Source organism: Duganella sp. GW821-FHT07G03 (assembly GCF_059418605.1).
In genome coordinates, this window is the sequence record NZ_JBWKQE010000025.1 from 56,392 (window position 1) to 105,165 (window position 48,774).

General features: G+C 64.5%; 42 protein-coding genes and 3 pseudogenes (1 of these 45 only partly in view). 29 read left to right on the forward strand and 16 right to left on the reverse strand.

The genetic code is table 11. From position 1 onward, the window contains the following. Together AC07OK_RS25485 and AC07OK_RS25490 are read right to left on the reverse strand one after the other, a co-directional pair. On the reverse strand, positions 1 to 1,090 hold the 5' portion of the coding sequence (locus tag AC07OK_RS25485; protein WP_494692884.1) for a Do family serine endopeptidase. 410 nt of this gene lie to the left of the window's left edge; only the first 1,090 of its 1,500 coding nucleotides appear in the window; it begins with the start codon at positions 1,088 to 1,090; its stop codon lies off the left edge, out of view. Positions 1,091 to 1,246: 156 nt separating this feature from the next. After that, positions 1,247 to 1,705, reverse strand: a complete 459-nt coding sequence (locus tag AC07OK_RS25490; RefSeq protein WP_217941949.1) for an Hsp20 family protein — start codon at positions 1,703 to 1,705, stop codon at positions 1,247 to 1,249. A 256-nt stretch (positions 1,706 to 1,961) separates the two neighbouring features. Between AC07OK_RS25490 and AC07OK_RS25495 the strand changes: the two genes are divergently transcribed. Both AC07OK_RS25495 and AC07OK_RS25500 read left to right on the forward strand, forming a co-directional pair. Then, positions 1,962 to 3,836 (forward strand): M61 family metallopeptidase, encoded by a 1,875-nt coding sequence (locus AC07OK_RS25495; protein WP_494692885.1) that lies wholly within the window; start codon positions 1,962 to 1,964, stop codon positions 3,834 to 3,836. A 126-nt stretch (positions 3,837 to 3,962) separates the two neighbouring features. Beyond that, positions 3,963 to 4,310 (forward strand): hypothetical protein, encoded by a 348-nt coding sequence (locus AC07OK_RS25500; RefSeq protein ID WP_116990312.1) that lies wholly within the window; start codon positions 3,963 to 3,965, stop codon positions 4,308 to 4,310. Between the two features lie 9 nt (positions 4,311 to 4,319). Here the strand turns inward: AC07OK_RS25500 and AC07OK_RS25505 are convergent, their stop codons facing one another. The 4 genes from AC07OK_RS25505 to imuA form a co-directional block, all read right to left on the reverse strand. Next, the gene (locus AC07OK_RS25505) at positions 4,320 to 5,327 is read right to left on the reverse strand and encodes a thioredoxin domain-containing protein (RefSeq protein WP_494692886.1); all 1,008 of its coding nucleotides are present in this window, start codon (positions 5,325 to 5,327) and stop codon (positions 4,320 to 4,322) included. Between the two features lie 70 nt (positions 5,328 to 5,397). Next, positions 5,398 to 6,153: an alpha/beta hydrolase family protein gene (locus tag AC07OK_RS25510; RefSeq protein WP_494692887.1), complete on the reverse strand. Its 756-nt coding sequence runs from the start codon at positions 6,151 to 6,153 to the stop codon at positions 5,398 to 5,400. A gap of 31 nt (positions 6,154 to 6,184) precedes the next feature. Then, the gene (locus AC07OK_RS25515) at positions 6,185 to 7,663 is read right to left on the reverse strand and encodes a Y-family DNA polymerase (protein ID WP_494692888.1); all 1,479 of its coding nucleotides are present in this window, start codon (positions 7,661 to 7,663) and stop codon (positions 6,185 to 6,187) included. Next, positions 7,593 to 8,324 (reverse strand): translesion DNA synthesis-associated protein ImuA, encoded by a 732-nt coding sequence (gene imuA, locus AC07OK_RS25520; RefSeq protein WP_494692889.1) that lies wholly within the window; start codon positions 8,322 to 8,324, stop codon positions 7,593 to 7,595. The genes AC07OK_RS25515 and imuA overlap by 71 nt, the downstream gene beginning before the upstream one ends. Before the next feature lie 132 nt (positions 8,325 to 8,456). Here imuA and AC07OK_RS25525 point away from each other — a divergent pair, with 132 nt between their 5' ends. Then, positions 8,457 to 9,710, forward strand: coding sequence for a putative Na+/H+ antiporter (locus AC07OK_RS25525; protein ID WP_494692890.1), 1,254 nt, complete (start codon positions 8,457 to 8,459; stop codon positions 9,708 to 9,710). On the opposite strand, the gene AC07OK_RS25530 is transcribed toward AC07OK_RS25525, so the two are convergent. The 3 genes from AC07OK_RS25530 to hrpA form a co-directional block, all read right to left on the reverse strand. Next, positions 9,646 to 9,999 carry an addiction module antidote protein gene (locus AC07OK_RS25530; RefSeq protein ID WP_494692920.1) on the reverse strand — a complete coding sequence of 118 codons (354 nt, stop codon included), beginning with the start codon at positions 9,997 to 9,999 and terminating at the stop codon, positions 9,646 to 9,648. The genes AC07OK_RS25525 and AC07OK_RS25530 overlap by 65 nt on opposite strands. A 21-nt stretch (positions 10,000 to 10,020) precedes the next feature. Next, on the reverse strand, positions 10,021 to 11,160 hold the full coding sequence (locus AC07OK_RS25535) for an extracellular catalytic domain type 1 short-chain-length polyhydroxyalkanoate depolymerase (protein WP_494692891.1): 1,140 nt from the start codon (positions 11,158 to 11,160) through the stop codon (positions 10,021 to 10,023). Positions 11,161 to 11,238: 78 nt separating this feature from the next. Then, positions 11,239 to 15,444, reverse strand: coding sequence for an ATP-dependent RNA helicase HrpA (gene hrpA / locus AC07OK_RS25540; protein WP_494692892.1), 4,206 nt, complete (start codon positions 15,442 to 15,444; stop codon positions 11,239 to 11,241). Between the two features lie 55 nt (positions 15,445 to 15,499). Here hrpA and argA point away from each other — a divergent pair, with 55 nt between their 5' ends. Both argA and AC07OK_RS25550 read left to right on the forward strand, forming a co-directional pair. Then, positions 15,500 to 16,810, forward strand: coding sequence for an amino-acid N-acetyltransferase (argA, locus tag AC07OK_RS25545; RefSeq protein ID WP_494692893.1), 1,311 nt, complete (start codon positions 15,500 to 15,502; stop codon positions 16,808 to 16,810). Between the two features lie 34 nt (positions 16,811 to 16,844). After that, on the forward strand, positions 16,845 to 17,117 hold the full coding sequence (locus tag AC07OK_RS25550) for an oxidative damage protection protein (protein WP_008451241.1): 273 nt from the start codon (positions 16,845 to 16,847) through the stop codon (positions 17,115 to 17,117). Positions 17,118 to 17,161: 44 nt separating this feature from the next. On the opposite strand, the gene AC07OK_RS25555 is transcribed toward AC07OK_RS25550, so the two are convergent. Further along, entirely contained in the window at positions 17,162 to 17,542 is a 381-nt protein-coding gene (locus tag AC07OK_RS25555; protein ID WP_494692894.1) for a hypothetical protein, read from the reverse strand. After that, a complete protein-coding gene (gene rpiA / locus AC07OK_RS25560) occupies positions 17,542 to 18,219 on the reverse strand; it encodes a ribose-5-phosphate isomerase RpiA (protein ID WP_494692895.1) in 678 nt (225 codons plus the stop codon). Before rpiA ends, AC07OK_RS25555 begins: the two co-directional genes overlap by 1 nt. A 227-nt stretch (positions 18,220 to 18,446) precedes the next feature. On the opposite strand from rpiA, the gene AC07OK_RS25565 reads away from it, so the two are divergent. Genes AC07OK_RS25565 through AC07OK_RS25585 form a run of 5 tightly spaced genes read left to right on the forward strand, consistent with a single transcriptional unit; the run spans position 18,447 to position 21,275 of the window. Further along, positions 18,447 to 18,818: a response regulator gene (locus tag AC07OK_RS25565; protein ID WP_494692896.1), complete on the forward strand. Its 372-nt coding sequence runs from the start codon at positions 18,447 to 18,449 to the stop codon at positions 18,816 to 18,818. Between the two features lie 2 nt (positions 18,819 to 18,820). Further along, positions 18,821 to 19,447: a chemotaxis protein CheC gene (locus tag AC07OK_RS25570; protein WP_494692897.1), complete on the forward strand. Its 627-nt coding sequence runs from the start codon at positions 18,821 to 18,823 to the stop codon at positions 19,445 to 19,447. Then, on the forward strand, positions 19,444 to 20,421 hold the full coding sequence (locus AC07OK_RS25575) for a diguanylate cyclase (protein WP_494692898.1): 978 nt from the start codon (positions 19,444 to 19,446) through the stop codon (positions 20,419 to 20,421). The genes AC07OK_RS25570 and AC07OK_RS25575 overlap by 4 nt, the downstream gene beginning before the upstream one ends. After that, positions 20,418 to 20,825 carry a DoxX family protein gene (locus AC07OK_RS25580; RefSeq protein ID WP_494692899.1) on the forward strand — a complete coding sequence of 136 codons (408 nt, stop codon included), beginning with the start codon at positions 20,418 to 20,420 and terminating at the stop codon, positions 20,823 to 20,825. The genes AC07OK_RS25575 and AC07OK_RS25580 overlap by 4 nt, the downstream gene beginning before the upstream one ends. Positions 20,826 to 20,846: 21 nt before the next feature. Further along, positions 20,847 to 21,275, forward strand: coding sequence for a VOC family protein (locus AC07OK_RS25585; RefSeq protein WP_494692900.1), 429 nt, complete (start codon positions 20,847 to 20,849; stop codon positions 21,273 to 21,275). Between the two features lie 15 nt (positions 21,276 to 21,290). Here the strand turns inward: AC07OK_RS25585 and AC07OK_RS25590 are convergent, their stop codons facing one another. Next, positions 21,291 to 22,139: a helix-turn-helix domain-containing protein gene (locus tag AC07OK_RS25590; protein ID WP_494692901.1), complete on the reverse strand. Its 849-nt coding sequence runs from the start codon at positions 22,137 to 22,139 to the stop codon at positions 21,291 to 21,293. Between the two features lie 91 nt (positions 22,140 to 22,230). Here AC07OK_RS25590 and AC07OK_RS25595 point away from each other — a divergent pair, with 91 nt between their 5' ends. The 7 genes from AC07OK_RS25595 to AC07OK_RS25625 all read left to right on the forward strand — a co-directional run bounded on the left by AC07OK_RS25595 (position 22,231) and on the right by AC07OK_RS25625 (position 26,983). After that, positions 22,231 to 23,667, forward strand: coding sequence for a cytochrome P450 (locus AC07OK_RS25595; protein WP_494692902.1), 1,437 nt, complete (start codon positions 22,231 to 22,233; stop codon positions 23,665 to 23,667). A gap of 5 nt (positions 23,668 to 23,672) precedes the next feature. Next, positions 23,673 to 24,284, forward strand: a complete 612-nt coding sequence (locus AC07OK_RS25600; RefSeq protein WP_494692903.1) for a hypothetical protein — start codon at positions 23,673 to 23,675, stop codon at positions 24,282 to 24,284. An 80-nt stretch (positions 24,285 to 24,364) separates the two neighbouring features. Beyond that, a complete protein-coding gene (locus AC07OK_RS25605; RefSeq protein ID WP_494692904.1) occupies positions 24,365 to 24,880 on the forward strand; it encodes a hypothetical protein in 516 nt (171 codons plus the stop codon). A 232-nt stretch (positions 24,881 to 25,112) separates the two neighbouring features. Next, complete coding sequence (locus tag AC07OK_RS25610) at positions 25,113 to 25,331, forward strand: BrnA antitoxin family protein (protein ID WP_494692905.1); 219 nt, start codon at positions 25,113 to 25,115, stop codon at positions 25,329 to 25,331. After that, positions 25,328 to 25,552 (forward strand): BrnA antitoxin family protein, encoded by a 225-nt coding sequence (locus tag AC07OK_RS25615; RefSeq protein ID WP_494692906.1) that lies wholly within the window; start codon positions 25,328 to 25,330, stop codon positions 25,550 to 25,552. Before AC07OK_RS25610 ends, AC07OK_RS25615 begins: the two co-directional genes overlap by 4 nt. 196 nt (positions 25,553 to 25,748) lie before the next feature. Further along, positions 25,749 to 26,345 carry a PAAR domain-containing protein gene (locus AC07OK_RS25620; RefSeq protein ID WP_494692921.1) on the forward strand — a complete coding sequence of 199 codons (597 nt, stop codon included), beginning with the start codon at positions 25,749 to 25,751 and terminating at the stop codon, positions 26,343 to 26,345. Next, positions 26,345 to 26,983, forward strand: coding sequence for a type VI secretion system amidase effector protein Tae4 (locus tag AC07OK_RS25625; protein ID WP_494692907.1), 639 nt, complete (start codon positions 26,345 to 26,347; stop codon positions 26,981 to 26,983). The genes AC07OK_RS25620 and AC07OK_RS25625 overlap by 1 nt, the downstream gene beginning before the upstream one ends. A gap of 708 nt (positions 26,984 to 27,691) precedes the next feature. On the opposite strand, the gene AC07OK_RS25630 is transcribed toward AC07OK_RS25625, so the two are convergent. The 3 genes from AC07OK_RS25630 to edd all read right to left on the reverse strand — a co-directional run bounded on the left by AC07OK_RS25630 (position 27,692) and on the right by edd (position 31,351). Beyond that, complete coding sequence (locus AC07OK_RS25630) at positions 27,692 to 28,450, reverse strand: hypothetical protein (RefSeq protein ID WP_494692908.1); 759 nt, start codon at positions 28,448 to 28,450, stop codon at positions 27,692 to 27,694. A 351-nt stretch (positions 28,451 to 28,801) separates the two neighbouring features. Further along, on the reverse strand, positions 28,802 to 29,425 hold the full coding sequence (gene eda / locus AC07OK_RS25635; RefSeq protein WP_117011564.1) for a bifunctional 4-hydroxy-2-oxoglutarate aldolase/2-dehydro-3-deoxy-phosphogluconate aldolase: 624 nt from the start codon (positions 29,423 to 29,425) through the stop codon (positions 28,802 to 28,804). A 3-nt stretch (positions 29,426 to 29,428) separates the two neighbouring features. Continuing rightward, on the reverse strand, positions 29,429 to 31,351 hold the full coding sequence (edd, locus tag AC07OK_RS25640; RefSeq protein ID WP_494692909.1) for a phosphogluconate dehydratase: 1,923 nt from the start codon (positions 31,349 to 31,351) through the stop codon (positions 29,429 to 29,431). 220 nt (positions 31,352 to 31,571) lie between these two features. On the opposite strand from edd, the gene pgi reads away from it, so the two are divergent. From pgi to ampC, 8 genes and pseudogenes are all read left to right on the forward strand, one after another. Then, positions 31,572 to 33,221, forward strand: coding sequence for a glucose-6-phosphate isomerase (pgi, locus tag AC07OK_RS25645; protein ID WP_494692910.1), 1,650 nt, complete (start codon positions 31,572 to 31,574; stop codon positions 33,219 to 33,221). A gap of 4 nt (positions 33,222 to 33,225) precedes the next feature. After that, positions 33,226 to 34,134, forward strand: coding sequence for an SMP-30/gluconolactonase/LRE family protein (locus tag AC07OK_RS25650; RefSeq protein WP_494692911.1), 909 nt, complete (start codon positions 33,226 to 33,228; stop codon positions 34,132 to 34,134). A gap of 125 nt (positions 34,135 to 34,259) precedes the next feature. After that, positions 34,260 to 35,732: a glucose-6-phosphate dehydrogenase gene (gene zwf, locus AC07OK_RS25655; protein WP_494692912.1), complete on the forward strand. Its 1,473-nt coding sequence runs from the start codon at positions 34,260 to 34,262 to the stop codon at positions 35,730 to 35,732. After that, a complete protein-coding gene (locus AC07OK_RS25660) occupies positions 35,733 to 36,587 on the forward strand; it encodes an SIS domain-containing protein (RefSeq protein WP_445233164.1) in 855 nt (284 codons plus the stop codon). An 80-nt stretch (positions 36,588 to 36,667) separates the two neighbouring features. Continuing rightward, positions 36,668 to 37,519 (forward strand): annotated as a pseudogene (locus tag AC07OK_RS25665) (M56 family metallopeptidase); the annotation flags it as partial. Between the two features lie 150 nt (positions 37,520 to 37,669). Beyond that, the gene (blaOXA, locus tag AC07OK_RS25670; RefSeq protein ID WP_494692922.1) at positions 37,670 to 38,485 is read left to right on the forward strand and encodes a class D beta-lactamase; all 816 of its coding nucleotides are present in this window, start codon (positions 37,670 to 37,672) and stop codon (positions 38,483 to 38,485) included. Positions 38,486 to 38,514: 29 nt separating this feature from the next. Further along, positions 38,515 to 39,273, forward strand: a pseudogene (gene blaOXA, locus AC07OK_RS25675) (class D beta-lactamase); the annotation flags it as partial. Positions 39,274 to 39,300: 27 nt separating this feature from the next. Beyond that, positions 39,301 to 40,374: pseudogene (ampC, locus tag AC07OK_RS25680) on the forward strand (class C beta-lactamase); the annotation flags it as partial. A gap of 39 nt (positions 40,375 to 40,413) precedes the next feature. Here the strand turns inward: ampC and AC07OK_RS25685 are convergent. Then, positions 40,414 to 41,577, reverse strand: coding sequence for a serine hydrolase domain-containing protein (locus AC07OK_RS25685; protein ID WP_494692913.1), 1,164 nt, complete (start codon positions 41,575 to 41,577; stop codon positions 40,414 to 40,416). 197 nt (positions 41,578 to 41,774) lie between these two features. On the opposite strand from AC07OK_RS25685, the gene tal reads away from it, so the two are divergent. The 4 genes from tal to AC07OK_RS25705 all read left to right on the forward strand — a co-directional run bounded on the left by tal (position 41,775) and on the right by AC07OK_RS25705 (position 48,695). Then, on the forward strand, positions 41,775 to 42,710 hold the full coding sequence (tal, locus tag AC07OK_RS25690) for a transaldolase (protein WP_494692914.1): 936 nt from the start codon (positions 41,775 to 41,777) through the stop codon (positions 42,708 to 42,710). Between the two features lie 176 nt (positions 42,711 to 42,886). Further along, complete coding sequence (locus tag AC07OK_RS25695) at positions 42,887 to 44,059, forward strand: efflux RND transporter periplasmic adaptor subunit (RefSeq protein ID WP_494692915.1); 1,173 nt, start codon at positions 42,887 to 42,889, stop codon at positions 44,057 to 44,059. Positions 44,060 to 44,071: 12 nt separating this feature from the next. Beyond that, positions 44,072 to 47,224, forward strand: a complete 3,153-nt coding sequence (locus AC07OK_RS25700) for an efflux RND transporter permease subunit (protein WP_494692916.1) — start codon at positions 44,072 to 44,074, stop codon at positions 47,222 to 47,224. Then, positions 47,217 to 48,695 (forward strand): efflux transporter outer membrane subunit, encoded by a 1,479-nt coding sequence (locus AC07OK_RS25705; protein WP_494692923.1) that lies wholly within the window; start codon positions 47,217 to 47,219, stop codon positions 48,693 to 48,695. The genes AC07OK_RS25700 and AC07OK_RS25705 overlap by 8 nt, the downstream gene beginning before the upstream one ends. The last annotated feature ends 79 nt before the right edge of the window (positions 48,696 to 48,774 follow it).

Consider the following 48,774-nt stretch of genomic DNA (forward strand, 5'->3'; position numbering starts at 1 on the left):
TGGCCGGCAAATCGCCCGAGCTGATGATCTTGTTGCCGTTGAGCGTGCGGATCACGTCGCCCGGCTTCAGGCCGGCCTTGTCGCCGGGGCCGCCCTTCTCGACGTTGGACACCAGCGCGCCTTCCGGCGTGGCCAGGTTGAACGAGTCGGCGAAGCCCTGGTTGATCTCCTGCACCGTCACGCCCAGCTTGGCGTGGGTGACCTTGCCGGTCGAGACGATCTGGTCCTTGATCTTGCCGGCCACGTCGATCGGAATCGCGAACGACAGGCCCTGGTAGCCGCCGGTCTGGCTGTAGATCTGCGAGTTGATGCCGACCACTTCGCCGCGCGTGTTGAACAGCGGGCCGCCCGAGTTGCCGGGGTTGACGGCGACGTCGGTCTGAATGAAGGGCACGTTACCGTCCGGCAGCGAGCGGCCCTTGGCGCTGACCACGCCGGCAGTGACGGTGTTGTCGAGGCCGTATGGCGAGCCGATCGCCAGCACCCATTCGCCCACTTTCAGGTCGTTGCCCTTGGCCAGTGGCACCACCGGCAGGTTCTTGGCGTCGATCTTCAGCACGGCCACATCGCTTTTCGGATCCGAGCCCAGCACCTTGGCGCGGAACTCGCGGCGGTCGGTCAGCTTGACCACCACCTCGCTGGCGTCGCGCACCACGTGGGCGTTGGTCAGGATGATGCCGTCGGCGCTGATGATGAAGCCCGAGCCGAGGCCGTGGGTCGGCACGCTGCGCTGGCCGCCGCGTTGCTGCGGGCCCTGGAAGCGGCGGAAGAATTCGTAGAACGGATCGTCGGCGAAGGGATCGGCGCGGCCGGTCTGTTCGGCGCCGTCGTAGGCGGTCTTGGTGCTGCCGGTGACGCTGATGTTGACCACCGCCGGGCCGTTGTGGGCCGCGATGACGCTGAAGTCGGGCAGCGTCATGACCGGCGCAGGCACGGCGACTGGGGCGGCCTGGACCGGCGCTGCGGCTTGCAGCACGATGGGGGGGGCGGCAACGGCATTGCCTTGCTTGACGGCGACGGCGCCGCCGACGCCTATCACGCCCAGCACTGCCACGGCGAGGGCTGCACGTTTGAGGGTAGATTCGGACATAGCTGCACTCCTGAATTGACTGAGGTTTGTAGATGTATCCAATATGAGGGTAAAAACTTAGACCCGTCTTAACTATACAATTGCTTACACACAAGGTCGGTTAACGCAAAACTGGCCGGATATACCGGCCAGTCAGTCACTACTCAGCTACGCGGATCAGGCGGCCTGGCGCTGCTCCAGGGCGGTGACGTTGTCGCTGCCGTCGATGACGATCTTGCGCGGCTTGAGCGCCTCGGGCACTTCGCGCACCAGTTCGATGTTCAACATGCCGTTGTCGAAGGTGGCGCCGGTCACTTTGACGTGGTTGGCCAACTGGAAGCGCTGCTCGAAATCGCGGGCGGCGATGCCGCGGTGCAGATACGTGCGCTCGGTGGCGTCCTTCTGTTTGCGGCCGACGATGTGCAGTGAATCGCGCTCAAAGGTGATGTCGATTTCCGAACGGTCGAAGCCGGCCAGCGCCATCACGATGCGGTATTTGTCGTCCGACACCAGTTCGATGTTGTACGGTGGGTAGCTCGGGGTGGCATCGCTGCGCTGGGCGTCGTTGAGCATTTGTGCCAGACGATCAAAGCCGATGGCGGAACGATACAGTGGGGTCAGGTCAAAAGTACGCATGGTGGATATCCTTTTCAAGTTAAGCGATATGGGCGGGGAAGATTCCCCTCGGTGGTCCCCATCTGGGCAACCACTGAGTCCGATATAGGATGGTTTTCCGGCCTTTCAAGGCCTTGAAAAACGGCCACAAGATCCCCAGCGCCGCACTTTTTTTAAAAATATTTTCGCTGCGGCGCGCCATCTTTTTGCCAGATTTACAAGTTGCCTGCGTGCTACACTCGCCTTCTTGTCCAACCTTGTTATCGACCACATGTCCATGTCCCGTGCCGCCCTCGCCGTCCTGTTGGCTACCGCCTTCAGCGCCCAGGCAGAAGCCATCTCCGAACAGCCTTACCCAGGCACCATCGTCTTGAACGTGGACGCCACCAACACGGCGCAGCAAATCTTCCGCGTGCGCGAGAGCATCCCCGCCAGGCCGGGCAAGCTGACCCTGCTCTATCCGCAGTGGATCCCGGCCAACCACGGCCCCAGCGGCGCGCTGAACCAGTTCGCCGGCCTCAAGGTCAGCGCCAACGGCAAGCCGCTCGACTGGAAGCGCGACACGGTCAACGTTTACGCCTTCCATATCGAGGTGCCGAAGGATGCGGCGTCGGTGGACGTGGAGTTCCAGTACCTGTCGCCGACCGAGGCCAACCAGGGCCGCACCACGATCACCAACGACATCGTCGGCGTGCAATGGCAATCGCTGACCCTGTATCCGGCCGGCTACAACAGCCGCCGCATCACCATGCAGCCCAACCTGACGGTGCCGGCCGGCTGGCAGTACGGCACGGCGCTGGAGACGGCCGCGCGCAGCGGCGACGAGATCGCCTTCAAGCCGCTGGACCTGGAGGCGATGATGGATTCGCCGCTGTTCGCCGGCCGCTACTTCCGCCGCATCGACCTCGACCCGGGCGCGAAAGTGCCGGTGCACCTGAACGTCGTGGCCGATTCGGCCGAGCAGCTGGAAGCGACGCCGGAACAGATCGCCCCGCACCGCGCGATGGTGCAGCAGGCCTACAAGCTGTTCAACTCGCAGCACTACCAGCACTACGATTTCCTGTTCGCCATCAGCGACGAGTTCGGCGGCATCGGCCGCGAGCATCACCAGTCGAGCGAGAACGGCGTCAAGCTGGGCTACTTCGCCGAGTGGGCCAAGCAGGAAGCGCGGCGCGAACTGCTGCCGCATGAATTCACCCACTCGTGGAACGGCAAGTTCCGCCGTCCGGCCGACCAGAACGTCCCCAACTTCAACACGCCGCTGCAAAACACGCTGCTGTGGGTGTACGAAGGCCAGACCCAGTACTGGGGCGCGGTGATCGCCGCCCGTTCCGGCCTGATCAAGCCCGAGCACACGCGCGACCTGCTGGCCGCCACCGCCGCCCGCTACGACAACACCCGCGGCCGCGAATGGCGCGCGGTGCAGGACACCACCAACGATCCGATCGTCAACGCCCGCCGTCCGCAAGGCTGGAACAACTGGCAGCGCGCCGAGGATTACTACTCGGAAGGCGAACTGATCTGGCTGGACGCCGACACGCTGATACGCGAACAGTCCGGCGACCAGCGCTCGCTGAACGACTTCGCCCGCAACTTCTTCGGCGTCGACGATGGCGTCAACGTGGCCAAGCACTACAGCTTCGAGGATGTGGTGAAGGCGCTCAACGCGATCCAGCCTTACGACTGGGCCGGCTTCCTGCGCACCCGCCTGGACGGCCACGGCCCCGGCGCGCCATTGGACGGCCTGGCGCGCGCCGGCTGGAAGCTGGTCTACACCGACAAGCCGACCGACTTCCTCAAAGCCCAGGAAGAGCAAAACAAATCGGCCAACTTCCAGTACTCGCTGGGCTTCTCGGTCGGCACGGATGGCAAGCTGGAAGGCTTCCAGTGGGAGGGCGTGGGCTTCAAGGCCGGCCTGTCGGGCGGCAGCACGCTGCTAGCCGTCAACGGCCGCGCCTACAAGGCCGAGGCGCTGCGCGCCGCCGTCACGGCCGCCAAGACCGGCAAGGAGCCGATCACCCTGCTGGTCAAGAAAGGCAGTTTGTACCAGACCTATGCGCTCGACTACCACGACGGCCTGAAGTATCCAAGGCTGGAGCGCATCGAAGGCACGCCGGACCGCCTTGACGCAATTCTGCAACCGTTGAAGTAATGATCACGCTGGAGGCAGCCGGTTGATGGTGCCGGCTCTCCATCGGCGGCCACGTGACGCTGCCGCTGGGGCTGGCCTGCCGGGCGTGGCCTTGGCGTTTTGCTGTTTTGGTGTATGCTAATCGCCATGAACAAAGACACCGACATCCAACTCAGCGGCCCCTTCAAGGCCTCCGACGGCTCCGGCCGTGCCCACGACGCCAAAGCGATCCGTATCTTCGACGAAGGTTACGGCGCGATCGACGTGTATGTGGACTTTTCTGCTTCGATCAGCGGCCTGCACAAGGACAAATCGCTGATCGACGCCGTGGTCGCGCAACTGCGCACCGTCGGCTACAAGGGCCCGGCCCTGACCGCCGGCGATTCCGTGCTGCAGGAAAGCAAACTGCTGGTACTGGAAGCGCCGGACGAATTCAACACCTTCGCCGCCGGCAAGGGCTGGAAAGACCTCGCCGAAGAATTCGACGACGAGTAATTTCAGGCCTTAGTTAAACAGCTTCTTCAACGCATCCTTCACGTCTATCTTGATTTTCTTCGACTGCTGCGCACCCGGCTGCGCAGCGGTCTGCTGCGCATCGTCGCCATTCTGCGATGACGGCACATCCGCCGCCGCCACCAGCCACTGCGGCTGCTTGGCCGCCGCCAGCTTGGGCAAGCCGTCGCTGCCGAAGGCCTTGTTCATGTAGGCGAAGTCCATATTGATTTCGTTGTTCAGGATCGAACCATCCTCGCGCAAGATGCTCGGCGTACCGTGGATGCGGGCGCCCACGCCGGCCAGGATACGTTTCAGGTTGAGTCCCGATTGTTCCGCGGTTTTCGGATCGAACTCGCAACTGCGGCCCGGCCCCGCGTCCAGCGTACTCCAGTATTTCTTCCAGGCGGCGGCGCCATTTTCGGCGCACCAGAGGCGTGACGCGGTCTGCCACTTCGCCGCGCCCGCGCCCTTGAGCTCCTGCAGCGACGACGGCAGAACGTAGAAGGTGGTGTTCACGCCGCGTCCATTTTTGCTGAGCTCCTGCTCGAAGCGCTGGCAAAAGCCGCAATCGACGGCGGAGAACAGCACCTGCTTGCGGCCGCCGCCGTCGCCATAAGTGACCTTGATCAGCTTGTCGTAGTCGATGGCGCCCATGACCTCCAGCCGGAGATCGTTGAGCTCCTCGCTGTTCATCTTGCGCGGCGGACTGCCGTTGGTCATAACGACCTGGAAGCCCTGCGCATCGCCATAGATCGTGCCCGCTTCGTTGATGATGCCGATGAAGTCGCCTTTGTTGTCGTTCAGTATGTACATGCCGCGCACCAGCGTCGGTACCGCGCGGCTATTGTTTTCCGTGATGCCCAGGCTGCGGTTGGCGCGCGCCATATTGGCCAGCAGGTTATGCGTCGCGCTGCGGCCATCCGCATGGGCCGGCAACGCCAGCATCGCGCCGGCCGCCATGCCGACAACCGCGCCGAGCGCGCGCCACTGACTGAAGCTCTGTTTGAATACGTTCATCGCTAACCTTTCCTGATTTGCCGGCGCCGCCAAGCATTAAACAAAATAGTAGATTATATAACAACCATATTCAGATATAGCGATCGCTCCAGGCCGCGATCAAGTTGGCCACGTAGACGGCATCGTCGCGCTCGGTCAGCAGGTGGTCCGCGCTGTCGAGCGAGATGAAACTCTTCGGGTGCTTGGCGGCGGTAAAGATCTCCATCGCATTGCTGATGCCGACCGTGTCGTCGCCCGGCGCGTGCATCACCAGCAAGGCCCGCTTCAGGCCCGCGATCTTCAGCTTCAAATTGTGCCCGCCCGCATCCTCGACAAATTGCTGCTTGATGCGGAAAGGCCGGCCCGCCAGTTGCACCTGCGCCTCGCCCTCGCTGGCGATCTGGTCGAGATGCTGGCTGAACAAGCCGGTCACGCGCACCGGATCGCTGGGCGCGGCCAAGGTCACCACCGCCTTGGCCTCCGGCACCTGTGCGGCCACCGCCAGCACCGCCGCGCCGCCCAGGCTGTGGCCGATCAGCAGACTGGGCGCCTTGTGGCTGGCGCGCAGGTAGGCGGCCGCCGCCAGCAAGTCCGCCAGGTTGGACGAGAAATTGGTATTGGCGAATTCGCCCTCGCTGGCGCCCAGGCCGGTGAAGTCGAAGCGCAGCACGGCAAAGCCATGCTCGGTCAGCGCCTGCGCGATGCGGCTGGCGGCAAACACGTCCTTGCCGCAGGTGAAGCAGTGGGCAAACAAGGCGTAGGCCCGGATCTCGCCGTCCGGCACATCCAGCCGGGAGGCCAGCTTCTGGCCGTCGGCGCCGAGGAATTCCTGTCGTTGTGATCGCATGCGCTGTCCCGTTGATGTTGCCAGACGCTATTTAACCAAACAAACCGTGCAGATACCAGCGCGCCGACTGTTCGCCCTCGTGGCCGGTGCGCTCGCGGTACAGCCAGTAGTGGGCGTAGTCGTCGCCCTCGGCCATGAAATAGTCGCGGGTTTGCATGGCGCCCCACCAGCCGGCCTCGATGCGCTCGCCGGTCGACATGATCTTCAGCGGCGAGCCGTAGAACGGCCGGTGGTCGCGCATCAGCAAAGGAATAGGCTTGGCCAGCAGCCAGGTCGGACGCGGCAGGCCGGGCATGTCCGGCGGCAGCTGGGCGCGGGCGTCGGCGGGACGGATTTTTTCCTGCACGCTGACCCAGGCGTTGGCCTGCTCGGGACGGTAGTCGGCGCGCGGCGCCGCTTGCAGCACGTTGTCCGGCCCCAGCCGCGCGGTCAGCAATTCCAGCAGGCGCTGCCAGTCTTCCTTGCTGCCGCCCGGCTCGGGGAACAATGAATCGCTGGGCGGCGCCATCGCCTGCACCTGCGGCGCCTCCAGGCACAGGCCGATCACCGGCGCGTCCAGCACCTGCTTGGCCAGCCGCTCCTTGAGCAGGCGCACCAGATGCTCGTCGCGCCAGGTCGGCTCGGCCAGCACGATGTCGATCACCGTCGGCGGACCGGCCACCTTGCCGCGCTCGTGCTCCAGCAGCAGCCGGATGCGCTCGACCGCGAACTGGCGCGCGCTGAGCCAGCCGGTCAGCTGCTGCAACAAGCGGCGCGCGCCGAACAGCAGCGCTTCGGCGTTCTCCACACGGTCGAACAATTCCAGCTTGGCGCTGAAGCTGGCCGGTGCTTCCAGCCATCGATGCATCTCGGCGCGTTCGCCGTAGGCATCGTCCAGCATGTCCAGCAAGGCGCGGCCGCAGCGGCGCTGCAAGCCGGGACGCGGTAGGCGGCGCATCTCGCCCAGCGTCAAGCACCCTATGCCTTCCAACCAGCTCAGGTAGGGCCGAGCCGGAGGCAGCAGGCTGCCGGGCAAGCGGTCCATGCGCCGCACTAACGCGTCCATCGACAAGGCCCGCCCGGCGTGGCTGCGAGCCAGCAGCCAGGCGCCGCGCGCGGTGGGCGCGCAGCTGAGCGTGGCCGTGAAACCGAGCGCCTCCATGCTGGCCGCCACCTGCCGGCATAGCGCGCGGATGCCGCCGAACAGGCGCAGGCTGGCGCCGATGTCGAGCAGCAGCGTGGCTTCCTCCGCCTGCGCCAGTTGCGGCGTAAATTGCAGCAGCGCCAACGCCACCGCCTGTTGCGCTTCCATCTCGCGCTTCGGCGCGCGCTGCTGGAACTGCGACTGCGGCGCCAGCATCAGCGCGCCGCCGCGCCGCATGCCCACGTCCACGCCGGCCTGCCGCGCCAGCGCCGACATGGCCACCACCCGCTCCTGCTCCAGCACCACGGTGCAGCCGTCAGCCGACCAGCGCGGGCAGAATACTTCGAGCGGGAGCCGTGGCAGGTGTAGTCCGATCCAGAGGCGCATGGCGTTGTAAGAGCGATGGGGTTAATGGCAAAAATAATGGGGTGTCGCGCTGCGGTCCTCGTCGTTTGACAAAGCCGATGTTGATGCCGCCCGGCGCCGTGTGCAGCGACAGCCGCAGCGGCGCCGGCGAGGCATCCTGCGCGGCCGCCAGCGGCCGCAGCATGCAGAACAAGGTGTCTCCGCTTTGCGCCGCCAGATGCAGGCGGCGCAGCGTTTCGCCGCGCGCATGGCTTTGCCACAGCAGCAGCGCGCCACAACAGCCGCTGCGCAACACTTGTTCGGCGGCCCACAAGGCGTCGCCGCTCTTGGCGCCGCTGCGTATCCAGATCAGCTGCGACGGTTCCAGCCCCAACGCCGCCAGCGCCAGCGCCTGCGGCGCATGCGGCGGTTGCAGCAGCGCGATGGGCCGTTTGCCCAGGCCCAGCAACGCCGGCCGCAGCAGACGCAGTTCGCCGATGCCGTGCTGCTGCACCAGCAGGTCAGTCAGCACGCCCAGCGGCCACCCACCGCCCGGCAACTGCGCCGACAAGGCGGCAAAGCCGGTGTCGACGCAGCGGGTGGCGCTGTGCGCCAGTTGCGACGCCAACCATAACGCTGGATGGACGGCTTCGGGCGCAAGGGCGGCGGAACGGGGGGCGGAATGGGTCGCGGGCAGGCTCATGATATGGATGGATTCTACCGCAAATACTGTATGAATACACAGTACTATTTGTTGGCATTTTTGGCAAGGCCAATCTGTATCGTGCGCCTCATGCTGTACCATGTGGCTCAGGCAACTCAACAAGGACATCCTTTGCAAACCATCCAACTGGTCGGCGCCATCCTGTTCGGAATGGCGCTGCTGCACACCTTCGCAGCCAAATCCTTCGAAGTACTGTCGCACCGCCACCCGCGCCATGCGGGCCTGCTGCATCTGTTGGGCGAAGTGGAAGTGGTGTTCGGCTTCTGGGCCTTTATCCTGATTATCGCGATGGCCGTGCTGAGCGGAGGCGACGCCGCCATTCAATACGCCGAGTCGCGCCAGTACACCGAGCCGTTGTTCGTGTTCACCGTGATGGTGGTGGCGGCCTCGCGGCCGGTGCTGGACATCATGGAGCGCATGCTGCTGGTGCTGGCCAAACTGCTGCCGATGCGCACCGAACTGGCGCTGGTGTGGTTCGGCCTGGCGCTGGTACCGCTGACCGGTTCGCTGATCACCGAGCCGGCCGCGATGACCCTGGCCGCGCTGATGCTGGCGCCGCTGATTTTCCGCGACGGCATGCCGGAATGGCTGAAGTACGGCGCGCTGGGCGTCCTGTTCGTCAACGTCTCGATCGGCGGCACGCTGACCGCCTACGCCGCGCCGCCGGTGTTGATGGTGGCCAGCACCTGGCAATGGGACAGCGCTTTCATGGCCACGCATTTCGGCTGGAAGGCTGCCATCGCGGTGCTGATCAACGCCACCGTGATCACCTTCGTGCTGCGCAAGCATTTGCGGGCGCCGGCCGCACCGTCGGCTGACGTCGTGGCGGCGCCGGCGGTGCCGTTGACGGTCACCGCGATCCATCTGGTGTTCCTGGCGGCGGTGGTGGTGCTGGGCCATCACACGGTACTGTTCCTCGGCATCTTCATGCTGTTCCTGGGATTCACGCAGGCTTACCAGCGCTACCAGAATCCGCTGATCATCAAGGAGGGCCTGCTGGTCGGCTTCTTCCTGGCCGGGCTGGTAGTGTTGGGCGGCATGCAGCAATGGTGGTTGCAGCCCATCGTCGAGAGTTTGCCGCCGGTGGCGCTGTTCTTCAGTGCGCTTGGCCTGACGGCGATTACCGACAACGCCGCGCTGACCTATCTCGGTTCGCTGATCCAGGGGATTTCGGCGCAGTCGCAATACATGTTGGTGGCCGGCGCGGTGGCCGGCGGCGGCCTGACGGTGATCGCCAACGCGCCGAATCCGGCCGGCGTGTCGCTGCTGCGGCGCGGCTTCCAGGACGAATCGATAGGCGCTATCGGCCTGCTGGCCGGCGCGCTGGCGCCGACGGCCGTGGCTGCGCTGGCGTTTCTGCTGTAGTCACCTCGACCTGGAATTTCAATCCAAGCGCACGCATGACTTTCAAGATGGTCGCGAAGCTTGGATTGCCATCGGCGGAAAGGGCCTTGTATAAGCTTTCGCGGCCCATTCCCGTTTCGTTGGCAAGTTGCGTCATCCCGTAGGCTCGGGCGATGTTGCCCAGCGCCTTCGCAATGAACGCCACGTCATCACCCGCCTCTTCAAGGCAAGCCTCGAAGTAGAGGGCCATGTCTTCTCTTGTCTGAAGATATTCGGCACTATCCCAATTCTTCAACTCAAGCATCGCGATAACCTCCTGCACCGTGTCAAATCATATGCGCTGGTGACGTGAGAAAAATTCTAACATCATTTTGCTGGCATCCGGGCCGGCCTTGGCGTTGAAGGCCAGCGCCGGATCGCCGCCGCTCCAGGCGTGCTCGAGGTCGGCGATCTGGGCCACGCGCAGCAGCAGTTTTCTTCCTTCGTAAAAATCGTGCAGCTGGTGGGCGTTGTGGCGGCCGCCGCGTCCTTGCGGGTTGTGGGTGACCTTCGGCGCCGCCGACAGCCGGTTCAGCAGCCGACTTTGGCGCGCCAGCTGGAGTTGGTTGATCGGGCGGACCACCTTGTCGCCCTCCCCCTGGATCAGGATCGCGGGCATGCCGGGGAATTGTGGATGGCGCATCATCACCTCGTGCGCAGCGGCCTCGGTACGCGTGGCGCCGCCGTGCTGCATCACGCCCAGCGCGCCGATGGTGTTGTGGCCTGCGCCGAACACCGGGCCTGAATGCAGCCCCACGGCGGCGAACAGCTGCGGGTGGTTCAGCGCGACGATGTTGGCCATGCCGGCTCCAGCCGAAAGGCCGGCGACGTAGATGCGCGAACGGTCGATGGCGTATTGCGACGTCACCTTGTTGATCATGCCGACGATGACGGGGACGTCGCCGCCGCCCTCCTGCGTGGCGCGGTCGTACCATTTCCAGCAGCGCTGCGCCTGGACGCTGACCAGTTGCTGCGGATAGAGGACGGCATAGCCCATCTGCTCGGCCCACTGGTTCATGCGCGTGCCTTGCGCGAATTGGGTCGCGGTCTGGTGGCAGCCGTGCAGCATCACCAGCAGCGGCAAGCCTAGGCGTTGCGTGTCTTCGGGCGGATTGTTTGGCAGGTAAAGCCAGTAACTCATGCGGCGTGCCGGCGTGCCGACACCTGGCGGTGCGCTGAAGTGTGAGGCCAGCCATTTTCCCGGCGATGGGGGGACGTGTGTGGCGACGGAGGTCGTGGCGCGCACACGGGGCGCGGCCGGCTTGGCTGGCTTGACGGCGCTCTTGGCCTTGACGGCCGGCTTGCGTTTCCGTTTAGGCTTGGCCGCTGCGGGGACGGCGAACAGCGCCGTCACCAACTTGCTGACGGAACGGCTCTGCCGCTTCCCCGTGCGGACCAAAGTGCGTAACAAACTGCTGGCGGCTCTCTTCATGGCGACGATCTCCTGTTGCCATAAAGTCTACCCCGAAACCCGCCCCAGCCTGCGTGCGCCAGCGCTCATAGCAGCCGATCAGCGCTGCATCGACTCCCATACTTTCAACAGCCGCTTGGCAGATACCGGCATCGGCGTGCGCAGCTCCTGCGCGAACAGCGATACGCGCAACTCCTCCAGCATCCAGCGGAATTCCACCATCTTCGGATCGGTGTTCTTGCCGGCCGATTTGTCCTTGTTGGCGCGCTGGTACAGCGTGGCCGCCTGCTGCCATTCTGCCATCAGCTTGGCGTCGCGCGCGGGATCGCCGCGCAGCTTCTCGATACGCACGTTCATCGCCTTCAGATAGCGCGGGAAGTGCGACAGCTGGCTGTACTCGTTCTCCGACAGGAAGCGCTTGTTGACCAATCCCTGCAACTGCGACTGCATGTCGGCCGCCGCCTGCGCGGGCAAGCCTTGCAGGCGCTTGGGCAGGCCATGGAACTCGGTCAGCACCTGCGACAGCAAACGCGCGATCTCGTTCACCAGCAGCACCAGGCGCGATTTGCCCTCGTCCTTGCGCTTGGCGAAACTGGCTGCATCCAGCGGCAACGGATCTTGCAGGCAGGCGATGTCCAAGGCCTTGTTGATGATCTGCTCGCGCAGCTCTTCCTGCGTGCCCATGCTCATGAACTGCATGCCCATCTGCTGCAAGCCGGGGATGCCTTTTTCAATGAACTTGATCTGGTCCTTCATCTGCAAGGAGAACAGGCGGCGCAGGCCGATACGGTGCGTGCGCGCAGCCACGGTCGGATCGTCGAACACTTCCAGGTCGCAGTGCGTGCCCTTGTCGACCAGCGCAGGGAAGCCGATCAGCGTCAGCTTGCCTTGGGCGATTTCCAGCAACTCCGGCAGCTCGCCGAAGGTCCACGAGGTCAGGCCGGTCAGCGTGATGCCGCTGGCGGCCGTCGGCGCGGCGGCCGCAGGTGCTCCCTTGCCTTGCGCGGCAGGTGCACTGGCTTTCGCCGATGCGGACGGCGCGGCGCTGCCACCAGTGCCCAGCGCACGCATGCTGACGCCCTGCCCGCCCGACGACTCGGCCATTTTCTGGAAGCTCTCGCGCGCCTGCGTGCCGAATTCCGCCTGCAGCGTGGCCAGGTTGCGGCCCATCTCCAGCTGGCGTCCGTGCTCGTCGATCACCTTAAAGTTCATGAAGTGGTGAGCCGCCAGCGTTTCCGGCTTGAAGTCGCTGGTCAGCACCGAGATCGTGATCTGCTTGCGGATGTCGGCGATGATGGCGTCAACCAGGTCGCCACGGCCGAACACACCCGCTTCATGCACACGCTCGCAAAACTTGGCGGCGTAATCCGGCAGCGGCACGCAATGGCGGCGCAGCTTTTGCGGCAGGGATTTGAGCAGCAGATGCACCTTCTCCTTCAGCATGCCCGGCACCAGCCACTCGCAACGTTCGCGCGGCAGCTGGTTCAAGGCAAACAGCGGCACCGCCATGGTCACGCCATCGCGCACGCTGCCCGGTTCGAAGTGATAGGTCAGCAGCATTTCCAGCCCCGTCACCGACATCATCTTCGGGAACAGGTCGGTGGTGACGCCGGCCGCTTCGTGGCGCATCAATTCGTCGCGGTTCAGGTACAGCAGCTTGGGCTCGGCGAACGTCGCATCCTTGTGCCACTTCTCGAAGCCGGCGCCGTTGACCACGTCGGCCGGTATCAGCTTGTCGTAGAAGGCGGCGATCAGTTCATCGTCCACCAGCACGTCGAGACGGCGCGACTTGTGCTCAAGGTTTTCGATTTCCTTGATCAGCTTATGGTTGTGCGCGAAGAACGGCGCCCGCGTTTCGTAATCGCCGCCGACCAGCGCATCGCGTATGAAGATCTCGCGCGCCTCGGTCGGATTGAACAAGCCGTAGTTGATGCGGCGCTGGCTGTACACCACCAGCCCGTACAAGGTGGCCCGTTCGGACGCGCTGACCTGCGCCGATTTCTTCTCCCAGCGCGGCTCGCCCCAGGACTTTTTCAGCAGGTGGCCGCCGACCTTTTCCAGCCACTCCGGCTGGATCTGCGCCACGCAGCGCGCGTACAGGCGCGTGGTGTCGACCAGTTCGGCCGCCATGATCCACTTGCCCGGCTTCTTCAGCAGCGAGGAGCCCGGCCAGATATTGAACTTGATGCCGCGCGCCCCCAGGTAGCCGGCGCCCGGCTCGTCCTCGCCCTTGAAGCCGATGTTACCCAGCAGGCCAGTCAACAGCGCCAGGTGCAGGTTCTCGTAGGTGGCCGGCGTTTCGTTGACGCGCCAGCCCTGTTCCTTGACGATGGTCAGCAGCTGCGAATGCACGTCGCGCCACTCGCGCAGCCGCAGTTGCGACAGGAAGTTGGTGCGGCAATTGTCCATCAGCTGGCGATTGGTCTTCTTGTGCTCAATCGCGTTGTCGAACCACTTCCAGATCTTGAGATAGCTGAGGAACTCCGACTTCTCGTCGGCGAACTTCTTGTGCGCTTCATCGGCGGCCTGCTGGTGCTCCATCGGACGGTCGCGCGGGTCCTGCACCGACAGCGCGGAGGCGATGATCAGCACTTCTTCCAGGCAGACGTTGTCCAGCGCGGCCAGGATCATGCGGCCCACGCGCGGGTCCAGCGGCAGCTTGGAGAGCTTGTTGCCCAGTGGCGTCAGCTGGTTGTATTCGTCGACCGCGCCCAGTTCCTGCAGCAGCTGGTAACCGTCGGCGATGGCGCGGGCCAGCGGCGGCTCGATGAACGGGAAGGTCTCCACGTCCGTCAGGTGCAGGGACTTCATGCGCAGGATGACCGAGGCCAGCGACGAGCGCAGGATTTCCGGCTCGGTGAACTTCGGTCGTTGCAGGAAGTCCTGCTCTTCGTACAAACGGATGCAGACGCCGTCGGCCACGCGGCCGCAACGGCCGGCGCGCTGGTTGGCCGCCGATTGCGCGATCGCTTCGATCTGCAGTTGTTCGACCTTGTTGCGGTAGCTGTAGCGCTTCACGCGCGCCAGGCCGGCGTCGACCACGTAGCGGATGCCTGGCACGGTCAGCGAGGTTTCGGCGACGTTGGTGGCCAAGACGATGCGGCGCGCGTTGGTCAGCTTGAACACGCGTTCCTGCTCCTCGGCCGACAGGCGGGCAAACAGCGGCAGGATTTCGACGTGCGGTGGGTGGTGCTTGCGCAGGGCTTCGGCGGCGTCGCGGATTTCGCGTTCGCCGGGCAGGAACACCAGCACGTCGCCAGAGCCGAGGCGCGACAGCTCGTCGACGCCGTCGATCACGGCGTCCATCAGGTCGCGCTTTTCGCGGGCGGCGGCGGTGCGCTGGCCCTTGCCTTCGGCGTTGGCCACGGCAGGATTGACAACGTCGCTTTCGATCGGGCGGTAGCGCACCTCCACCTTGTACAGGCGGCCGGAGACTTCGATCACCGGCGCCGGCTTCTCCGGCGTGCCGAAGTGGCGCGAGAAGCGGTCGGCGTCGATGGTCGCGGAGGTGATGATCACCTTCAGGTCCGGGCGGCGCGGCAGCAGCTGCTTCAGGTAGCCGAGCAGGAAGTCGATGTTCAGGCTGCGTTCGTGCGCTTCATCGATGATGATGGTGTCGTAGTTGCGCAGCAGCGGGTCGGTCTGGGTTTCGGCCAGCAGGATACCGTCGGTCATCAGCTTGACCGCGGCGCCCTTGGTCAGCGTGTCGGCGAAGCGGACCTTGAAGCCCACCGTGACGCCCAGCGGCGTGCCCAGCTCCTGCGCGATGCGCTTGGCGGTGGACGAGGCGGCGATACGGCGCGGCTGCGTGTGGCCGATCAGGCCTTTCTGGCCGCGGCCCAGTTCCAGGCAGATCTTCGGCAGCTGGGTGGTCTTGCCGGAGCCGGTTTCGCCGCAGACGATGATGACCTGGCTGTTTTGCAGCGCCTCGGCGATTTCGTGGCGGCGGCCGGAGACCGGCAGGTCTTCAGGGTAGGTAATCGGCGGCAGCGGGTTGCGGAACGCGCGTTCGGCAGCGCGGGCGGCCTGTTCTTCCGGCGTCAGGCGGGGTGGTCGGCCACCGCCGCGGGGTTCGCGGCGCGGCGGCGCAATCAGCCCGCCTTCGCCATCCGGCAGCGCCGCGCGGGGCGGGCGCTGCTGGCCGGCCGGACGCGGTTCGCCGCTGCGCGGGCGCGCCTCCCCTTGCGGGCGTGGCTGGCCCTGCCCTGGCCGGGCGTTGGGCGCTTGCGGAGTGCGGGAGGGGGCGTTCTGCGTGCTGGCGGGCGTGCTGGACGCGCCTTTAGACTTGTTGCTGGCTTCTGACATTGTTTTTTACAAAGGTTTTGGCGCGGAAGTCGCGCACCGAATTATAATGCGGCTAATGGAAAACCCTACCCAATTCGTCCAATGGCTGCGCTCAGTCGCGCCGTACATCCACGCCTTCCGTGGCAAGACCTTCGTGGTCGCCTTCCCTGGTGAACTCGTCAGCGCCGGCGCGCTGCAAGTGCTGGCGCACGATTTGTCGCTGCTGCACGCGCTGGACATCAACGTCACCGTGGTCTACGGCTCGCGCCCGCAGGTGGCCGAACAGCTGGCCCTGCGTAACGTCGAGGGCCGCTTCCACAACGGCCTGCGCATCACCGACATCGCCGCCATGGAGTGCGCCAAGGAGGCCGCCGGCGAGCTGCGCCTCGATATCGAGGCCGCCTTCAGCCAGGGACTGCCCAACACGCCGATGTCGCACGCGGCCATCCGTATCATTTCCGGCAACTTCATCACCGCCCGTCCGCTGGGCGTGATCGACGGCGTCGACCTCGAGCTGACCGGCATCACCCGCAAGGTCGACGCCGAGACCATCCACTCCATCCTCGGCTCGGACGGCCTGGTGCTGCTGTCGCCGCTGGGCTTCTCGCCGACCGGCGAGGCGTTCAACCTGACCATGGAGGACGTGGCGTGCAGCACCGCCATCGCCCTGCACGCCGACAAGCTGATCTTCATCACCGAAACGCCGATGATGACCGACGCCGGCGGCACCGAAATCCGCGAACTGTCGTCGCACCAGGCCGAGGCCGTGCTGCAGGCCGGCTTCCTGCCGGACGCCACCGCCTTCTACCTGAAACACTGCGTCAAGGCCTGCGACAACGGCGTCGAGCGCTCGCACATCGTGCCGTTCGAGATGGACGGCTCGGCCCTGCTGGAGCTGTTCACCCACGATGGCGTGGGCACCATGATCTCGCACGAGAACCTGGAGTCGCTGCGCCAGGCCACCATCGAGGACGTCGGCGGCATCATCAAGCTGATCGAGCCGCTCGAGGCCGACGGCACGCTGGTCAAGCGCGGCCGCGAGCTGATCGAGCGCGAGATCGACTACTTCTCCGTCATCGACCACGATGGCGTGATCTTCGGCTGCGCCGCGCTGTACCCGTTCCCGGAACAGAAGATGGCGGAAATGGCCTGCCTGACCGTCAATCCGGAAGTCCAGGCCCAGGGCGACGGCGAGCGCATCCTCAAGCACATGGAAAACCGCGCGCGCGCCATCGGCGTGCAAAAGCTGTTCGTGCTGACCACCCGCACCTCGCACTGGTTCCAGAAGCGCGGCTTCGTGCCGGCCACCGTGGACGCCCTGCCCAAGGACCGCCAGCGCATGTATAACTGGCAGCGCAAATCCCAGGTTTTGATTAAGACCTTATAATCTCGTTTTACCTACCGCTTTAGGAGCAACACAGATGGCCCGCACCGTTCAATGCATCAAACTCAACAAGGAAGCCGAGGGCTTGGACTTTCCACCATATCCGGGTGAACTGGGTAAGAAGATCTATGAATCGGTTTCCAAGGAAGCCTGGGCGGCCTGGCTGAAGCACCAGACCATGCTGGTCAACGAAAACCGTTTGAACCTGGCCGACCAGCGCGCCCGCAAATACCTGGCCACGCAGATGGAGAAACACTTCTTCGGCGACGGCGCCGACGCCGCCATGGGTTATGTGCCGCCAACCGAATAAGGTTGCCGGAAGCGCCGGCGGCGCCCGCCGCCGGCGTGCAAGAATTACATCGCTTTACACTGCTTCAACTCGCATTTCGCCATGAAAACTTTGCCGTTTTCGCAAGTCATGCGATACACCTCGACCGGTCCCGGTTCGCTCACCAATCCCGCGCCCCAGCCGCCCGTGCAGCCCTGCTGCTTGGCCAGGCTCTCCACCGTCGCCGACGAGATGCCGGCGCGGAACGGCACTTTCTGGATTTCGACGCCGTCCACATAGCCCAGCGGCGTGCCGTCGTCGGCCGTGGTGCGCGGCGCCGGCTTGCGCGGTACAACTTGCGCGTCGCCCGACTTGCCGAACGACGGCATCATCGAGCAGGCGCTCAGCAGCGAGGCGCCCAACAGCGCGCCCGCCCCCAACAGCATGACCAGCGGCCGGCCGCTCATCAGAATTTCAGCGTCTGGACGCCGTCCGCCATGCCCAGCAGGCAGACGTTGGCGCCGCGCGCGGCGAACAGGCCGACCGCGATCACGCCGACGATCTGGTTGATCTGCTGTTCCAGCGCCACCGGATCGGCGATCGCCAGGCCGGCCACGTCGATGATCATGCCGCCGTTGTCGGTGATGAAAGCCTCTTCGGTGCCCGGCTTCAGGCGCAGCTTGGGCGTGCCGCCCAGCTTGGCCAGCGCGCGGGTGACGGACGCGCGCGCCATCGGCAGCACTTCCACCGGCAGCGGGAACTTGCCCATCACCTCGACCAGCTTGGAGCCGTCGGCGATGCAGACGAACTGTTTCGACACCGAGGCGACGATCTTCTCGCGCGTCAGCGCCGCGCCGCCGCCCTTGATCATGGCGCCGGCAGGGGTGATCTCGTCGGCGCCGTCGATGTAGACGGCGATTTCCGCCACGTCGTTCAAGTCGAACACTTCGATGCCGTGGCCGCGCAGGCGCGCCGCGGTCGCTTCGGACGAGGCCACCGCGCCCTTGATGCGGTGCTTGATCTTGGCCAGTTCATCGATGAAGAAGTTGGCGGTCGAGCCGGTGCCGACGCCGATGATCTCGTTTTCCACCACGTAGTCGATGGCGGCGCGGGCTACGGCTTGTTTCAGTTCGTCTTGGGTCATAATGTTTGTGTAAGAGAGAGAGGGGAATTCACTTCCGCTATTTTAACGGATCGCCCCTGTCCGCCACCGTTTTCAGCCAAAAATTGCGCTCAGACAACATCAAGCCGGCGCCGGTGTCGCAGACTGGCACAAGCGCCGCGGCGACGCAACGATGGTTGCCAGCGACGGCGCGGGATATGCGAGAATGGTCATCACGCAGGTCCAATCTTGATCGCCGGGGATGACACATGACGCCTACCAAAACAGTCTTGATAGTCGATGACAGCCGGGTCTCGCGCCTGATGGCGCGCCAGTACATCGCCGGCCTGCATGCCGACTGGATCGTCGAAGAGGCGGCCACCGGCGAGGAGTCGCTGCTGAAGGCGCGCGCCACGCCGCCGGACCTGATCCTGATGGACGTCAACATGCCCGGCATGGGCGGCATCGCCGCCGCCGAGCTGCTGCGGCAGGAATTCCCCGCCGTGCCGATCTCGCTGCTGACGGCCAATGTGCAAACCTCCACCCGCGAGCGGGCCACCCTGCTCGGCATCGGCTTCATGGAAAAACCGATCACCGAGGCCCGCATCGCGCAGCTGCTGTCCACCCTGGAAGCGGCCTGACCATGTTCGCCCTGTCCGAGCTGGAAAACGACGCGCTGATCGAGATCTTCAACATCGGCGTCGGCCAGGCGGCGGCCTCGATGAGCGCCATCGTCAACGAGGCGGTGCGCATGTCGGTGCCGTCGGTGAGCTTCATCAACCGCACCGAGGCGGCGCGCCTGCTCGACGGCAAGTCGCTCGAGGCCGAGACCATCTGCGGCGTCAGCCAGCACTACGAGGGCGCGTTCGCGACCGAGGCCATCCTCATGTTTCCCGAGGATAAGAGCCTGGAGATCGTGCGCCTGATGGTGGGCGAGTCGGTGCCGCTCAAGGAGCTGACCGACATGGAGCAGGAAGCGATGTGCGAGATCGGCAACATCATCCTCAACTCCTGCGTCGGCACCCTGGCCAACATCTTCCAGCGCGAGCTGCACGGCTCGCTGCCGCAATACCACGTCGGCACCAGCGATGAAATCCTGGTCGCCTCCGGCAGCCAGCCCGACACCGTGGTGCTGATGCTGCACATCGACTTCCTGCTCGAGAAGCACCAGATCCACGGCTATGTCGCCTTCGTGCTCGACATCTCGGCGTTGCACGACCTCAAGGAGCAGATCAACCTCTACATCGCCCGCGCCATGGGCCAGGCATGATGCGTCCCGTGACCGAAGCACACCACCTCCACCTGCTGCACAGCGTGCTGTGCGCGGTGAACCTGGGCGCCATCGTGCTCGACAACGAACGCCGCGTCGTGCTGTGGAATTCGTGGATGATCAAGTATTCCGGCCTGGGCCACGACAAGGTGATCGGCGCCGATTTCTTCACCGTCTGCCCCGGCCTGCGCGGCGGCCGGGTCGAGGCGGCGATCCAGCAGGCGCTGTACAACAACTTCCCCTCGCTGCTGTCGCAAACGCTCAACAAGGCGCCGTTCGCGCTGTACGCCGGCCCGGTGGCGGCCGCCCGCAACGAGCGCATCCAGCAGGCGGTGGAGATCACGCCGATCGCGGTCGAGGGCGCGCCGCGCCACTGCCTGATCCAGATCAACGACGTCAGCATCGCCGTCGCCCGCGAGAAGCTGCTGCGCGAGCAGGCCATGGTGCTGCGCTCGCAGACCTTCGCCGACGGCCTGACCGGCATCGCCAACCGCCGCCACTTCGACGTCGCGATGGAGAAGGAACACCGGCGCGCCAAGCGCGGCGGCACACCGTTGTCGCTGCTGATGATCGACATCGACCACTTCAAGGCCTATAACGACCACTACGGCCACCAGAAGGGCGACCAGTGCCTGATCCAGGTGGCGGCCGCGCTGGCGGCCATGCTCAAGCGCCCGTGCGACCTGATGGCGCGCTACGGCGGCGAGGAGTTCGCCATGATACTGCCCGAGACCGACGTCGAGCAGGCCACCATGATGGCCGAGGCGATCCGCGCCCGCGCCCAGGAGCTGGCCATCCCGCACGAGCGCAACAGCGACGACGCGCGGCAAGTGACGATCAGCATCGGCATCGCCACGCAAAAGGTCGATGCGGCGGTGGAGATCGAAGCGCTGATCGGCGCCGCCGACCGCGCGCTCTACCTGGCCAAGCGCAACGGCCGCAACCGCACCGAAGCCTTGCTGCCGGCCGGATGAAAATCTTTACCCGCGCCAGCGCCGGCACCGACCTGCTGCGTCTGGTGTTATGCGCCATCCTGTTCACCCACGGCGCCTACCGCTTCTACGAGGGCAGCAGTCCGATCCTGGGCCAGATTCTCGAGGAAGAGGGTTTCCCGGCCGGCAGCGGCACCGTGCTGGCCTATGCGGTCAACCTGGTCGAGACGCTGGGCTCGGCGCTGTTGGCGCTGCGTTTATTTACCTTGCCGGTGTGCGCCGCGCTGACTATCATCTACAGCACCGGCATCATCCTGTTCCACCGCCACAACGGCTTCTTCGTGGTCGGGCCGGGCACCGGCGGCTGGGAGTACAGCGCGCTGCTGATCACCTGCCTGCTGACCACCGCCTGGGAAGAATTGAAGCTGAAGATCCCTGTACGTTAACCGTTTTGTTGGAGGCGCACCATGTCGCAGCTGGCCCCGAACCGTTCGATCCAGCAAGTGATGGTGATCCCCGTGCTGCACTACCAGGACGTGGCGGTGGCGGCGCAGTGGCTGTGCGAGGCGTTCGGCTTCAGCGAGCGGCTGCGCATCGGCGAGCACCGCATCCAGCTCGACATCGCCGGCGGCGCCGGCGCGGTGGTGGTGGCGCAGCGGCCGGCGCCGGCGCCGCCCTGCCCGCATCCCTGTCACTCGATCATGGTGCGCATCACCGACATCGACCAGCACTACAAGCGCGCGCTGGCGGCCAAGGCGCGCTCGCTCAGTCCACCGACCGGCTATCCGTTCGGCGAGCGGCAGTATTCGGTGGCCGATCCGGGCGGCCATGTGTGGACCTTCACGCAGACCATCGCCGACGTCGATCCGGCCGCCTGGGGCGGCACGCTGCTTTAACCCGGTGTTGCTGCTCTACGTCCAGATGCGGTAGATCCAGTAGCTTTCGTCTTCGGATTGCATGATGCGCGCCAGTTCGTGCGGGCTGTGGCCGGTGATCTCGCGCGCTTCGCGGCAAAAGTGGGACTGGTCGGAATAGCCGCCGCGCGCGGCCACGTCGGACCACACCACCCGCCCCGCCAGGAACTCGTCGCGGGCGTCGAAGAACGATTGCTCGGCGCGCTGCAGGCGCAGCAGCTTGCGCATCGGCTGGCCGGCGCGCGCCTTGATGTGGCGCTCGATGCTGCGCACGCCGCGGCCCAGCGCGGTATCGGCCACCTGCCACGCCAGGTGGCGCACCCAGTCGCCCGCCGTCGCAGCAGGGCCGCCGGGACGCGTGGCCTGCCAGCGCGGCGTGAGGAAGGCTTCCAGCACCGCCAGCCGGGCGCTGTCGTCGGCCGCTTCCAGCAGCGTTTCCGACATCGCCGCCCACTCCGGCCCCAGCACCCTGCCGACATCGTCCCAGCGGTTGACCCAGGCCGGCACGTCGATGCCGCTCAGCGCATGCATGGCCTGCGGATAAAACATCACCATCAGGATGCGCACCGGGCCCGGATTGTAGGTGGCCATCGGCCGCGTCTGCGGGCCGACGAAGACGGCGCGCACTTCGGTCTTCGGTATCCCCGGCGGCTGCACCACCTCGGCCTCGCCCTCGATGAACCAGGTGATGGAACAATGCGGCGTGGCGGGGAAATGATTGAAGCGTTCGGCCGGATCGGTCAGCGGTTGCTCCACCGTGCTGCGCGTGATGTAGGCGCGCACGCAGGAGGCCAGCGCGAAAGGCGGCACGATCAGCCGAGTCAGGGAAGGTTCGGTGGAGGACATGGATAAAGTTTATACCAAAGCTGTCGCAAACGTTCAATACGCGCCGGCGGCGGCACGGCATAGTGAGGTATCGTCACTCAAGGAAGCCGCCATGGAACACACGATCACCGCCCCTGCCGCCCACCAGCTGCGTACCGTCGAGAGCCTGCCGGGGCCCCGTCCCTGGCCGCTGGCGGGCAACCTGCCCAATATGGATCTGCAGCATATCCACCGCAGCGTCGAGCAGTGGAGCAAGCGCTACGGCCCGATGTTCAAGATCACCCTGGGCCGCACGCCGATGCTGGTGCTGGCCGGGCATGAGCTGGTCAACGCCGCACTGCGCGACCGCCCGGACGGCTTCCGCCGCCCGTCCATCACCGCCCAGGTGTCCGACGAGATGGGCGGCCGCCCCGGCCTGTTCCTGGCCGAGGGCGCGACCTGGCGCAACCAGCGCCGCATGGTGATGACCGCGCTGGCGCCGCACGCGGTGAAGGCTTACTTCCCGTCGCTGGTGAAGGTCGGCCTGCGGCTGCAGCAGCGCTGGCGCCAGGCCGCGCGCGACGCCAGCGCCATCGACCTGACCGAGGACCTGAAGCGCTTCAGCGTCGACGTGATCGCCGGCCTGGCCTTCGGCACCGACGTCAACACCATCGACGGCGGCGAGGATGTGATCCAGCGCCACATGGACACCATTCTGCCGGAGGTGGCACGCCGCTCGTTCACGCTATTCCCATACTGGCGCTACTTCAAGCTGGAGCGCGACCGCAAGCTGGACGAATGCGTGCTCCAACTGGGCAAGGCGGTCGATGAGCTGGTCGCCGCCTCGCGCGCCCGGCTGGCGGCCGAGCCGCACCGGCGCGAACGTCCCGCCAACCTGCTGGAAGCGATGATCTGCGCGGCCGACGAGGGCGACAGCGGCGTCGACGACGTCGCCGTGGCGGGCAACGTCACCACCCTGCTGCTGGCCGGCGAGGACACCACCAGCAACACGCTGGCGTGGATGCTGTACCTGCTGCAAAAGAATCCGGCCGCGCTGCGCAAGGCGCGCGAGGAAGTGCTGCGCATCGCGCCCGACACGGCCGCCTTCACCATCGAGCAGATGGATGCGCTGGACTACCTGGACGCCTGCGCCCAGGAAGCCATGCGCTTGAAACCGGTGGCGCCCTTCCTGCCGCTGGAAGCCCTGCGCGACAGCGTGATCGGCGACGTGCGGATTCCCAAGGGCGGCCTGGTATGGTGCGTGATGCGGCACGACAGCATCAGCGAAAGCCACGTGCCGCAGGCCGGCCAGTTCGATCCCGAACGCTGGCTGAAAAAAGGCGACGGCGCGATGGACAAGCATGTGTCGATGCCGTTCGGCTCCGGCGTGCGCACCTGCCCTGGGCGCTATCTGGCGCTGCTGGAAATCAAACTGGCCGGCTCCATGGTGCTCAACAGCTTCGACATCGCCTCGCTCGACACGGTGGACGGCAAGGAGCCGGACGAGCTGATGGCGTTTACGATGTCGCCGGTGGGCCTGCGCATGCAGCTGCGCGACCGCGTCGCATAAGCAGCATGCTGCACAAGACCCATCGCATTGGCGCTTGCGTACTCGGCGCCTTTTTGACGCTGCATCTGTTCAACCACCTGCTGGCGATAGTCAGCCCGGAGGCGCACATCCACTTCATGGAGGCGTTCCGCGCGGTGTACCGCAACCGGGTGGTGGAGCTCATCCTGCTGCTGTGCGCCGCCAGCCAGGTCGCCAGCGGATTGACCTTCGTGCGCCGCCGCTGGCGCGACCGGCATGAAGGACTCGACCTGTTGCAGCTGGGCTCAGGGCTGTACCTGGCGTTCTTCCTGCTGGTGCACGTTGGCGCGGTGCTGGTCGGGCGCATCCAGTTCGGGCTCGATACGAACTTCTACTATGCCGCCGCCGGCATGCACGTGCTGCCGTATCGTTACTTCTTCATGCCCTACTACTTCCTCGCCGTGTTGGCGATCACGGTCCATCTGGCGCGGGCGCTGCACTGGCTGGCGCACGATCGCCTGAGTGCAGGGGCGATGCGGGGCGCCGCGATGCTGCTGATGGTCTCCGGCTTCACGGCCGCCACGCTGATCGTCGCCGCCTTTTCCGGCGCGCTGTATAACGTCACGGTGCCGGCGAAATACCTCGCCACGTTCCGGTAGCGCAGGCGGGGATTGGCGTGTTGGGCGGCCGAGCGTATATACTTCGGCGCTGTAAGCCCAGTCACCAATCAAGGATGTATATGAAGATGCTGTCTCGCGTTGACGCGAACGTCGCTGCCGAAATCAATCGGCAGTTCCCGCAATTGAAGCAAATCAGGGAGCTGGACTCGGACGGCGGCATGGAGCGACTGGCGGTCTCCGTGTTCGACCACTGGCTCGACGACGAGAGCGAATGGCATCTGCTGGACTGTTTCGAAGGCCAGGAGCGCGTACTGCGCAACAAGAAGTTCGAGCAGCACTGGGCGGCGCTGTTCGACCTGACGCCGGTCTACACGCTGCGCCACCGCGGCCGCTGGCCAGCCAAGGCCAAGCCGGTGCTGAAGCGCTACACCGACCGCGAAGGCTTCCTGCGGCAGTCGCGCTTCAACGACTACGGCGTGCCGTCGCAATTCATCATCCTGCCGGAACTGGGCTGCGTCTACGCCGCGGGCTGGGATGACACCAACATCCTGTATTTCAAAAACAAGGAACTGGCCGCACCGGTGCTGGAACTAGCCACCAAGGCGGGGCTGTTCTGCCTGAACCCAAACCGCTAACGAGTATGTACATGGGGTGCGCCTCCGCGCTCCTTGTGGCAAAGCCCCGATTTTCTCTTCGATTTCCCCCGATTTTTTCAAGCATTGGGCTATTTCCGAATTTACCGGGCTAAATATGGGAAAGCCGAAAAAAATAGGGGAGCAAGTAGGATGAACCAGTCCGCTCCAGCTCAGCTTGACTGCAGATGCGTAGGATATGCATAATTTCCGCTCCAGGCCACGGAGAAATACCATGCTCAACGAGTATGATTTCAGCAAAGGCAAGCACGGCACGGTGATTGCCACCACTGGGAAAACGCGCATCACAATCATGCTGGATGACGATGTCATCGCGTTTTTTCTGGCGAAAGCTGAAGCACAAGGGACAGGGTATCAAACCCTGTTGAACGGCGTACTGAAAGACGCAATACGATCATCCAGAGCTCGCAAAACCTTCAGCAAAGATCCATGACATCCGAGAAAGAAGAGTTCCAGCGTGATTTGCTGGAATCTGTAAAGCAGATGCGTTCAAAGCAAGTAGCCCGTTTGACGCCGATGGGAACGCAACCAGCAGAGGAAGACTCAGTGGATATTTCCCTGCGCCTTCCCGTTGACATCATCGAGCGCTGGAAAGCCACCGGTCCCGGGTGGCAGCAGCGCATTTGTGATTTGCTGACTAAGGCTGCGCCGTAGTAGTTATTTCCTGTCGTCGCAACTGGTCGGCCAGAACAAACCGCGTCGGTGCTGGAACTCATTGCCAAGGTGGGCTTATTCTGCCTGAATCCGGATCGCTGAAAGCCCAGCGCGGACTTGACTAGCTCAATCGTGCAAATGCCAAAACGGCAACGCGCTTACAATGTTCACACAAACAACTTTGTGCAAGCGACGCATGCCAGAAATAATTCGTAAGGGCGACTCGACAAGCCATGGCGGGACAGTGTTAGAGGGGTCTCCAACCGATATCTGCATGGGAAAACCAATTTCATTTATCGGGCATAAGGTTCATTGCCCGAAGTGCCGCGGCGACTTTCCAATCGTGGAAGGCGTGATGACGGCCACCTTCTACGGCAAAGGCGTCGCCGTGGCGGGGATGAAAACATCGTGCGGCGCCAAGTTGATCGCTTCACAGTTCACAGACACGGTTGATTGGAGCAGCGGTGCTTCCGGCGCGGGCGCCGCGCGGCAATCGGCTACGGCCCTGGCGGCAACTGCCGCAGCGCAGCTCGCGCCAGGTGCGCTTCCGCCGCGCGCGGCAGGAAACGAAGTCGTGCCGCAAGAAGCTGCCGACAAGTTCGATGAACAGCCGCAGCTCCAGGATGACGCCATCAAAGGTGTCCCTTACTTTATCGAAACCAAAGACGGCCGCAAATTTTCCGGTCGTGCCACCGCAGACGGCACGCTGCCTCGTATCGAAACGTATGATGCGGAAGAGTACGCTGTCTATTGGGGTGACGATGCCCTTGCCAAAATGGAGGGAATGGGCTGATGGGAAAAGTGTTTCAGCAGCATGCCGCAGTCAAGACCAACACCATCAAAGACTCCGTGTGTAGCATCGACGTTCCCGCTGTGAAGTTCTCCGATCTTTGGGACAACTATGTGACCGGCACCCCTTACAAACCAGCGCCCGGCGACAAAGGGGACTACAGCAACCAGTGCGCACTGCGCATGAGTGCGACCTTCCACAAAATCGGTATCAAGATGAAGTCGTTTTCCCAAAAAAGCGTCAAGCCGATGCCGGGAGCACAGGTATTGGGGCGCGTCATGATGAATGGCGCCGCCGCTGCCGTGCGCGCCTACGAGTTGGGAGAATGGCTCAAACTTCAGCCGTTCTGTGGCCTGCCGCAAAAACCGGAAGACATCACCGGTAAGGATTGGGAAACGAAGGTCAAGGGACGCACCGGCATCATTATGTTTCATGCCTACTGGACGCGTGTCGGGGAAGCTCCCGCAAGCGCCAGCGGCGGGCACATCGACCTATGGAATGGATCAAGGCTTACAAACAATGGTCTAAGCGGGACGCTAGAAACATTCGCGCGCTTCACGTTGGGGATCAACAACCCTTGGATACCGGTTTACTCCGATCTTCGGAACTCGAAAACAATCCTCTTCTTCGAGGTCAAGTAATGGCGAGAAAAATTATTCTCTTTGTCTTCGGATTTCTGGCTGGCGTCCTCTTCGACATGGTGCCTCACGCCATTGAGACTATGGCAAACACAAACTTGTGCGTCGAATCATGCTCGGCGACGCTACGTGGTATGTCAATCGCAGCCTATGCGGCCATGCCGGTTGCGTGGGGAATCATCTTCTCAAGAACAATAGGAAAACCACATGCAAAGAGAGTAGTACTCCCATCTGCGTTGTTCTCGCTTACGCTCATGATGGTACTGACCTGGTTTCTGTATAAGCACCAGCACCCTTGAATATTAGGATTTGGGCCGCCCCGCGCAGTCCTGTCGGCCTGATGCCTGATGCTGGCGGGTGCCAACAGCCGGCACCGGAATAACTCTCGTCTGTTCGCAGGTTAAATCCAACGAAACATCGATACTTCTCGCTTGGGGTACAGGAGCACTAACCGCCGCGTTCAGGGCAAGCATTTCGTTTGAGACAAAAGGAAACGCTGTTCCATGTCGTCGTAGACCGCTGGCAATTCGCCAAGTTCGTAACGCCCCCCAGTCAGCCACTCATTGATGGAGTCCTTCTCCTGTAAGGGCGAGATGCTAGCGAAGTTCTATTACACCTTTACAAAAGGCAGTGTAGTCCTTGGTCTCGACACCTTCGACGAGAAATCCTTTTTGCTTGATCCAGGCATTGGAATAGACGCCTATCCAGAACCTAGCCCCCCGCAGGCTTCTCCGCCCTAAGAAATTTTCCACCAGGGTATAGTTTTTTAGCTAAGATATACAATTCCTCTTGGACAGCGGGCAAGCTAGTCATTAGCTCGTCTAAGTGATCAAAGACTTCACGTGCAGAACTCTCCGCGATGCCGAATATGCGATCTCCCAGTTTTTCTCTGACCTCTTCCAATGTGGTCTCAGTTTCGGACAATCGGTGTAGACCGACAGCAGGTTGGAGCTCGTCATAAAGAAATTTCGCACGCAACTCCAAGACTCGCATCGCCTGCTCAAACCGTTCCTGCTCAATGCTTAAGTTCATCAAAATCTGCGGGCTTTCGGAATCTAGAATGAATGCCAAAGCACTAAAATCTTGCGAAATATCCGTATAGTTTGGTGGACTCAGCGGCGGAAGATTGAGTGCCCGGCCAGGCAAATTGCGGTACGGTTCGACCATCCGAGAAATTACCATCAAAGCGTTGTACTGGCGGATTAAAACAAAGAGCGCAGACCTGAGCGCAGTCCTGCGCTCAACATGCTCTTTACGGTCGTCCTTCACCCAATTCAAGCTGAACGCGAAGGTAGCGCCTAAAAAAGTTGAAAGGAAAGACGCTAGGACAGTGGGTACAAGACTCTTTCCCTCCACGTTCTTCGACCATAAGGCCAAAGTAACATAGGCCAACATGCTAATAGCAATCAGCACGAATATTGCCAAGTTCGCGACCTTCCATCCTTCAAACCTGAATCTCTTTTTGGCCATCCACATCCCTTTGATTAGTCTTCGACCGATTTCCTTAGATTAACCGCGTTCGACATCCTATCACTGGCACCGGAACTTGTGATTACACCCACCTGATAGAAGAGCCGTCCTGCCGCCGCTTCGCCCGTAATTAACTGCTTGAGATTTCTGGTCACGAAAGCAGTGCCATGAAAAAAAACCAAAAAAATTGGAAGCCAACTTTGGAGTTTCGTTCAACTAACGGAAGTCTCGAAATACCCGTCTTTTCCAAGTAGGCGGGAAGCTATACGTCGCATGGTCACAAACGCAGCATAGATTCCCGCCTACACGGGAATGACGATTCAACAGAGATCCTCTTACTGTCCGGCCGGATTAGCGCAACCCGCTGGCCGCCTTGGCCAGGTCCGTGATGCGATCCCAATCACCAGCGGCGATGGCATCCTTCGGCGTCAGCCACGAGCCGCCCACGCAGGCCACGTTCTTCAGCGCCAGGAACTGCGACGCGGTCTCTTGCGAGATGCCGCCGGTCGGGCAGAACATCACGTCCGGCAGCGGACCGCCGATCGCATTCAACATGCCGATGCCACCGGCCGGCACCGCCGGGAACAGCTTCAACTGACGGAAGCCATGCTCGCGCGCCGCCATCACTTCCGACGGCGTCATCACGCCCGGCAGCAGCGGCAGGCCGCTGCTCTTGGCGGCGGCGATCAGCGCCGACGTCAAGCCCGGCGACACGCCGAACACCGCACCCGCATCGCGCGCAGCGGCGAATTCTTCCGGCTGCGTCAAGGTGCCAACGCCGACGATCGCGCCTTCCACTTCCGACATGGCCTTGATCGCGGCCAGGCCGTGCTTGGTGCGCAGCGTCACTTCCAGCACGCGGATGCCACCAGCCACCAGCGCGCGCGCCAGCGGTACTGCATGTTCAGGTTCGTCTATCGCGATCACTGGGATCACGGCCGAGGTACGCATAATGTCGAGCAGAGTCATGGTCATGATTTACGCATCTTTCTTCATCGAGTAATCTTCATCGGAACCGGGCACGGTGTTGCCAACCGGGTCTTTGTCATGCAGGCCTACCGTGGTAGGGATGGGCGACGGCAGCCCGAAGGTGGTCGCGCCCTTCTCCGCTTCGCACACGCTGTTGCGGAACATGGCGAACAGCTCGCGGCCCATGCCGACGCCGTTCGGCGTCAAATCGGCCGTGGCCAGCGAGCGCGAATGCCACACGCTCGATTCAACCAGCGCTTCCAGCGTGCCGGTGCGGGCGCAGACGCGGATGATGTCACCATCTCGCACCAGGCCCAGCGGACCGCCGGCCAGGATCTCCGGCGACACGTGAATCGCCGCCGGCACCTTGCCCGACGCGCCCGACATGCGGCCGTCGGTGACCAGCGCCACGTGGCGGCCGGCGTCCTGCAGGTTGGCCAGCGCCGGCGTCAGCGCGTGCAGTTCCGGCATGCCGTTGGCGCGCGGGCCCTGGAAGCGCAGCACGGCGACGAAGTCGCGGTCCAGCGTGCCGGCCTTGTAGGCGTCCATGAAATCTTCCTGCGAGTTGAACACCAGCGCCGGCGCTTCCACCGTCTGATGCTCAGGCTTGACGGCCGAAACCTTCATCACGGCGCGGCCCAGGTTGCCCTGTACCAGCACGGTGCCGCCGTCCGGCGAGAACGGCGCGGTGATCTTGCGCAGCACCGCTTCGTCGCCCGACTCGGTCGGCGAATCCTTCCAGACCACGCCCTTGCCGCCTTCGCCCAGGAACGGCTCGGCGCAGTGCGCGCGCAGGCCCTTGCCCAGGATGGTGGTGACGTCGTCGTGCAGCAGGCCGCCATCGAGCAGTTCGCGGATGACGAAGCCGGTGCCGCCGGCGGCGTGGAAGTGGTTCACGTCGGCGTTGCCGTTCGGGTAGATGCGCGTCAGCAGCGGCACCACTTTCGACAGTTCGTCGAAGTCGTTCCAGTCGATGACGATGCCGGCCGCCTTGGCGATGGCCACCAGGTGCAGCGTGTGGTTGGTCGAGCCGCCGGTGGTCAGCAGCGCGACGACCGCGTTGACGATGCACTTCTCATCGACCACATGGCCGACCGGCAGGTATTCCTGCGATTGCGCGGTGATGACGGCGGCGCGCTTGGCGGCAGCCTTGGTCAGCTCGTCGCGCAGCGGGGTGTTCGGGGTGATGAAGGCGGCGCCCGGCAGGTGCAGGCCCATCACTTCCATCAGCATCTGGTTGCTGTTGGCGGTGCCGTAGAAGGTGCAGGTGCCGGCGCTGTGGTAGGACTGCGATTCGCCTTCCAGCAGCTCGGCGCGGCCGACTTTGCCCTGCGCGTACAGCTGGCGGATCTTGGCTTTCTCGGAGTTCGACAGGCCAGTGGTCATCGGACCGGCCGGCACGAACACCGCAGGCAGGTGGCCGAAGTGCAGCGCGCCGATCAGCAGGCCGGGTACAATCTTGTCGCACACGCCCAGGTAGACGGCGGAGTCGAACATATTGTGCGACAGCGCGACGGCGGTCGCCATGGCGATGGCGTCGCGCGAAAACAGCGACAGCTCCATGCCAGGCTGGCCCTGGGTGACGCCGTCGCACATGGCGGGCGTGCCGCCGGCGTACTGGGCGACCGCGCCGACTTCGCGCACCGCATCCTTGATCAGGGCCGGGAAGCCTTCGAACGGCTGGTGGGCCGACAGCATGTCGTTGTAGGCCGAGACGATCGCCACCGATGGCTTCTTGAGTTCCTTCAACGACAGCTTGTCGTTGGCGGGGAAAGCGGCAAAGCCGTGGGCCAGGTTGGTGCAGGCCAGGGCGCCGCGCTGGACGCCTTTGACGCGGGCGGCTTCAAGATGGGCCAGATAAGCGCCGCGCGATGGCTTGCTGCGCTGGATAATGCGTGCGGTGACGGTTTCTAGGACTGGATGCAACGCCATGATCGTTCCTTATGAATGAATTCCGTGAAATTTTACTACAAAATTCAGAATTCAAGCTACTTTTATTATCCCGACGCGTTGCCAACTGGATGGAAATAACATCCAACACCCAGGCGCACGCCCTTCGCGACAGAGTTTTCAAGGAACCGTAGTGAATTTACCTGTTTTTCCTGTATCATTCACGCATCCCCTCCCTCAGCCTTAACGACGCCACTCAATTATGCGCCAGCCAGCACTGACCTCCACTTCCAGCTTCCAAGCCCTCGAATCCCACGCCGCCGCCGCGAAATACTGGCAATTGCGCGAGCTGTTCGCCGCCGACGCGCAGCGCTTCCCCAAACTGACGGTGGACGCGGCCGGCCTGTTCCTCGATTATTCGAAGAACCGCCTAGACGCCAACACCATCGGCCTGCTGCTGGACCTGGCCCGCGAACGCGGCGTGGAACGCCAGCGCGACGCCATGCTCAGTGGTGAGAAGATCAATCTTACCGAACATCGCGCGGTGCTGCACACGGCGCTGCGTATGCCGCGCGGCAAGGCGCTGACCGTCGACGGCCAGGACATCGCCCACGACGTCCACGCGGTGCTGGACCACATGCGCGACTTCACCGACCGCGTGCGCAGCGGCGCCTGGCTGGGACACACCGGCAAGCCGATCACCGACGTCGTCAACATCGGCATCGGCGGCTCGGACCTGGGCCCGAAGATGGCCGTGCTGGCGTTGCGCTCGTATGCGCATCCGCGCCTGAAGATGCACTTCGTCTCCAACGTCGACGGCCATGACATGGACGCCGCGCTGGCGCAGGTCCATCCCGAGACCACGCTGTTCATCATCGCCTCCAAGACCTTCGTCACCGCCGAGACCATGCTCAACGCCGGCACCGCCCGCAGCTGGTTCCTGCGGTCGGCCAAGGAAGAAGACCTGGCGCGCCACTTCGTCGCCGTCTCCACCAACACCGAGGCGGTGAAAGCCTTCGGCATCGATCCGGCCAATATGTTCCCGTTCTGGGACTGGGTCGGCGGCCGTTATTCGGTATGGTCGGCGATCGGCCTGGCGGTGGCGCTGGCGGTGGGCTTCGGCTACTTCAGCGACTTCCTGGCCGGCGCGCACGCGATGGACGAACACTTCCGCGAGGCGCCGCTGGAGCAGAACATGCCGGTGCTGCTGGCGATGGTCGGCTTCTGGAACCGCCAGTTCCTCAACGCCGCCTCGTTGTCGATCGCGCCGTATCACCAGGACCTGAGCCGCTTCCCGGCCTACCTGCAACAGCTGGACATGGAGAGCAACGGCAAGCGCGTCACGCGCGGCGGAGCAGAAGTCGATACGCCGACCTGCCCGGTGGTGTGGGGCGAGTGCGGCACCAATGCGCAACACGCCTACTTCCAGCTGCTGCACCAGGGCACCGACATCACGCCGATCGACTTCATCGCCGCGCTGCGCGCCACGCACGATCTGCCGGGACATCACGATTCGCTGCTGGCCAACTGCTTCGCGCAGTCGGAAGCCTTCATGACCGGCAAGACCGCAGGCGAAGTGCGCGCCGACCTGACCGCGCAAAAACTGAGCGAGGCCGAGATCGATGAGCTGGTGCCGCACAAGACCTTCCCCGGCAACCGTCCGTCCAACACCATCCTGATGGACCAGCTGACGCCGTCCACCTTGGGCGCGCTGATCGCGCTGTACGAGCACAAGACCTTTGTGCAGGGCGTGATCTGGGACGTCAACAGCTTCGACCAGTGGGGTGTGGAGCTGGGCAAGGTCCTCGCCAAGAACATCCACGCGGAGCTGACCGGCGACGTCAAGCCGGAACGCCACGACAGTTCCACCAATGGCCTGATCGTCATGGCCAAAGCCGCACAACACCTTTAAGACCATGAGCACACCACACATCGAAGTCGAGGTAAAGGTAGCGTTTGACGCCGTCATGCAAACCGGCGAGTGCCCACTGTGGCACGCGCAGGAGCAGGCGCTGTACTGGGTCGACATCCCCGCCTTCACCGTGCACCGCCTCGATCCCGCCACTGGCGCGCATCGTTCGTGGAAGCTCTCCAGCGAGCCGGCCACCTTGGCCGTCAGCGACCAGGGCGGCCTGGTGGTCGCCATGCGCAGCGGCTTCGCGCACCTCGACACCGGCAGCGATGAAGTCCGCCTGACCGAAATCGCCGCCGCGCCCTACGACACCGCCATCACCCGCTTCAACGACGGCCACGTCGACGGCGCCGGACGCTTCTGGGTCGGCACCATCTACGAGCCGCGCGACAAGCCGGCCGCCGAGATGTTCGTGCTGGAACGCGGCGCGATCCGCAAGGCCTGGTCGGGCGGCATGACCAACTCGAACGGCCTGGGCTTCAGCCCGGACTACAGCGCCATGTACCACGCCGACACCAGCGCCCACCGCGTCACCAAGCTGGATTTCGACGTCGCCACCGGCACCGTCGCCAACCAGCGCCTGCTGCACCAGTTCTCGATGGACAAGGAGCACAACTACGGCGGCCGCCCCGACGGCGCCGCGGTCGACAGCGAAGGCAATTACTGGGTCGCGATGTTCGAAGGCGCGCGCCTGGCCAAGCTGTCGCCCAGCGGCGAATTGATCGGCGAGATCCCGCTGCCGGTGCGCTGCCCGACCATGATGGCCTTCGGCGGCGCCGACCTGCGCACGCTGTACATCACCAGCGCCGGCGCCCGTCCGGCGCCGGAACTGGCGCAGTTCCCGCTCAGCGGCAAGCTGCTGTCCATCCGCGTCGACGTGGCCGGCCGCACGGAGCCGTCGTATATCGAATAAACTATATGCTGCGGTCGCAGCATATGTAGTAAATTTTCTTGCAAAACGACAAATCGTGTAGTAAATTTACAGTCACGACTAGTAATCCCTCTTCTCTTTCAGCACTCTACATACTGCGAATAATTATGGCTCTTACCGATTTTGACCTGGTTCTGTTTGGCGGCAGCGGCGATCTGGCGATGCGCAAATTGCTGCCCGCGATGTACGCCCGCGATGTCGCCAATGACTTGCCCGCCACTGCCCGCATCATCTGCGTCGGCCGCGCCGACGCCAGCCAGCAGGACTTCCTGCAGACGGTAGAGACCACGTCCAAGCCGCACATCAAGTCGCCGGCCGTGACGCCGGCCGCCTGGGCCAAGTTCACCGCCCGCATCGTCTACGTGTCGCTCAACGCCACCGACTCCGACAGCTACAAGTCGCTGGTCGAGGCGCTGCGCAAGGACGACGCCATCACCAAGGTCTACTACCTGGCGACGCCGCCGGCGATCTTCTCGCAGATCTGCGAGAACCTGAAAGCCAACGGCCTGGTGACGGCCAATTCGCGCGTGGTGCTGGAAAAGCCGCTGGGCCGCGACCTGGCCTCGGCCAAGCAGATCAACGCCGAAGTGGGCAAGGTCTTCGAGGAATCGCAGATCTACCGTATCGACCACTACCTGGGCAAAGAGACCGTGCAGAACCTGCTGGCGCTGCGCTTCGGTAACATCCTGTTCGAGCCGCTGTGGCGCCGCGAGTGGATCTCCGACGTGCAGATCACCATCGCCGAGAAGCTGGGCGTGGGCAACCGCATGGGCTACTACGACACCTCGGGCGCGCTGCGCGACATGCTGCAAAACCACCTGCTGCAACTGCTGTGCATCGTCGCCATGGAACCGCCGACCTCGATCGCGCCGGACGCCGTGCGCGACGCCAAGTTGCAGGTGCTGCGTTCGCTGAAAAAATTCACCCCGACCACGCTGGCGCAGAACATCGTGCGCGGCCAGTACCGCGCCGGCCACGTCGACGGCAAGGCCGTGCCGAGCTACCGCGACGAACCGGATGCGCCGGAGCATTCGCGCACCGAGACCTTCGTGGCGATGAAGGCGGAAATCGACACCTGGCGCTGGGCCGGCGTGCCGTTCTACCTGCGCACCGGCAAGCGCATGGCCGACGGCCTGGCCGAGATCGTGGTGCGCTTCAAGCCTATCCCGCATTCGATCTTCGCGCAGCCGACCAACAGCTTCCAGCCCAACTCGCTGGTGATCCGCTTGCAGCCGGACGAAGGCCTGCGCATGAACCTGATGGCGAAGACGCCGGGCGACGGCATGCGTCTGAAGCAAGCCGAGCTGGAGCTGGACTTCCGCGAATCGTTCAAATCGCCGCGCATGGACGCTTACGAGCGCCTGCTGCTCGACGTGCTGCGCGGCCAGCTGACCCTGTTCATGCGCGGCGACGAGCTGGAAGCGGCGTGGGAATGGGTCGAGCCTATCCTGAACAACTGGGAAGCGGACGACAGCTTCCCGATTCCCTACACCTCCGGCACCTGGGGTCCGGCCGCCGCGTCGGCCCTGATCGGCCGCGATGGTTTGCAATGGCGTGAAGAAGCGCTTCCTGAGGACTAAATGCTTTTAGATTCCATCCGCACCCAGCTCGACTCGCTCTCCAAATCAGAGCGCAAGGTCGCGCTGGCCGTGCTAGATCATCCGGGCCAGACGGTCAGCCAGAACATCACGGCGCTCGCCAAGAGCGCGCAGGTGTCCGAGCCGACCGTGGTGCGCTTTTGCCGCACGCTGGGCTACGACGGCTGGCACGAGTTCAAGCTCAAGCTGGCCCAAGGCCTGGCGCTGGCCCTGCCCGGCCTGAACGAGCAACCGACCCAGGACGACCTCGCGGCCGACCTGGTCAACAAGATTTGCAGCCGCTCGATCAACACCCTGCTGGACCTGCGCAACAACCTCGACCCCGAGGCGATCCAGCGGGCGCTGGACATCCTGTCCAAGGCCAACAAGATCGAATTCTACGGCCAGGGCACCTCCGGCATCGTGGCGGCGGACGCGCAGCACAAGTTCTTCCGCTCCGGCGTGCCGACGGTGGCCTATGCCGACCCGCACATCCACAGCATCGCCGCCGCCCTGCTGCGCGCGGGCGACGCGGTGGTGGCCATTTCGCAGCGCGGCAACAGCCCGTCGCTGGTGCGCTCGATCAAGCTGGCGCGCCGCGGCGGCGCCGACGTCATCGTGCTGGCGCCGTCCGGCACGCCGCTGGCCGACATGGCGACGGTGCTGATCCCGATCGACCTGATCTTCAACATCGATCCCTACACGCCGATCTCGGCGCGCCTGGCCTACCTGGTGGTGATCGACGTGCTGGCCGTGGGCCTGGCGCTGCAACGCGGCCCAGAGTTCCGCAAGAAGATGCAGAACGCGCAGAAGGCCTTGCAGGAGTTCGACCTGCAATTCGATTCCTTCATCGGCTGACCCACCCGGATCAGCAAGGCGCTTGACGTCATGCGACACATGTCGCACAATGCGTGACATCTGTCGCATAAGGGCGTCGCATGGCCTTCTCCACCGTTCTCATTGTTCGTTTCCTGCTTGCCAGCCTGGGCTGCATGGCCGCCGGCCTGGCGGTGTGGGCGTTGACCGCGGCCTGCCGCCGCCACCTGCCCCAGGTCGCCGTGCAGCGTTCCATCTGGCTGTTGGGCCAGCTGACCATCATCGCGACCTTCCTGGCGCTGTTGCTGCCGCACAGCGAGCGGCTGCGCCTGCTTCCAGCGATCGAATTGCCCGAGACCATGCTGGCCGCCCCCGCCGCGCCGGACCATGCCACCACGCCGGCACAGGGCGCCGCCATGGCCGGCGGCCGCGGCACGGCGGCGGACTACCGCGCCTGGCTGAGCTACGGCGCGCAAGCCTGGCTGTCGCTGTACTTGCTGGGTCTGGCATACACCACGGGCCGCGTGCTGCAGTCGCACCGTACACTGAACGGCCTGGCCGCCACCGGCGAGCGCCTGGTCCTGCCGGGCCGGCATCAAGGCCTGGACGCGGCGACGCCGCCGCCATCGCTGGCCGTGATTGAAGTCGACGCGCCGATCTCGCCAATGCTGTTCGGCTGGTTCCGCCCGCGCCTGCTGCTGCCGCGCCATCTGCGCAGCTTCGCCCCCTTGCAGCAGCAGATGATCGTCGAACACGAACTCACGCATTTGCGCCGGCACGACCTGCAATGGATGAGCGCCGGCATCGTGCTGCAAACCCTGCTGTGGTTCAATCCCTTCATGCGCCTGCTGCGCGACAACCTGGCATGGGCGCAGGAACTCGGTTGCGACCGCGACGTGCTGCGCAACCGTCCGCCGGCGCTGCGCAAGGCGTACGCCGCGGCGCTGGTGGGGCAACTGCGGCTGCAGCCGCATCCGGTCACGCATGCGGCCACGCATTCAGCCAAGACGGCGCTGGCCTTCGGCGGCGTCAGCGCCCGCACGCTGGCGACACGCATCAGCCTGATCCGCGAACCGGCCGCCGTCCCGCGCGGGCCGTGGGCGCGCGGCGCCGCCGTCGCCGGCCTGGCGGGCGTCTTCGCGGCCAGCCTGGCATTCCAGCCCGCCCTGGCCGACCGCGCGCCGGTGCGCGCGGCCACACCGGCCACCTTCAGCTGCACGGACATGGTCGATGCCGCCAGCGGCGCGCAGCTGCTGCGCGACGGCCATTGCGACGAGCGCGTCACGCCGGCATCGACCTTCAACATCGCCGTCAGCCTGATGGGTTACGACAGCGGCATATTGCGCGACGCCCACTCGCCCAGCCTGCCGTTCAAGCCCGGCTATGCCGACTGGAACCCCGACTGGCGCGCCACCACCGACCCGACCAGCTGGATACGCAACTCGACCGTGTGGTATGCCCAGCAGGTGACGGCCAGCCTCGGCGCGCAGCGCTTCCGGCAGTATGTGCGCGGCTTCGGCTACGGCAACCTGGATGTCTCGGGCGACCCCGGCAAGGACAACGGCCTGGCGATGTCCTGGATCGCTTCCAGCCTGAAGATATCGCCGGCCGAGCAAACCGCCTTCCTGCGGAAAATCGTCAACCGGCAACTGCCGCTGTCGGCCCACGCTTACGACATGACCGCCCGCCTCACCGCGCTCGGCGCCTTGCCGAACGGCTGGCAAATCCACGGCAAGACCGGCACCGCCTCACCGGTGCTGGCCAACGGCAGCGACGACCGGCTGCACAGCTATGGTTGGTTCGTCGGCTGGGCCAGCAAGGGTGGGCGCACCGTGGTGTTTTCCCGCCTGGTGCTGGAAGACAAACAGGAAGGTTCCGCCGGCCCCAGGACCAGGGACGCGTTCCTGCGCGATCTGCCGGCGCAACTGGACGCACTTTAAACACCAGCCAACACCAACTAAGGAGCCGCATGAATTTTCGCCACATCATCTTGGGGGCGCTGTACAGTCTCGTCCCGATTTCCGCCATCCACGCCGCCGAAGTGTGCACGGCGCTGGCCGACAGCAACGGCCCGACTGTATTCCAGCGGGGCGACTGCCAGCGCCAAGTGACGCCGGCGTCCACCTTCAAGATCGCCATCAGCCTGATGGGCTACGACGCCGGCATCCTGAAGGACCGCCACGCGCCGAAACTGCCGTTCCGCGAAGGCTATGTCGATTGGAGCGACAACTGGCGCCAGGCAACCGATCCCACCAAGTGGATGAAGGACTCGGTGGTCTGGTATTCGCAACAGGTGACGCAGTCGCTGGGCATGCAGCGCTTCGCCGGCTACGCCAGCCAATTCCAGTACGGGAACGCCGACGTGACGGGCGACGCCGAACATGACGGCCTCACCTTGTCGTGGATATCGTCGTCGCTGAAGATCTCGCCGCTGGAGCAGCTGACCTTCCTGAACAAGGTAGTCAACCGCCAACTGGGCGTCAGCGCCCACGCCTACGACATGACAGCGCGCCTGACGCAAGCCGATCAGCCGCTGGCGGGATGGCGCATCCACGGCAAGACCGGCTCCGCCTCCGGCTACGGCTGGTACGTGGGCTGGGCCACGAAGGGCGCGCGCAGCTTCAGCTTCGCGCACCTGATGCAAAGGGATGACGCGCAGCCGAAGGATGTCCCGGCCGGCGTGCTGGCGCGCGAGGCGCTGCTCAAGGAACTGCCGCAGTTGCTGGCCCCGTTGGAGCGGGAGGCACGGCTCAGGGCGACGGTGGACCGGACCATCAAGCCGCTGATGAAACAATACGATGTCCCCGGCATGGCGCTGGCGCTGACCGACCACGGCAAAAACTATGTCTTCAACTACGGCGTCGCCTCGCGCGAGACCGGTCAGGCCGTCGACCGCGATACGCTGTTTGAGATCGGCTCGGTCAGCAAGACGCTGGTGGCCACGCTGGCCGCCTACGCGCAGGCCAAGGGCCAGTTGGCGCTGTCCGACACCGTCAGCCAGCACATGCCGGCGCTGCGCGGCAGCAGCTTCGACCATATCAAGCTGATCCATCTGGCCACGCACACCGCCGCCGCCTTCCCGATGCAGGTGCCCGACGACGTCCGCGACGACGATCAGCTGATGGACTACTACCGCCGCTGGCAGCAGCCGGCCGACGCCGCCGGCGCCCGCAGGACCTACTCCAACCTGGGCATCGGCCTGCTGGCCAGGATCAGCGCCAAAAGCCTGGGGCTGCCTTTTGCGGAGGCGATGGAACACCAGCTGTTCCCCGCGCTGGGCATGCGGCAGACCTACATCAACGTGCCGGCGCAGCAGATGCAGCACTATGCCCAGGGCTATGACCAGGCCAACGCGCCGGTGCGGGTCCATCCCGGCGTGCTGGCCTCCGAGGCATACGGCGTCAAGACCACGGCGGCGGACCTGATCCGCTTCGTCGACGCCAACCTCGGCCTGGCGCCGCTGGACGATCCGCTGCGCCAGGCGATCGAGGCCACGCATATCGGTTACTTCCAGGCCGGCAAGATGACCCAGGATCTGATCTGGGAACAATATCCCGCCGCCGCGCGGCTGCGGGGCCTGCTGGTCAGCACGTCCGAACAAATGTTCTGGGCCAGCAACCCGGTGACAGCGCTGACGCCGCCGCTGGCGCCGCGATCCGATGTGCTGATCCACAAAACCGGATCGACCGGCGGCTTCGGCGCGTATGCGCTATTTAGCCCCGCCCGGAAAACCGGCATCGTCATGCTGGCAAACAAAGGCTATCCCGGCGCGGCCAGGGTCACGGCGGCCTATCGCATTCTTTCCGAGCTGGAAAGAGGCCAGAAGTGATCTGACTGAGAAAAACGCGGACGTCCACGGCGTCCGCTTTTATTTGGCCACCGGCTTTTCCACCGAGTCCCAGTGATAGGCTGTCGCGACACGGTCGGCGATCTGGTTCATCAGTGCCATGCCGTTGTCGCCGTTGGCCATGATGACCACGCCATATCCCTTGCGTACGTGGCCGCTGATCCAGGCGCGATAGCCCCAGTTCGACCCGTTGTGCGTGAAATACCAGCCGTCGCCACGCTGGCCCACCACCAGGCCCACCGCGTATGGCCCCACGCCTGCCGGAGAGATCATCTCCCTGGCGTAGCGCGGCTCCAGCACCCTTCCTTTCGAACCACGCAGGCCGGTCTGTAGCTCGATGATGAATTTCGCCAGGTCGCCCGGCGTCGTCCACAAGCCGGCGGCGGCCTGCTCCGGGTGGAGCTTCCACGGCGCCTCCAAGCGGCGCCCCTGCGCATCGTGCGCCAGGGCCGCCTGGTTTGGCTGCTCGAAGGAAGTGTGGGACATCCTTAGCGGCGCCAGCACGGTCGACTGCATGAAACGCTCAAACGGCAGGCCGGTCAGTTCGGTCAGCGCCAGTTGCATGATGACCAGTCCGCCGCCGGAGTATTGATAAGCCTCGAAGGGCGCGCGCGCGAAGACGACCTTGCCGACGTTCGATGGCGGACGGCCATCGAGTATCTGCACCAGCGACGGCAGCGGCGCACCCGGCGCGTAGCCGGGAAAGCCGTATCCATCAGCCGCGCCCGAGGTGTGGCTGAACAGCGAACGCGGCGTGACCGCCTGCGTCCGCGTCAACTCCGAAACTGGCACATGCCACGACTTGAGGATGGTGTTGACATCGGCATCAAGGTCCAGCCTATGCTCCTGCACCAGGCGCATGGCCGCCAGCGCCGTCACGGGCTTGCTGATGGACGCCGCCTGGAAGCGGGTTTCCGTATCCACCAGGCGTCCGCTTTCCACGTCGGCGACGCCATATCCCTTGGCCCAGTGCAGTTTGAAATCCTTGATGACCGCGATGCTGAGGCCGGGTACGTGCAGCCGCTCCATCAACTCCGGCAAACTCAGCGCATCGAGGCTGTCATGACCCGGAAGTTGCGGCGCCTCGATGCGGGCCATCAGCAAACCGGCCTCATCCTCGGCTCGGACGACGCTGATCGACAGCGCAAAGAAGATCAGGCACATCCACACCAAAGAGCGAAGCATCGGTATTCCTTTCACATTGCCAACAATATAACATCGAAGCCGCGCCGGATACCGCCTTGCCTAAACGGCAAGCTGACCTTTATTGCGTGTCAATATGGAGACTATTGGATTTCGCTTTCTTTAACAATTGTTCATGGTTGAGTACAATAAGGCAAGCATACGACAGCCTCACTCCCCTCAACTGATTGGCAGCGCACATGAACCAGCTCGAACAGCTCAAGAAATTCACCACCGTAGTCGCCGACACCGGCGATTTCCAGTCCATCCAGGCCTACACCCCGCGCGACGCCACCACCAATCCTTCATTGATCCTGAAGGCGGTGCAGAAGGACGAATACAAGCCGTTGCTGGAAAAAGCCGTGCGCGACAACCTCGACAACTCGATCGCCGAGACCATCGACCACCTGCTGATCGCCTTCGGCAAACAAATCCTGCGCATCATCCCCGGCCGCGTATCGACCGAGATCGACGCCCGCCTGTCGTTCGACGTCGAAGGCTCGGTGGCCAAGGGCCGCGAGCTGATCAAGCTGTACCAGCAGGCCGGCATCGAGCGCGAGCGCGTGCTGATCAAGATGGCCGCCACCTGGGAAGGCATCCGCGCCGCCGAGATCCTGGAACAGGAAGGCATCCACTGCAATATGACCCTGCTGTTCTCGCTGGGCCAGGCCATCGCCTGCGCCGAAGCGGGCGCGCAGCTGATCTCGCCGTTCGTCGGCCGCATCTACGACTGGTATAAAAAATCCACCGGCATCGACTACGCCGCCGCCGAAGATCCGGGCGTGCAGTCGGTCAAGCGCATCCACAACTACTACCGCAAGTTCGGCTACCAGACCGAGGTGATGGGCGCGAGCTTCCGCAACACCGGCCAGATCCTGGAACTGGCCGGCTGCGACTTGCTCACCATCAGCCCGGACCTGCTGCAAAAACTGGCCGACAGCGACGCCCCGGTCGAACGCAAGCTGAGCGCGGAGAGCGCGCCGGGCGCCGGCATCATCAAGCTGTCGCAGGACGAGAAGACCTTCCGCTTCCAGCTCAACGAAGACCAGATGGCGTCCGAAAAACTGGGCGAAGGCATCCGCGCCTTCTGCGCCGACTCGGGCAAGCTGAAGCAAATCATCTCCGGCATGCGTTGATACAGCGCCGGCCAAATTAAAAAGCGGTAACGCGGCGCAGGCCGCGTTACCGCTTTTTTGTTTTCCTTCACTACAAAACGTTACATAACTAGCTGTATTACAATGCTGCGACCCTAGCCAGCCACCCCGCCTGGCCGAACCAGCGCACCATCTAAATCTTTTTACGAGAAACATCCATGAGATTAGTACCTCGTTACACTGCAGCCGTTTTCGCCTTATCCCTGCTGGCCGCCTGCGGCGACAAAGCCGCCGCTCCCGGCACCCCGCCACCCGCCACCGTCGCCGTCATCACCGTCGCTCCCGCCACCGTTACCCTGAGCACCGAACTGCCGGGCCGCACGGAAGCGTCGCGCATCGCGCAGGTGCGCGCGCGCACGGCCGGCATCGTGCTGCAGCGGGTGTTCAAGGAAGGCGGCGACGTCAAGGCCGGCGAGGTACTGTTCCGCATCGACCCCGCCAGCTTCCAGGCTTCCTACGACAGCGCGCAGGCGGCCGTCGCCAAGGCCGAGGCCAACCTGGCCCAGGCCGAATTAAAGGTAAAACGATATAAACCGTTATTGGCCGCGCAAGCGGTCAGCCAGCAGGAATACGACGACGCCGTCACCGCGCAGAAGCAGGCCGCCGCCGACCTGGCCACGTCCAAGGCCGCGCGCACCAACGCCGGCCTGACCCTGGGCTACGCCACCGTGACCTCGCCGATCTCCGGCCGCATCGGCCGCGCGCTGGTGACCGAGGGCGCGCTGGTGGGGCAAGGCGAAGCGACGCCGATGGCCACCGTGCAGACGCTGGACCCGATCTACGTCACCATCACCCAATCGTCGGCCGAGCTGCTGCGACTGCAACGCGCGCTCGCCAGCGGAACCATCAAGGGCGCCGGCAAGAACGAGGCGCGCGTGACCCTGGTGACCGAAGACGGCCAGGCCTATCCGCAAACGGGCAAGCTGCTGTTCTCGGACGTGTCGGTCGACGAGAGCACCGGCGCGGTATCGATGCGCGCCGAGTTCCCCAATCCCCAGCACGCCCTGCTGCCCGGCATGTACGTGCGCGCGCGGCTGGACCAGGGCGTCAACGACGCCGCCATCACCGTGCCGCAGCAGGCCGTGGTGCGCAGTCCCGAGGGCTCGTCGGTGCTGATCGTCGGCGCCGACAACAAGGTGCTGGCGCAGCCGGTCACCGCCACCGCCAACGACGGCCAGAACTGGGTGGTCAGCGCCGGCCTCAAAGGCGGCGAGCGCATCGTGGTGGAAGGCTTCCAGAAGGCCAAGCCCGGCGCCACGGTCAATCCGCAGCCGTGGAAAGGCCCGGTCGGCACAGCTTCCGCCGCATCCGATCACGGCACCGCCAAATAACAGGGAGTCCCGATGGCCAAGTTTTTCATCGATCGCCCCGTGTTCGCGTGGGTGATCGCACTCTTCATACTGCTGGGCGGGATGTTGGCGATCACGGTATTGCCCGTGTCGCAGTACCCGACCATCGCGCCGCCATCGATCGTGGTGACGGCCAACTACCCCGGCGCCACCGCGCAGGTGCTCGACGACGCCGTCACCAGCGTGATCGAACAGGAGATGAACGGCGCCGACGGCTTGCAGTACGTCGAATCGTCCAGTGAGGCCAGCGGCGCCGTCACCATCACCGTCACCTTCGTCCCCGGCACCAATCCGGACCTGGCGGCGGTCGATGTGCAGAACCGCATCAAGCGCGTGGAGTCGCGCCTGCCGGCCGCCGTCACGCAGCAGGGCGTGCAGGTCAACAAGGCGCGCTCCAACATCCTGATGTTCGTCGGCCTGACCTCGACCGACGGCCGGCTCGACCCGACCGGCCTGGGCGACTACCTGGCCCGCAACGTGGTCAATGAAGTCAAGCGCATACCGGGCGTGGGCCAGGCGCAGTTGTTCGGCACCGAGCGGGCGATGCGCATCTGGGTCGATCCGGCCAAGTTGATCGGCCTGAAGATGAACATGGCCGACGTCACCGCCGCCATCCGCGCGCAGAACGCGCAGGTCACCTCCGGCACGCTGGGCGACTTGCCCAGCCCCGCCAGGCAAACCTTCTCCGCGCCCATCGTGGTCACAGGCCAGCTGTCGTCCACCACCGAATTCGGCCAGATCGTGCTGCGCGCGAACCCGAACGGATCGCTGGTGCGTCTGAAGGACGTGGCGCGCATCGAGATGGGCGGCGCCAGCTTCAACATCAACGCGCGCCTGAACGGCGCGCCGTTTTCAGCGATCGCGGTACAGCTGTCCCTGACCGGCAACGCGCTGCAAACGGCGACCGCCGTGCGCGAGAAGATGGACCAGCTGGCCAAATACTTCCCGCCGGGCGTCAAGTACACCATCCCTTACGACACCTCGCTGTTCGTCAAGATCTCGATCGAGGAAGTGGTCAAGACGCTGCTGGAGGCGGTGCTGCTGGTGTTCCTGGTGATGTACCTGTTCCTGCAAAACTTCCGCTACACCTTGATCCCGACCATCGTGGTGCCGGTGGCGCTGATGGGCACCTTCGCGGCGATGCAGCTGTTCGGCTTCTCGATCAACGTGCTGACCATGTTCGGCATGGTGCTGGCGATCGGCATCCTGGTCGACGACGCCATCGTGGTAGTGGAAAACGTCGAACGCATCATGAGCGAGGAAGGCCTGTCGCCGCGCGACGCCACCCGCAAGGCGATGACCCAGATCACCGGCGCCATCATCGGCATCACGCTGGTGCTGATCGCCGTGTTCATTCCGATGGCCTTCTTCGGCGGCGCGGTCGGCGCGATCTACCGCCAGTTCTCGCTGGCGATGGTGTCGGCCATGCTGTTCTCGGCGCTGATGGCGCTGACCCTGACGCCGGCGCTGTGCGCCACCATTCTGAAACCGGTGGAAGCCGGCCATCATCATGAGAAGAAAGGCTTCTTCGGCTGGTTCAACCGCAAGTTCGCGGTGACCGCCACCGGCTACCAGGGCGTGATCGCCAAGATGATCAAGCGCACCGGCCGTTATCTGGTGGTGTTCGCGCTGATCTGCGGCGTGGTGGGCTGGCTGTACGCGCGCCTGCCATCGTCGTTCCTGCCGAACGAAGACCAGGGCTATTTGATCGCCAACGTGCAGCTGCCGGCCGGCGCTTCGACCAGCCGCACGCAGGCCGTGCTGGCGCAGGCCGACGCCTACTTCCGCAAGCAGCCGGGCGTGGCGCGCACCATCGCGGTGGCGGGCTTCAGCTTCTCCGGCAACGGCCAGAACGCCGGCCTGGTGTTCATTCCGCTCAAGGACTGGAAGGAACGCGGGCCGGAGGAATCGGCACAGGCGATCGCGCAGCGCGCGTTCGGCGCCTTGTCGAGCATCCCGGACGCGATCATCTTCCCGCTGTCGCCGCCACCGATCCGCGAGCTCGGTAACGCCACCGGCATCACCGCGCGCCTGCAGGACCGCAGTTCGCTCGGTCACGACGCGCTGATCGCCGCGCGCAACCAGCTGCTGGGCATGGCCGGCAAGAGCGCCATCCTCAAGGGCCTGCGTCCCGAGGGCCTGGAGGACGCGCCGCAGCTGCAGGTCGATATCGACCGCGAGAAGGCCAATGCGCTGGGCGTGACCTTCGCCGACATCAACGCGATGATGTCAACCGCGCTCGGTTCGTCCTACGTCAACGACTTCGCCAGCAGCGGGCGCCAGCAGCGCGTGATCGTGCAGGCCGACGCGCCGCGTCGTCTGCAACCGGCCGACATCATGCAGCTCAACGTGCGCAGCGCGGCCGGCACGATGGTGCCGTTCTCCTCGTTCGCCAGCTCGCACTGGATACAAGGTCCGGTGCAGCTGGTGCGCTACAACGGCTACCCCGCCATCAAGCTGACCGGCGACGCCGCGCCAGGCCGCTCGACCGGCGAGGCGATGGATGAACTGGAACGCCTGGCGGCGCAGCTGCCGCCGGGCTTCAGCATCGAATGGACCGGCCAGTCGCTGGAAGAAAAGACCTCCGGCTCGCAGGCGCCGATGCTGTTCGCGCTGTCGCTGCTGGCCGCCTTCCTGGTGCTGGCGGCGCTGTATGAAAGCGAATCGATACCGGTGGCGGTGCTGCTGGTGGTGCCGCTGGGGATCCTGGGCGCGCTGCTGGGCGCCACCATGCGCGGGCTGCCGAACGATGTGTACTTCAAGGTCGGCCTGATCGCGATCATCGGCCTGTCGGCCAAGAACGCGATCCTGATCATCGAATTCGCCAAGGACCTGCAGGCGCAGGGCAAGGGCCTGATCGAAGCGACGCTGGAGGCGGTGCACCTGCGCTTCCGGCCGATCATCATGACCTCGCTGGCCTTCATCCTCGGCGTGCTGCCGCTGGTGATCGCCACCGGCGCGGGATCGGCCAGCCAGCGCGCCATCGGCACCGGCGTGATGGGCGGCATGATCACCGCCACGGTGCTGGCGGTGTTCCTGGTGCCGGTGTTCTTCGTCGTCATCCGCAAGATCTTCAAGGGCAGCGAACGCCAACGCAAACTGGCCGCACATGAAATGAACGATAAGAACCATGAAACCTATGACTAAGTTTGCCCATAAGCCCGCCCTGCCCCTGGCCGTGCCGGCAACGCTGCTCGCGGCGGCGCTGTCGGCCTGCTCGCTGGCGCCGACCTACCAGCGTCCGGAAGCGCCGGTGGCCGCCGCCTTCCCGGCCGACAGCGCCGGCGCCGCCGCGCGCACCAGCGAGCCGTTGCCGCTGGCGGCCGGCGCGCGCGACGCCGTCGATACCGGCTGGCGCGACTACTTCGCCGATCCGCGCCTGCAGCAGCTGATCGCCGCCGCGCTGGAGAACAACCGCGACCTGCGCAGCGCCGCGCTGCGCATCGAGGAGGCGCGCGCGCAGTACGACATCCAGTCGGCCGACCGCCTGCCCAACCTCAACGCCAACGCCTCCGCCACCAAGGCCAAGACGCCGGCCTTCCTGTCGCCGGGCGGCCAGACCAGCATCGGCAAGCGCTATGACGCCGGACTGGCGCTATCCGCCTTCGAGCTGGATTTCTTCGGCCGCGTGAAAAGCCTGAACGATGCGGCGCTGGCGGCCTACCTGGCCACCGACGAGGCGCGCCAGGCGGCGCAAATCAGCCTGGTGGCGCAGGTGGCGCAGGCCTACTACACCGAGCGCGCCTACGCCGAGCAGTACGCGCTGGCGCAGCAGAGCTACGACGCCCGCGCCCGCACCTACAAGTTGACGCAGCAGCGCGCCGAAGTGGGCGCCTCGTCGCGGCTGGACCTGCGCGCCAACGAGACGCTGATGGAGACCGCGCGCGTCGCCGCCCTGACGCTGGCGCGCCAGCGCGCGCAGGCGGACAACGCGCTGACCTTGCTGGTCGGCCAGCCGGCCAGCGCCGGTGCCGGTGCCGGGTCCGCCGCGGCCGCCGGCGCCATGCCGAGCGACCAGCAGATCGACGCCCTGAGCGCGCTGCCGACCGGCCTGCCGTCTGACCTGCTGGCGCGCCGTCCCGACATCCGCGCCGCCGAGCAGCGCTTGAAAGCGGCCAACGCCAACATCGGCGCCGCGCGCGCCGCCTTCTTCCCGCGCATCAGCCTGACGGCCGCGCTGGGCAGCAGCAGCCCGTCGCTGAACGGCCTGTTCGACGGCGGTTCGGGCAGCTGGTCGTTCGCGCCGCAGCTGAGCTTGCCGATCTTCGACGCCGGCCGCAACCGCGCCAACCTGGGCCTGGCCGAAGCGCGCAAGCACCTCGCCGTGGCCGACTACGAGAAGACCATCCAGAGCGCCTTCCGCGAAGTGGCCGACGCGCTGGCCGCGCGCGACTACCTGGGCGAGCAGGTGACCGCCCAGCGCGCCGTGCAGGATGCCCAGGCCGACCGCCTGAAGCTGCTGCAACTGCGCTTCGACAACGGCGTGGCCAGCTCGCTGGACGTGCTGGACGCGCAGCGCGAGCTGTTCAGCGCGCAGCAAACGCTGGTGCAAGCCCGCCTGCAACGCACCACCAGCGCCATCGACCTGTACCGCGCCCTCGGCGGCGGCGTAAAATAAGCCGGGGGTCAAGTCCTGAACCTTCCCCTCAAATTTCTTGTAAACATTTGAGGAAGCTGTTAACTTTCTATCTTAAAAA

Coding starts and splice junctions, on each gene's coding strand:
- AC07OK_RS25490 (WP_217941949.1), bottom strand. CDS start 1,705: ATGCGTACTTTTGACCTGACCCCACTGTATCGTTCCGCCATCGGCTTT.
- AC07OK_RS25495 (WP_494692885.1), top strand. CDS start 1,962: ATGTCCCGTGCCGCCCTCGCCGTCCTGTTGGCTACCGCCTTCAGCGCC.
- AC07OK_RS25500 (WP_116990312.1), top strand. CDS start 3,963: ATGAACAAAGACACCGACATCCAACTCAGCGGCCCCTTCAAGGCCTCC.
- AC07OK_RS25505 (WP_494692886.1), bottom strand. CDS start 5,327: ATGAACGTATTCAAACAGAGCTTCAGTCAGTGGCGCGCGCTCGGCGCG.
- AC07OK_RS25510 (WP_494692887.1), bottom strand. CDS start 6,153: ATGCGATCACAACGACAGGAATTCCTCGGCGCCGACGGCCAGAAGCTG.
- AC07OK_RS25515 (WP_494692888.1), bottom strand. CDS start 7,663: ATGCGCCTCTGGATCGGACTACACCTGCCACGGCTCCCGCTCGAAGTA.
- imuA (WP_494692889.1), bottom strand. CDS start 8,324: ATGAGCCTGCCCGCGACCCATTCCGCCCCCCGTTCCGCCGCCCTTGCG.
- AC07OK_RS25535 (WP_494692891.1), bottom strand. CDS start 11,160: ATGAAGAGAGCCGCCAGCAGTTTGTTACGCACTTTGGTCCGCACGGGG.
- hrpA (WP_494692892.1), bottom strand. CDS start 15,444: ATGTCAGAAGCCAGCAACAAGTCTAAAGGCGCGTCCAGCACGCCCGCC.
- argA (WP_494692893.1), top strand. CDS start 15,500: ATGGAAAACCCTACCCAATTCGTCCAATGGCTGCGCTCAGTCGCGCCG.
- AC07OK_RS25550 (WP_008451241.1), top strand. CDS start 16,845: ATGGCCCGCACCGTTCAATGCATCAAACTCAACAAGGAAGCCGAGGGC.
- AC07OK_RS25555 (WP_494692894.1), bottom strand. CDS start 17,542: ATGAGCGGCCGGCCGCTGGTCATGCTGTTGGGGGCGGGCGCGCTGTTG.
- rpiA (WP_494692895.1), bottom strand. CDS start 18,219: ATGACCCAAGACGAACTGAAACAAGCCGTAGCCCGCGCCGCCATCGAC.
- AC07OK_RS25565 (WP_494692896.1), top strand. CDS start 18,447: ATGACGCCTACCAAAACAGTCTTGATAGTCGATGACAGCCGGGTCTCG.
- AC07OK_RS25570 (WP_494692897.1), top strand. CDS start 18,821: ATGTTCGCCCTGTCCGAGCTGGAAAACGACGCGCTGATCGAGATCTTC.
- AC07OK_RS25575 (WP_494692898.1), top strand. CDS start 19,444: ATGATGCGTCCCGTGACCGAAGCACACCACCTCCACCTGCTGCACAGC.
- AC07OK_RS25580 (WP_494692899.1), top strand. CDS start 20,418: ATGAAAATCTTTACCCGCGCCAGCGCCGGCACCGACCTGCTGCGTCTG.
- AC07OK_RS25585 (WP_494692900.1), top strand. CDS start 20,847: ATGTCGCAGCTGGCCCCGAACCGTTCGATCCAGCAAGTGATGGTGATC.
- AC07OK_RS25590 (WP_494692901.1), bottom strand. CDS start 22,139: ATGTCCTCCACCGAACCTTCCCTGACTCGGCTGATCGTGCCGCCTTTC.
- AC07OK_RS25595 (WP_494692902.1), top strand. CDS start 22,231: ATGGAACACACGATCACCGCCCCTGCCGCCCACCAGCTGCGTACCGTC.
- AC07OK_RS25600 (WP_494692903.1), top strand. CDS start 23,673: ATGCTGCACAAGACCCATCGCATTGGCGCTTGCGTACTCGGCGCCTTT.
- AC07OK_RS25605 (WP_494692904.1), top strand. CDS start 24,365: ATGAAGATGCTGTCTCGCGTTGACGCGAACGTCGCTGCCGAAATCAAT.
- AC07OK_RS25610 (WP_494692905.1), top strand. CDS start 25,113: ATGCTCAACGAGTATGATTTCAGCAAAGGCAAGCACGGCACGGTGATT.
- AC07OK_RS25615 (WP_494692906.1), top strand. CDS start 25,328: ATGACATCCGAGAAAGAAGAGTTCCAGCGTGATTTGCTGGAATCTGTA.
- AC07OK_RS25620 (WP_494692921.1), top strand. CDS start 25,749: ATGCCAGAAATAATTCGTAAGGGCGACTCGACAAGCCATGGCGGGACA.
- AC07OK_RS25625 (WP_494692907.1), top strand. CDS start 26,345: ATGGGAAAAGTGTTTCAGCAGCATGCCGCAGTCAAGACCAACACCATC.
- AC07OK_RS25630 (WP_494692908.1), bottom strand. CDS start 28,450: ATGGCCAAAAAGAGATTCAGGTTTGAAGGATGGAAGGTCGCGAACTTG.
- eda (WP_117011564.1), bottom strand. CDS start 29,425: ATGACCATGACTCTGCTCGACATTATGCGTACCTCGGCCGTGATCCCA.
- edd (WP_494692909.1), bottom strand. CDS start 31,351: ATGGCGTTGCATCCAGTCCTAGAAACCGTCACCGCACGCATTATCCAG.
- pgi (WP_494692910.1), top strand. CDS start 31,572: ATGCGCCAGCCAGCACTGACCTCCACTTCCAGCTTCCAAGCCCTCGAA.
- AC07OK_RS25650 (WP_494692911.1), top strand. CDS start 33,226: ATGAGCACACCACACATCGAAGTCGAGGTAAAGGTAGCGTTTGACGCC.
- zwf (WP_494692912.1), top strand. CDS start 34,260: ATGGCTCTTACCGATTTTGACCTGGTTCTGTTTGGCGGCAGCGGCGAT.
- AC07OK_RS25660 (WP_445233164.1), top strand. CDS start 35,733: ATGCTTTTAGATTCCATCCGCACCCAGCTCGACTCGCTCTCCAAATCA.
- AC07OK_RS25685 (WP_494692913.1), bottom strand. CDS start 41,577: ATGCTTCGCTCTTTGGTGTGGATGTGCCTGATCTTCTTTGCGCTGTCG.
- tal (WP_494692914.1), top strand. CDS start 41,775: ATGAACCAGCTCGAACAGCTCAAGAAATTCACCACCGTAGTCGCCGAC.
- AC07OK_RS25695 (WP_494692915.1), top strand. CDS start 42,887: ATGAGATTAGTACCTCGTTACACTGCAGCCGTTTTCGCCTTATCCCTG.
- AC07OK_RS25700 (WP_494692916.1), top strand. CDS start 44,072: ATGGCCAAGTTTTTCATCGATCGCCCCGTGTTCGCGTGGGTGATCGCA.
- AC07OK_RS25705 (WP_494692923.1), top strand. CDS start 47,217: ATGACTAAGTTTGCCCATAAGCCCGCCCTGCCCCTGGCCGTGCCGGCA.